We start from the raw sequence: 56,372 nt of genomic DNA, 5'->3' as shown, positions 1-56,372 counted from the left end.
CAAGGAGCGGACGCAAGTGGCCGGGCTTTCGCGCCCTGACAGGTAAACCGTAAGGAATATCAAGCTCGCCAACCGCGGAGCCGATCGATACCCGTAGGAGGATCCGCTTGCGGATTGGCATCGCAGACGGGTAACGGTTCGGCTTGCGGGTCGAGGGATTGCTGGGCGGAGAATATGCTGGCGGCTAGCGTAGGACCATGAGCTCGTACCGGCGCCCCTCGTTTCCGGTTGAGGTCTACCGCAATGAACAGGGCGCCCCGATCAACTACGGCCATCGGTGGGACGGTGCATCGCCACCCGAGGACGCATATTCCCGGGTGAGTAATCTGCAGCGGTTCACGCCTCTGCGCGCGGTCGCCGACGCGCTTGTCGAGTGGCTTCAGAACACCTTCGACGTCACCACCGAAGAAGCCCCGGATGTCGCTGCTGATCTTCTCCACCCGCCAGATCGTTTCATTCGTGCAATACGGGTCGTGCCAGGTGGGCCGAATATGGCGCCGTTGACATTTGTGCTCACACAGTTTCCGGGTGTGTACCTTCACGCGGGCTTGCTCCACGACTTTCACTTCCCGGTCTGTGGTTGCGATGCCTGCGACGACGACGCCAGGAGTGTGGCGGAAGAACTCGAATGGACTGTGCACACCGTCGTGTCGGGCGGCTATTCAGAGCGGCTAGACCCTTGGCCAAGTAACTGGATCGAGTACAGGCTTGATGAACCAGGGGTCCAGTCGCGCTCCGGACGAACGCGCACCAACGATTTACCCGGCGAACGAATGAAGGTCGCGCGAACCGCTCTAGCCCGGACCGGAAGCTGGCTGCCCTGGCAAAAGAGTTCTCAGGATTCCGGCGACGTTACCTACTGATCATTGAAACGCACCGTCCCGCTGATCGTCCCGCTTGTGGAATTTCCCCTCAGGCGTTGACGCGTGCGCTTTCCGGCTTTTAAGTGCTGGTTGATTGTCCGTCGTGTTCGCGGCGCGCAGTTACCGATTTCGGAGGCGCTGCGTGATGAAGAGCGACGCGCGCTCGATTGCCTCATCGGCTTCGTCTATCGTTCCGACGAACGCTGGGAAGACGTGAGGTACGTGGGCGACGATGTCGAGGATCACGTCGACGTCCGCATTTCGAGCGCGTTCTGCGAGCCGTACGGAGTCGTCGAGCAACAGCTCATTGGTTCCGACCTGCAGCAGGATAGGCGGGAAGCCGGTCAGGTCAGCGAGTGCGGCGGGTGCAAGAAGGGGCTGGGCTGGATCCTGGCCGTCGAGATACAGCTCCCCCGTGCGGCCCATTGCCTCGCGGGTGAACAGCGGATCGATGCCCTCCTTCGCGATCATTGAAGCGCCGGAGCGTGTGTGGTCAAGTCCCGGCGAGAACGCGACGAGGCCAGCGGGCATTGGCAATCCAGCCTCTTTGGCGGCGAGGCAGGCCGTCACGGTGAGTCCGCCCCCGGCGGAGTCTCCGACGAACACTATGGAGGCAGGGTCGATGCCCTCGTCGAGGAGGCTGCGATACGCGTCCATGCAATCGTCAAGGCCTGCGGGGAACGGGTACTCAGGGGCGAGGCGGTAGTCGAGTGAGAGCGCCCGCACGCCGGTCCGCTCGACCAAGTGAGCGGTGAGCGCCATTGCCGTCTCTGGGGAACCGAGCGAGAAGGAGCCGCCATGGAAGTACAGGATCGTGCCGGATCGGCGTTCCCTCTTCGGCTCCACCAGGATTGCCGGACGATCCCCGAGTTCCACCGGAGTGCGCGTGACTCCAGTCGGAATCGGGAACCTACTCATGAAGTGTGCGAAACCTGCCCGCATGTGTTCGACCGAAACCGGTCCGGAGGGCTGCGGGGCTTCGCGAAGTGTCGCATCGAGTGCTCGTCTTTGTTGCTCGCTCATTAGGGCTCCTTAATCCGTACTCCTGAACTGCATGCCGGGGCATCTACCGGTAGACTACATGCCATGGCATCTAATTCAACGACGCGCGAGCTGGGTTCGTTCTTTGACGACCTAGTGCGCTGCGAGACGCGTCTCTACAACGCGCTCAACGATAGACTCCGGAGCAAACATGGGATTGTTGCCACACAGTTCGAGTTCTTGCGCTACCTGGATGGGCATCCGAGTTCGCGCGTCGCGGACGTCGCCGCGAACTTCGCAGCGGGTATCGGTGCCATCAGCAAGGGGGTCGACCGTCTCGAAACCCGCGGCTGGGTGGCGCGCCAGCCCAATCCCGCTGACGGCCGCTCGTCGCTCGTCAGCCTCACCAGCACAGGGGCCGCGCTGCTCGCCGAAGCCGAGGTATCGTTTCAAGAACTACTCGTGGAGCTCTTGTTGGTGGATCTCACACCCACTCAGGTACAGGAAGTAGGAGCCGCCCTCGGAATGCTCCGAGCCGCCCTTGAACGAGTGCACGTCGGAATACCCGTCGGATGATTTCCTGCACTCGTCTCGCCATTTGACGCACACCCACCGTCCCGCTCAACGTTCCCTATGTGACGCAAGCCAGTAGGTTGCGGGCCACGAGCTTTCTAGCGAAGAATCTGCGTCGGTAGAGGATGGTCCGGCTTGCGGTGCAGGTGTTGCTGGTTCAGTTTTGAGGCCACGCTTGTGTGTACCTGGTGGCTGCTGCCACGACCCCCTCGCACGGTGCAGTCGCAGATGCCGCCAACGGACTTCGACGCCGTGTTCGTCCCGCGGGCCGCCGGATGTGCACAGGCCGTGGACGCTGCGGGGAGACGCTAGGGCGATGGCATCTCGACGAGCGGCCGGATTTCCGTGATGAGCGCATGAGCGTTTTCGAGCCGGGCGATGCCGAGGCGGCCACCGTGTTCGTTCGCCCACGCCGCCTGGTATGAATTAATCCTGTCCAGCACTCGCCGCCCGCGAGCGGTCAGCGCGAGCAGCTTGGCACGCCGATGCTGCGGGTTGTCACTGAACTCGGCAAGGCCCTCCTCGACGAGCAGATCGGCAACCCGCTGCACCGGCTGGCGGGCCATTCCCCGCAACCGGCCGACCTGCGCGACCGTCTGCGGCTGCTCGGCCACGGCGTCCAACACCACCCAGCGGGCAAGTGTCTGTCCGCCGTGTCGGGCGATCGCCTCACCGGCAGCGGTCACGAAGTGCCCAAGCACGGACACCTCGACCACGAACGACGTGAAGACCTCGCCCGCCCCCGTGCGCTCCATGTGAACCCCCATTTCATATTGACACCATGGTGTCATCTCCATGATACTTGGCTATGACACCATAATGTCAAAATGTCGAGGAGGTACCAATGTCTGACAAGATTTTCAGTCCGCAAGCCACAACTGCGCACACGCCGTCCGGCAGGCCAGCCACGGCACCCGCCGTCACAGCCGCTACGGCGATCGAACCGTTCACGATCGAGGTCCCAGAGGACGACCTCCTGGACTTGCGGCGCAGGCTTGAGCAGACCCGTTGGCCCGACGAACTGCCCGACAGCGGCTGGGATTACGGTGTGCCGCTCACCTACCTTCGCAGTCTCGTCGACTACTGGCAAAGCGGTTACGACTGGCGCGACCAGGAGAAGATCTTCAACGACTATCCGCAGTTCCTCACCACGATCGACGGTCAGCGAATCCATTTCCTGCACATCCGATCTCCGCACGAGGGCGCGCTGCCGCTGCTGTTGTTGCACGGGTGGCCCGGTTCGGTCGCCGAATTCCTTGATGTGATCGGCCCACTCTGCAACCCGACGGCCCATGGCGGCGCTGCGGCCGACGCGTTCCACCTGGTGATCCCCTCACTGCCCGGGTTCGGTTTTTCCGGGCCCACCCACGACAAGGGGTGGGACGTTGCCCGCACCGCGCGCGCGTTCGCGGTGTTGATGGAGCGCCTGGGCTATGAACGTTACGGTGTCCAGGGCGGTGACATAGGGGCGCTGATCGGACCTGAACTGGCCCACGTCGATCCCGACTACCTGGCTGGAGTTCACCTCAATGCGGCCACCGTCGGCTTCATCCCCTGGGGCGAGGTTCCCGAGGCAGACCTCGCCACCTTAACCGCCGTCGAGAAGAAACGACTCGAGGCCCTGAGAGACTTCATGGCAAACGGCAACGCGTACTTCACCATGCAAGCCAGTCGCCCCCAGATGATCGGCTACGCGCTGACCGACTCGCCGGTCGGCCAGCTGACCTGGATCCTCGACCGGATGGCTGCTTGGGTGCACGGCCCGATAGACGAAGCGCTGAGTCCTGACCAGATCCTCACCAACGTGATGTTCTACTGGCTCACCCGCACAGCAACATCGTCCGCTCGGATGTATTACGAGAACATGCACGCCCAACCCGACTGGGGCAGGTCACCGTCCGGTGTGCCGGTGGGCGTTGCGGTCTTCGCCGAGGACCTCGCGATCCGACGCTATGGCGAACAAGGACTCAACATCACGCACTGGAGCGACTTCGACGACGGCGGTCACTTCGCCGCCATGGAACGCCCCCAACTGCTCACCGCCGACATGCGCAGCTTCTTCAACAGCGTCCGCTGAGCACCGCCACGGCACGAGTGACTCATGTCGATCGGTTTCCGTGCGGCTGGATGGTGCGGACAGGAGCGGCAATTCGGTGGCGTGATTGCGCCGATGCGTGCGCCCTCAGCGGGCCGCCCGATAGTGCGCGCGAAAGATGATGAGCGCCGCGAAGTACAGAAGTGACACGATTCCGGTTGCGTATCCGATGAGGAACACGATTCTGACCACGAGGTTCGAATTTTCAAGTTGAAGAACAGCGGTCCCGAAGAGGAGCGTTCGCAGGTAGAACAGGCCCTCGACAAGCAGAAAGCTCAATAGTACCCAATAGCCGTACCGGCGATGTGCGTGGTTTCCGAAATATCCGATGAAGAACCATGCGAGCGTTGAGCCCAACAGAATGATCGCGCTGAGGGTGGGGGGCGTGTGATCTGGGATGTAATAGTTCACCATGTAATAGGGGATCTGCGCGAGATAGTCCACGATCACCACCCAAAACAGCAAAACGAGGGGCGGCACCCATCGAGGTCTCATCCCTAGATAGTAAACGCCGCGACGGCCCAACACCGAGTTTCTGAGGCGGGGCCGACATCCGCCCATGCATGAGTGGCTTCAGGCCTAGGCTTCAGTCGTCGTGGTTGTTGGCCTAAGCAGGCTGACGTCATCTACGCGGGTAGTGAGCTGCCGGGGAAGCTGCGCACAGGGTGCACTTCGTAGGTGAGGACGCCAGCTTGGATAGCCGGGTCACCGTCCATAATGATCGCAGTCTCCTCCACGGTGGCGTTAAAGATGCCAAGGCCACGAAACTCGGTGTTGTCCGTGGCCGGGCAGACCACCGGTAATCGGCCGTCGAGGTGCAGAGAAACATTGCGCATGCCGTGGCTGTAAATGATCGTCTCGGCCCCGTCCATGTGCCGGTTCGGCCCGGTCTTCAGGATCACCGCCGTGTAGGGTTTGACGCTCGCACGTAGGGCCTGAAACTTCTCATCGCTGATTGGTGCCGGGGTTGAATTCATGATGGCGTCCATACTCTGGGTGCGGGGCTCTGTCGTCGGCGGGCTCGACGCCCATCGTAGGCTTCCGAACTCGCGGAATCCATGGTTCGGCTTCACGAGTGAGAGGCTGCTCCCTCTGTATGCACCCTCTCTGTATGCACCCACCAGCAAAGCCGCGACACCCCGGGATCTCGAATTGCTCTACCCCCGGCACTGCAGGTGGGTGCCGTACAACGAACCAGAACACGGGCAGCACAGCGTTCCCTGCAGGGTCGCCGAATTCAAGAAGCAATCCACTCCGGACGGCAGCCCCACGACCGCATGAAATGCTGCCCAGTCACCGTTCCGCTTCCGGACGTTCAGGAACCTGACTTCAGGGCCAGGATGTTCCCTGGCCGTTCAGGTTTGTAGAGCGCAAGACTGCCGGATGCGGCCACAGCAAAGGTGCCGGTCCGCCATCGGCTCAACTGTTCTGACGACGTCACCAGAGGGGCTGTCCTCATCCGGGCTGACCTTGAAGCAGGGGGTGGCTGGTCGGCGAACCCGCGCCGGATGGCTGACCCGCCTCTGACCGGGGTCTTTCCCTGCGCGGCCAGCGGTCAGCGGGGATCGCGGCCAAAATGTGCGTCTGCGCAGAGCGGAAAATCCGGCCCATCGCAACGCTGACGCGACGCGGCAGACGTGCGTCCCGCGTATGGATCGGGATGCCTGCCGCGATGGGACGTCAACCGGCGTTGACCGTTCATCTTTCTCGCCCGCTTGAACCGGGTGCGGCCGGGTGTTCACTTTCTTCGGCGGACGACCAGCACAATGTAAAGAGCGACAAGAACTACGAACAGGGTGACAAAGACTGCGACCAGGGCACCGGTGCTGATTCCTGTTGTCATCGTCTCTCCTCAAACCAAGGACTGAATCTCGCGGGCTTCGGAGGAGGCTCGATTTCTTGGTTTCCGCCCCGGTGGGGACGGGGTCCTCATGGTCCGCTCTACCAATCGATCGTGGCTAACGCCGCCTTCGCGCTGCGGAATAGTGCGAAAGGCACGCCCATAAGGAAAGCGTAGCGGTGGCCCTTCCACTTATGCGTGCACCGAGAGGCGCATCGTCAATTTGTTATTGACGAAATGAGTTCGTCAACATACGATTGACGCATGGATGATTTCCCTATTTCACTAGACACTTTGATCACCTTCGTCCGTGCGATTCACCCCGACGGCGATGTCCTCGATGCACTGTCCGACGCGATCCGGGTCTCGGGCCGCGTCGAGGATCAGGCAGACGCGTTGATCGGCCATTTCGTGGACCAGGCTCGCCACGCCGGAGCCTCCTGGAGCCAGATCGGCGAAAGCATGGGGGTGTCGAAACAAGCGGCCCAGCAACGCTTCGTTGCCCGAACGGCCGAGCTCGTCCCCGGCGGCCGGCTGTTCGAACGATTCGCCCCACGCGCCCGCAACGCTCTAGTCGTCTCTCGCCAGCTCGCGGCTGACGACGAGCAGGCCATCGAGACGGAGCCTCGACACATCGTCGGTGCTCTGCTGAGCGAACCGGACGGTGTCGCCGCCCGAGCCGTTCACGCGCTCGGCGTCACCGACGAGAGAGTGTTCGCCGCGCTCCGCCTACCTCCGCTCGTTCCCGTCGAATCGACAGCGACCCCAGGCCAGGCCCATTCTCTGCCGTTCGGCACCGACGCGAAAAAACTGGTCGCACACTCGCTCGACATCGCTCTGCACTACGTACACAACTACATAGGAACGGAACATCTCATCCTCTCGGCCGCCGCCGAGGGACCGGCCAGATCCAACCTCGAGGCACTCGGTCTCAGCACGGCCGAACTGCGACCTGTGATCGAGAGCCAGCTCAACACGCTCCGGGCAGCAAAGGAACCAACACCCACGTCAGACGATGGCCCGATGAGCTAGCTTCGCGCAAGGGCGCTGCACATTAATGGAATGGTATTGAAACGCCTCAAATGTGCCGTTGATCGTTCCGCTTTCGGGTGCCCTGCTGTTAGTCGTTGCGGATGGTGCTGTCCGTCGGGAAGTCAGTGTTCGGCGGCGCCGTCGAGCATGTTCGTCACGAGCTGGATGATGGTTTCTTTTTCATCCGGCCTGCTCATCGCCGTCATTAGCGTGATAGCGGCAAGAGCGTTGCTCGACACGATGTCCTCACCGCCGCCGCTTCGCAGTGCGCCGTTCAGGGCGAGGTAGTAGGTGAATAGTCCGGCGGCGCTGCGCTTGTTTCCATCCGAAAACGGGTGGTCCTTGACTACGAAGTACAGCAGATGCGCCGCTTTCTCCTGGACGGTTGGGTACAAGTCCTGGCCGAGGTACGTCTGCTCCACAGCTCCGAGCAGTCCGCGAAACGAGTCGTTGCGCTCAGCACCAAACATGTCGTCGTTTGGAAACTGGCGCGCAAGCTCGTCGACAACCGCGCGCGCACTCTTGTATTCCAGACGAGTTGCCGGGGATGTGCCCTGCGGCTTCTTTAACGTGCCGTGGTCGTAGTCGTCGAGAAGTGCCAGTGCTGGCGAGTAGCGGCTCAGAATCTCGGCGATGCCCGCGACCTCCGCGTTCTCCGAACGCTCTGGCATGCGCGCCATCGCGCTGATCTGTTCGATCCGTGCATCATTTGTCGCGACACCGGCGATGACGTACCGCTTGAGCACGTCGTTGGCCCAACGACGGAATCGGGCACCTTCCTGCGACTTCACGCGGTAGCCGACAGAGAGCACGACGTCCAAGTTGTAGTGGTCGACCTGCCGCTCAACCGTCCGGTCGCCCTCTTGTTGAACTATTGCAAATTTTGCAAGGGTTGGGAGGCCGGAAAGCTCTTCACGCCTCGCACTCGCGATATGCCGACTGATCGTCGAGAGATCTCGACCAAAAAGGGTTGTCATCTGCAGCTGGGTCAACCAGACTACCTCGCCATCGGTTCGAACGTCCAAGTTCACTGAGCCATCCGCGGACTGGTACAACTCGATCTCGCCCACAGCATCTCCATTCACCGCTTACGGTCGCGATTTTGTATTCGTCACGGTAGTTCCAGCCGCGGTTGCGGTCCGTCACGAGCAACTCTTGCAGATTATGCAAGAGTTCGATTGCGCCCAGGCCTCCACCACTGTATGGACAACCGAGGAGGCCACCAGTCGCCGCTGGAGATTCCACTACCGGGCTGGGATGGTGGTGGCGCATCCTACGTGCGGAGTCGGACGTTCCAGGCAGCGCGTCGATTGGCGCTGTACCGTGCGGTAGACGGTGGAGCGGGCGACGTTGAACAGTTCGGCGAGCTCAGCGGTGGAGTGCGTGCCGGCCTGGTGCACCTCCATCAGGTGACGTTGCTGCGCAGGCGAGAGTTTGGGTTGTTTGCCGCGCAGGTGCCCTTTGGCTTTGGCCACCTGCATCCCTTCTCGGGTGCGGGCCCGGATGAGGTCTGATTCGAACTCTGCCACCATCGCGAGGACGTTGAAAAGCAGACGCCCAACCGGTCGAGTTTGGCCACGACGAGAGTGTCGCCGTTGCGTTGGGCGGTGAGATCTTGCTCGTTTGTGGATACGCGTGCGTATCCGATCAGTAGTTCATTCATAACCGAACAGTGCGCCGCCGTCATGGCGACAGCAATGGTTGGCAACAATCCCGTAAGAGGCGCCCGAGCGGGCACCCGCTCCCGGCTGGGAGCCGTAGAGATTCGTCGTCAGGGATGGTGCTCGAAAACCGCCCGCTGACCGTCCCGCTTGCGAGGCAGGCTGTGGCCACTCTGCGCGAATAGTGCTCGCAAGTATGATCGCTCCTGGATGGGTGAGCGCTCCGCGTGATTCATCTCGTCTGCCGGTTCCTCTGCAACAAGTACAAATCGCAAGTCATGCCGCATTGGAAGGCCCGTCACTGGACCTCGCTAACCTTGGGGCGTGAATCCGATAGACGACGACAGTGACGCCGCCCCGCTGACGATGCGCACGATCAGATATCAGATTCGGACGAGACGGAGCTAGACGGCAAGCTAAGTTACTACAACCTTGGTGCGGGGTACAGGCTGCCGCCTTTCGACCTTGGTCTAAATTTGCATCTGGGGGAGCTGTTCTCGAAGATCAGCTTCCCGAAGCCGTCGTTTAACGGTCTAGGCGAGACGTTTTTGTCGGGTGTTCGTTCCTCGCTGGATCAGATTGCCGCACTGGTTGGGCAGTCGACGGGCGTGTCCAACGCATTTCCGGGTTTGCTACAAAATATCACCGCCGCCCTGCCTGAGTTCTCGGAGTTCACGCGGGGAGTGTGGCCAGCGAACTTGAGCGGCGAGGGTATCGATCTAGATATCGGCATGCTCAAGACTTTGATGATGGATGAGGGGCTGCCCATCGCGTGGGTGCCTCGATCCGAGACCATTCGAATGGTGTTCGGCGCCAAGACTCCTGCAGGCCGTCGAGCGGTCTACGGGCGGCGGTTGCGGGGCCTCGTTACGGACTGCGAGCAGCTGACGGACAGAATGAACTCCGTAGCCACAAGCGGGTACGTGCGGTTCTTACGAGCAACAATCCGTTGCCTACGAGAAGGGCATTCGGAGAGCGCTCAAGCGCTTGCCGCGACCACACTCGATACCGCCGTGAAAGAGTTCTTCGATCGTGGCTCTTACACGAAGTGGATCGGCGTGTCAATGGCCAATCCGATCTGCCCGTGGGCGGCGCAACTGATCTCGTGTTAGGAGATACCGGGTGTAACACCGCCGAGGGTTCCGCCTGTGACATGGTGGTGCGATCTTGGTCCTGCCATGGAAGGCTGGCACGTTGTCACTACATCGGCAAACGGGGGTGTCAGAACACGTTGGCAGCACGCTCTTGGTTCGGTTGTCTGCGGTTCGGTTGGGGTGTGCGTTGCGGTGCGATCAGGACCATGCTGGGGTAGGTGATCACGCCGAGAGCAATGTGCATGACGGCAAGAGTTGTCACCCCGGCAGGTGGCTGGCCAAGGTGGGGTATCCACAAATCGGGGGCTAGGCTCACGATCGTTGCCAGCACACCGAACGCCAGGTATAGGCGGCGCCCACTGGTGGTAATCCAGGTGACGAACAGCCATCCGATGCAGGCGGTGAAGACTCCGATGATCGTCAATTTGCTGTAGTCAGCGAACTGGAAATGCCCGTAGCCGGCGATGGCAGGGAGCAGGTGCGCGGCAATCGCCGCAAGTCCTGCACACGCCAGAAGTGACAGCCCGATGGCAACAATTGTGGCAACGGCCCACCGCCACAACGCCGGTTGCGTACCGCGGCCCGGCAGGTCCAGCCTGAGGAAGGTGGGGCCGTGAAACTTCGATGGACCGGGCTCGGGTTGGTTCACCGTCAGAGACATTCGGACTCGATTCGGATTGGCGGGCGGTATGCACATGGTCACGGTCGTCGCTACGCTATTTTCTGCGCATGAGTAACTGACGTGAAATCGTGTGAGAATCCTCACATCTGGACACAGTTCGCTGAATTCTCAGTAGCCGTCCGTGCGAGTCGGCTGCTTGGCGTTGAAGGTCAGATTCCGGTGTTTGCGGGGCTGTCCGCGGCGGCCTGAGTCGGCGTAGAGGTGGTGGTATTCCCGGTAAACCTAGATACAGGACACGTCGTAATCGAAGGCCCGCGTCGCGTACTGCGTGAGGGTAACCGGGCTGCCCGTCGTCAGCGGAACTGCCGAGCAGTTTGCCTTGGCGGCCTTCTCCGACTTGGCCCCGGGTATCCAACTCTGCAGGCCATTCAAGTTGCTCGTCGAGCTCACCCTGCCGGCGATCTGGCCCCACTGATAGCTCGTCGAATAAATCCCCACGCGAGCGCCAATGCTGTGGAAGTACGCGGTCATCCCCTCGAGGTCGGCCGCGTTGGCCGTCGTGTTGGGCTCCCAACTGTTCATGGTTTCGACGTCGAGCCACCAGAGGTAGCCTGCGGGGTTGGCGACTCCGCGAATCGTGGCGTCGTCATACGCCTTGGCGTATCCGTAAATGTAGGCACACGCCACGTCGTTGGCACCGCCGCACGTTCCGTAAGGGTTCGCAACGGTCGTGCCGGCGTAGTCGTTGGAAGTCGGCCACCAGCTGCCGGCCGGTCCCGGATTCGCGGTGTTGACGTAGAGCTCGACGGCCGGTTGGCCGGTCATGACAGCGGAGCCGGCCGCCCAGTTCAGTTGGTCCGCCAGGCACGGGTTGGTCGTGTTTGCAAGCCCGTCGTTCACCCCGACGATGCCGAACGCGTGAGACGTCGGCAGGGTGGTGCCGCACTGCGGCCACGAGACGTCGTTGCCAAGGACCGTTGCAGTTGCAGGCGCCGGATGTTTTGCGGATGCCGTTTGGTCGGGTTTCGCCGCAAACGCTGCCCCGCCCGTGCCGAGCGTCAGCACGAGCGCCGCCGCCAACACAGCGGAGGCGTTGAACCAGATTTTGCGCATGGGCAAAGTATGCCTGATGCAGGCCACGACGATCTACACCCCGTTCGACCGGGTGCGCCGCGATCCCCGCAGAGCTTCTCGCTGCGTCGCGCCGTTGGTGCCCGCTGGCCGTTCCACTTGCGGGCGGCTGTCCTGCACGATGTCAGAGTCTGCGTTCTGGTGGGACTTGGCGTTGGGTGTGATTCGCCTCCTGCTCGCCTCCGTCGGTGCCGGTCGGTGTCTGTTTGTGACTGGGAAGGGTGTGTGACCGGTGACAATGAGTGCCGGGGCCGCTACGTTGGACGCGTCACCGACCGACACGAAAGGCGACTTCATGACAGACCCAACCTCGAACCCTCCGCACGATCCGTCTACGGGGCCTGCGCCCCAGGAGGGGCAGTATCAGACTCCGACGCCTCCGCCCGTTCCAGTGGCGCCTCCTGCCGCACAGTATCAGGCCGCGCCCCCGCCGCCGCAGGGCATGCCCGGATACGGTTCGTACCGGCCTGGCGTGTCGGGTCCGGACACTGCACTGGATCAGCCGTACTACGGCATCTCGTTCTGGCCGGGGATCAAACGGTATTGGCAGAAGTACGCCACGTTCACCGGGCGGGCCAGTCGTAGCGAGTTCTGGTGGGCCTACCTGGGAAACGCGATCATCTTCCTGGTCTTGTACGTCGCGCTGTTGATTCCGGGCATCGTGATCTCCGGCAACGGCGGGTCCGCAGCGCTCATGGTGATCGGCAGTATCCTTGTGGGCCTGTTCGGACTGGCCGTGATCATTCCCATGTTCGCGATTCTGTGGCGGCGTCTGCACGATACGAACCTGGCCGGCCCGTTTGCGCTGCTGACCCTCGTGCCAAGCCTGGGCGGCATCTGGGGTCTGGTGACCGGTTTCCTTCCGCCGAACCCGGTCGGCGCACGTTTCGACGTACACGGCGGATAAGGCAGCGCTAGTTTCACAACATCCATAAGCGGATCCGCTCAAGGTTCCCGTGTCAAAGGAGGTTCTGCTTGCGGGCACCCAGTTCGGTAGAACTGTAGCCTCGATTGCGCTTTCGTAATGGTGTGTATTGCCGCCCGCTGAGCGCGCGGTCAAGGATGCATATGAGCACGCCCGCGAAGGCGGCTACATCTGGGCGTCCATCGGCTCACTGATCGGCACCTCGGGCGAAGCGGCCCGACAGCGATAGGGACACAAACAAGACGCCTGAGTGACAACGAGATCAACCGGTCCAAGTACCGCCGCCGGGAGAGGCTCTCCCTTCTGAGCGGCGCGTCTACTGCCCCGCAGGCCGTTCGCTACCGGGCTAGGACGGCGGCGAAATCGACCTGCTGGATTGGTCGTTCAGGGGCAGGTACCGTTTGCCGTTGAACGGTGCGGTACACGGTGGGGCGTACGACGTTGAACCACAGCCACCCGAACGGGTCCGTCGGGTCATGCACGGAGCCGCCGATGCCGACATTGACACCCTTGACGGTCAGTTCATCGACGATGTCCTTCGCGTCAGGCAGGGAGCGGGCGAGCCGGTCGAGTTTGGCACGAAGAGTGTGTCGCCGGCCCGGCAGGCACCCAACCGGACATCCCACCGCTCGAAAACCGCACCAAAGCACCTGACCAGATCACTCGGGAGCAAACGCCCCGAAGGGGCCCGGCTTGCGACTGGTGAGACTCGTCGTGGTTTGTGCGGGTGGTTTCCGGAACGACGACGGAACGACTCCGAGCTGTTGCACCGCGTGTGAACGTATGACTGGCCGCTGAGAGGAAGCACCCACGGCCAATTCGCTAACGAAGCCCGGCCCCGATACAGAAGTTTTCACCGTCGTCTGGTTCGCGGACGAGTGGGTTCTACGCGGCGAAGGCCGTAATCTCTTCAGCCGAACTCAGCGGGCGCGGAGCGACGGTGGCGGAAGTTCCTGGGTTCTCATTCAGCGGTTGCGAGGAGGGTCTCGTCGAGCCAGTCGATGATCACACGGTTCGCCATCGATCGATTGAGCGCCTCGCAGTGCGCGCCTGCACCGTCGGCATCCTTGAACTCGACGAACGTCTTCGGGCAGGTCAGAGCGTCGTAAAGGGTCTTCGCATTTGACGACGCGGGGTCGGACTGGGCCGCAGTCACGAGCGTTGGGCACCGGATCGCCGCGATCTCATCGGGTTCGAGTCTCCATTTCGCCATCTCAGCGAGATACGCCGCCAAACCAGGCGTGCCGTTGGTCCAGTACCCGCGCTGCACGATCTTCCAGCGCAGCGAGCGGTTTGCATCGACCGCGGCTAAGACGGTCTTCTCGTCTTCGGGAGCGATGGCCGGCAGCTTGGCGACAGCTTCTGCACTGAGACCGAACCCCTTCAGGAGTTCGAAGAACTTCACGCCCACATCCAGCTGGCCGGGGTCTGCGACGATGGCAGCAAGCCGGTGCTCATAAGCGGCGACGCGCGGTGCGAAATAACCGCCGAGGCTCCAGGCGTGATACACGATCCGATCCGGGTCGACCACATCGATCGCCAGAGCCGCGTCGACGACGGGTGCAACGACCTGATCCCAGTCGTGGCGCAACGGACGCCGTTCGTCGACAAGCGGTCGGCCCTGACCCGGTCCGTCGAACAGGAGCACGTGATAGCCCCGACGCAGCGCGGCAATGCCAATGCCGACATAGTTCTCGACGTAAGTCGAGTCCCAGCCGCCGCCGACGATGATGACCGGTCGCACGTCGTTCGCGTGCCCGGGGGCACGCACGAAGTAGCCCGGCAACGTAGTGTCCTCGTACGGAATGTCGAGCTTCTCACCAGGCGGGTCGAGCAGTGCCATCGCCCGGTCGAACGTGCCCATTTGGAGATGAAGTGCGTCGACCAGTCGCGGGTCGACCGGGGTGCCATAGAGCGGGTGGTAAGCCATGCCCAGCAAGCAGGCGGCTCGCAACCAGCAATCGTACGCGCTTGCGCGATGTCCCCTTGCCGATGCCGCATCGCCCTCTTCGATGCGGCGACGAGCCAGCCTGACAAACGCCGCGAAGAACGAGTCATCGTCGCCCTCGTCCACCTCGAGCGAGAGCGCCTGAACCTCCCCGACGTCCCCGCCACCGTAGGGAGCGAAGCCGAGGATCAGGCTCCCGAACTCGTCGTGCACCGGATCGCCGAACAGCATCGTGGTCTCCTCCCTCAACGCGGAATCAGTGTCGCACGGCCCAAGCCCGTTTGAACGGTCAAATCAAGGGGATGGCGCTCGTGCCGTAGCCCAGGCGGCCACGAGTCACGACGATGAGCACGAGAGCCGTCACGGTGAATCCGATCATCACGGGCAGCAACCCGTACTCGTTGAATATCGGAGCAGGGAAGAGCGGTGCGGCGATCTTGTTGGCGAAAGTATTGAACGATGCGTGCATCAGCATCGTGATGAGCACGCTACCCCGCGCGTGGTTGAACACCCACGTCATGATGATCGTGAGGCCCGTGATCATCACGATGAACATGACCATGTTGGGAATGGTGGGCGGTGTCCACACGCCGCTCCAGAACAGCGGGAAGTGCCACAGTGCCCACAACACGCCCAAGATCAGGCTTCCGCGCAACGGGCCCACCCTGCTCTGCAAGCGGGGCAGCGCGAAGCCTCGCCAGCCGGGCTCTTCACCGAGCGGCCCGCCGAGGAAGAACGTCACCACGAACGCAAGCGGATAGGCGGCCAGCAGCGGACCGATTACGGGTCGGAAGTAGGCGACCGCTCCTGGCACGACGATTGTTCCCAGAATGATGATGATCGGGATTCCGATGAGGATGAAGAGATACCACTGAATGCCCACGCGCCACCGCACGCACCGTCGCAGAAGGCGCACGACGCCGACCTTGCCCTCGGTCAGCCCGGTGACAATGAATGCGGACGCCGCTGGGGCGAATGTCGCAACCGGGATCGCGATCGCGAACACCAGACGAGGAACCCTGGGCAGGATGCCGTTCGCCGACAGCGCGAGCGGCACTTCAATGAGCCACGCCAGGACGTACGCGATCACAAAGAAAGAGATCAACGGATGCCGGACAAGCGGACTGCGGGAGGTCGCGCGCGACAGTCGGTTCGTGTCTTCGACACTGGTCATAGTGTTCCCCCATGATGAGACGGCCTCACTCCTCCCAAATCTTGGCCTTCCGATATGCCCGCGTCAATACTTGACGGAGTTGTGCGATCCGGCGAGTGTTTGCGGCATCCGAGATACGCTTGTCAACTGTTTACGGTTCGTTAGGCAAGTCACGATCCACAACGTCCCCTTGCCGTCCCTTACGGACACCCGGTCTGGATCGAGACTCCCAAGGCCGCCATGCGCCGTTCGACTCATCTGCCTGTTGCGCATGGAGGGCCGCAATACGTTCCGCATGTGGGCGCGGTGTATTCCAGTAGGCCGAGACGCATCTCCTTCCTCAACGGCCAGAGGCGACCGAACTGTGCTCGGCGATGCGACGCGCCCGACAGTTGACAGGTCGGTTGAGAAATCGACATCCCACTTGAGCGGCCCGTCAGGTCACTTGAGAAAATGACACCCCGGATGATAAACGAGATGCCCATAGACGCTCTGGACAGGGAGAATCTCTCAGCACTTCAGGGTGCTGCGCATGTAGGTTCCGCGCCAAGATGGCGAGACACGCCGGTAACTCCACGGTAATTGGCGGTCGTTTCAGGGTCTGGATTCCACAGATGATGGCGGATTCCTACACTTCGCAGTTGGCGAGGACCTCACATCGCAGGTCCGGCCGACCTAATACCACATTCGCATTCGAGGAGACGAAACTCGCCTCTGACCCCGCCCGCAAGGGGAACGGCGAATTCTAGCGGTGGTCGCAACACGGCTGTCTTGCGAGTCGGATTGCTCGCTGGTCTGGTCGTAACGCTGGGGTCGGTGTCGGGCGCTGCTACGGGCCGTCTGCCCACGCGTCAAGGGCGCTGCGCGTCCCTGCGGGACCGGCCTGCGGCCGGCTCTTGACCCGCGGGGCCTTGCGGCCCTGGGCAGGGGAAGACGGTGGCAGGGCGGTGGCCCTGCCCTCCTGCACGCGCCCAACACCTCATGTTCCGGAGGCGGCGGCTATGCGGCCAACGCGATCAGCAAAAGCAGCACCCAGCCGATCGACACCGGCCTCCACCTCCGTGTACGAGAAATTGTAAAAATCACGCGCCGACTGCACCGCCGTTGCATCGCAGTAACGCGATAACTGCGAAAGTGCATGGCTGGCGTGACAAATTGATCACGAACGCGTAACGTCGAAGCGTTGTCTGTTCGGGCGAGACCCTCGAACGGCAGACACGGCCCGGGCTCCCCCACCTGGGCTGCCGCCCCGAATGCTCTGCACGGAGGATCAGCACGGTGTCGTTCCTGACCGGATACCTCGCGCCGTCAGGTGACGCCGCATTCGGTCATCGGGAAGCGGATGCGTGCGAACCTGCGCCGTTGACCCGCCGCCAGCTTCGTGAGCGCGAGCGCGCTGCGACCGCGGCACTCGAGGTCACCGCACCCCCTGCAGCAGTCCCGGGGCCCGCTGTGATCGCCGAGCGTGAAACGATTGCCGGATCAGGTGCGACCGCTGAACTGGCGGCGTTGCCCGCTTCCGACGCGACCGGGGCCCTCGAACTCTTCGCGGCTCTGGGTATTGGCGCACAGCCAGCGGCCGTCGTGCGACCCGCCTTAGAGCCGCTCGGCGCGCCGGAGACACGACGGCAACGCCGCGAGCGGGACACCGCCGAGATCGCGGTGCGCAGTCGTGCAGGCGCGCGTGCAAGCAAGCGTGCGGCCGAGGGAGTTGCTGTCGGCCAGGCCGAACGCACTGCCAAACGGGCGAACAAGCAGGCCGGCAGCCGGCGACGCGGTGATATCGTTCCCGTGGTTCCGCGGGCACCGGTTCCGGTTCGGCAGAGCATCCGGCTGCGCACGCCCAATGCGGATGCCCACCCGCCGGTTTCCCACGCGCGATCGAATCCGGCGCGCAAGCGCAGATTGTCCAGCTTCGCAGCAATGCTCGCGGCGGCCGGTTTGGTCACCACGTTCGCGCTACCTGCCTACGCGATCTCCTCGAACACGTCGGGTGGTGGCAATGCTTCCCTTGCCGGCCAAACACTGTCGGTCGCAAATGTGGTGATGCCGGCAAGCGGCCGAGAGAACTACACGACCATCGAGAACGTCGCGGCGTGGGATTCGACGCTCGGCACCACGGTGCCGTCGACGGTTCAAGCGCTGGCGGCGAAAATCATGAGTGCTGCTGCCGCGGGCCGGCTGACCGGCTCGACGCCTAATCACCTCCCGGAAATTCAGAATCTCGCTGCGGGCGTCGCCGTCCCAGGATGCGGCGTCGACTATCGCGTGTTGCAGGTGATCGAGGTCGCTCTCGACAATTTCTCCACGGTAGGCGTCAGTGATATCAATCGCCGTTGTACCGGGCAAATCGAGGGGGCTGGTACAGCGTCTGCGCACTATGCCGACGGCGGTGGTCACGCAGTGGACTTTGACATGCTGAACGGTCAGAGCCTGAATGGCGGCGACGCCAATTCGGTGCGGTTGATCAGGATCCTCGATCCGCTCGTTCCTCCGGGAAGTCACGTCGGTCAGCAGGAATGCCGCTCGTCGATTTCGTTGACGAATTTGGTGCCGTTCGACGACACGTGTGACCATCTCCACATTGACTTCGGCCAGACCACTGGAGCGTCGCTGCGCGACTGAATCGCACGAAGTCGCTGCGCGACTACACTGCCGGGTGCTTTGCTGTTGCTCGATTCGTAACGCGATCTGCAGCGAAGTTGGCGCTCGCGGCCAGCATGATGGCGACGGCGGCAGCGGCAGCCAGCGCGAACCCGGCACTGGAGCCGAAAGCGTCGGACACGATTCCGCCAAGCGCACTGAACAGAGCCTGACCGACGATCAGGGCGCTGGAGAGCATGGTCATCACGGTCGTCGTGCGTGCGGCGGGAGTGCGCTGGTTGGCGGTTGTGAAGATCGTGACGATGACAACGCCGATGCCGAACCCGGCAGCGACCAGTCCGACGACGACGAACGCGATAGTTGGGGCTGCGACGAGCGCGAGCACAGCGGCTAGCGCGATGCCTGCGAAGCACAGCCAGCGGGCCCGCAGCGTGAAGCGGCGCGGTGCGAATGCGATCAGGACTGCCGTGACGACGGAGCCGATGCTCATGCCGCCATAGACGATCCCGGTTGCCAGTTCATGGCCCTGATCGCGCATGAAGACGGTCAAGGCGGTCAGCACGGAGCCGAAGAATCCGCCGACGAAGAACATGCCGACGGGCAGGACCAACAGGGCGAAGCTGAATAGCCTGGTGCGCGTCGCGGCCTCTTCGGCAGACGGCTCATGGATCGGCAGCTTCGCCGTGCGGTGCAGCGCGAAGGCGACGACGAACACTGCGGTGATGCCGGCTGCGATGGCGAGCGGCGCGCCGGCACCAAGCGCTGAAGCGATGACGCCGACCGCCACGGGCCCCAGCACGAATGCGAGTTCGTCTGCCACCGATTCGTAACTCATCACGAGAGAAAGCGCCTGAGCGCGTCTTCGTCCGTCCGTGCGCGCTGTCACGATGGACACCAGTCTGGTTCTGGACATCGGTGCGACCTGCGGAGTGCTTGCGCCCAGCGCGAAGACGACGACGGCAAGCCACAGTGCGGAAGCGGTCGAGAACGTGAGCAGAACGAAGCCGACCAGGCTGGCGACGTTGACGGCTGCAGAGAAAAGCAGGACACGACGCTGCCCGTGCTTGTCGGCGAACGAGCCCAGCAATGGACCGAAGGCCGCTGTGCCGATGCCGGCGACGGCCGAGAGGATCCCGGCTTCCGTCACGGAGCCTCGCACACTGGAGACGATCGTCAAGACGCCGACGACCGTCATCGCGAATGGCAGGCGACTGACGAAGGCGAGCGGGAAGAAGCCGGCACCGACGGCGCGTAGCGCTGCGCGTGCCGGTGACGGGGCGCGAGTCGCTTCAACCGTCAGTGCGCGGATCGGTTCGGTCGGATTAGGCTCGGTCGGGTCCAGTGTGTCGGAAGTGTTCATGTTTATACCTCAACGCTAGCCGGTAGCGCAAGAGGCAACAACAATGAAACTGCTATCTTTCAATAGTGTAAATCTATCAAGATGCTGAAATCGCTCACTCGCTAAGCGACTGCCGCGCCTCAGCCTGCAACGTGGCGGCTTCGGACCGCACGAGATCGCGCAGTGCTGCCAGCGGCGTGCGTGGATCATCCACTCTCCACTGCATCGACAGCGGAAGGGTGGCCGGCCGATCCAACGGAACGGTGGTGAGATCGGCGGAGAGATGCCCGGCCATTGACCACGGCACCAAGGAGAATGCGCGGCCCTCCGACAGGAGATAGAGCCGCGATCCCACGATCAGCGGCGGGCTCATCAGCACCAGCGGATTGAGCCCGCGCGATGTGCACAGGTCGATGAGGTAGTCGTAGTACGCCGGATTCTGCTCACGTGGCCACAACAGCAGGGGCAGATCCGCGAGGTCCTCGAGGTTGACACTGCGGGCACTCGACACCGGATGATTGCGGCTGACAGCGACGAGAACTGGCTCGTCGGCGATCGTCTCCAGTTCGAACCCTTCGACAGAATTCAGAAAGCGTCCTATTCCTATGTCGGCGTTCGTTTCGACCAGCGTCGTCGATACCGCGCCGGTTTCCACGAGGGTCTCATCGATCTGGATGGCGGGCAGCTCCTGCTCTGCTCTGCTGAGCACGGCGGGGAGCAGTCTGTTGACGACGCTCGGCGTGGCGACCAGCCGGGCTGTGCGCATCCGTACTGTTTCGAACAGCTGTACCTTCTCGATCAGGGCGCCGGCCTGGTGGAGTAGCGTTCGCCCGTCGGCGACCATGATCTCGCCTGCCGGGGTGACGGTGGCCGATCGCCGCGAACGGTCGAACAAAGGGATGCCGAGTCGGCGCTCGAGCCGATTGATCTCCTGACTCACCGTGGGCTGGGAGATGTGTAACGCTTCAGCGGCTCTGCCGAAGTGCCCGGCCTCGGCAACAGCGACGAAGATCTCCAATTGGCGGAGGGTTATTTGCATAGGCTAAGCCTATCGGAAAGTGCTCAATAGTTTCTGGATTGTTGGCCAATCCTTCCGTAGCCTTGATTTCAGGTCGTAATCCGGCCACACAGCCAGAAATCATCCACTCCGACGAAGAAAGAAGTCCGCCATGAGCGAGTCCGTCATCCATGTTTCCGACGAAGTACAGAACGCCGTGCGCGAAAATCGCCCCGTCGTCGCGCTCGAGTCGACCATTTTCACCCACGGCCTGCCCCGCCCTCGCAACCTCGAGGTCGCCCTGGAAGCTGAGGCGAGCCTCCGCGCAGACGGCGTGACCCCGGCCACCATCGGCGTCTTCAACGGGGTGCCGACCGTCGGTTTGAGCACAGAACAGATCACCGAGCTTTCCCAGACGGACAACATGGCGAAGGTCAGCCTGCGCGATCTGCCAGTCGTCTCCGCACTCGGAGTGCACGGTGGCACCACGGTTGCCGCAACGTCGTTCCTGGCGCACCGTGCCGGCGTGAAGGTATTCTCCACCGGCGGCCTCGGCGGCGTGCACCACGGCGCAGCCGAGACCTTCGACGAATCCGCGGACATGACCACGCTCGCTCAGGTGCCGATCGTCGTGATCAGCGCAGGCGTGAAGTCGATTCTCGATGTCGGTGCGACGCTGGAGCGGTTCGAAACTCTGAACATCCCGGTGATCGGCTTCGGCACGACCAAGTACCCCGGCTTCTACGTCTCCGACTCGGGCTACAGCATCGCGTATGCCGTGCAGACCCCCGAGGAGGCAGCAGCGATCATCGAGGCGCGCGACGCACTCGAACTGCCGCAGGCCGTGCTGCTGGCCAACCCCGTCGCAGAGGACAAGCAGTTGCCGCCCGAGCAGCTCGACGACATCCTGACCCGGGCTTGGGCGGAGGCCGACCGGCAGGGCATTGTCGGTAACGCCAGCACGCCGTTCTTGCTCGACTACATTCAGCGGGACACTCACGGTCTCAGCCTCGAGGTGAACATCGAGGTGTATCGCGGGAACGTCGCTCTGGGCGGCCGCGTCGCGACCGCGCTGAGCCACTGACCCCACCGACGAGCTGAGAACGGAGGCACCGTGCTTGGGATCATCGGAGACCTGGTCGAGGACATCATCGTCTGGCTGGCCGAAGACGTGCAACACGGCACGGACACCGACATCGAACTGTTCCACGTTCGCGGCGGCAGCGGCGCGAACGTGGCCGGATTCGCCAGTCGGCTCGGGCCGACACGGTTCATCGGATGCGTCGGCGACGATCGTCTCGGCGACGCACTTGTGCAAGAACTCGCCGCAGAAGGCGTCGACGTGCGCGTGCAGCGACGTGGTGACACCGGCACGATCGTCATTCTGATCGACCCGACGGGAGAACGCACGATGCTCCCCCACCGGGGAGCCGCGACCCGGCTCGAACGCGTGCCGGACGAATGGCTCGACGGCTTGGACGTGTTGCATGTGCCCGCATACTCGTTCGACGGCGAGCCGATCGGGAGCAGCGTGATTGACGCGATCCGCAGGGCGAAGAGCCGCGACATCCTGGTGTCGATCGATGCGTCGTCGACCGGCATGCTCACGCACTACGGCGTTCAGCGCTTCATCGACCTGATGGCAGAGTTGAAGCCGCATTTCATCATCGGCAACAACAGCGAATCCGCGCTGCTCGGCCTGTCGATCGACGGAGAACCCGGTGAGAATCTCGCTCGCCTCGGCGAAACGATCGTCGTGACGAAGGCCGGTGCGGAGCCCACTGTGATCCACCGACCGGGAGCCGACCGCATTATCGTTCCGGTGCCGCCCGTCTCGGAGATCAAGGATCTGACCGGCGCGGGGGACGCCTTCGCGGCCGGGTTCCTGTCGACCTTCAACGCCACGCGCGACCTAACGGATGCATGCGTCAGCGGGCACGCCCTCGCCGCGAAGGTGCTCGCCTCACCCGGTGCGACCGCGCCGAAAAGCTGATGAGCCCACGCGTTGGAGGGCGGACGTGAAGCCTGCCCTGTTCGTCAAGATCTGCGGACTTCGCGACCCCGCGGCGTTGGACGCTGCGATCGCCGCGGGAGCAGATGCCGTCGGTTTCGTGTTCGCGCAGGGAAGCCCCCGCCAACTCGACGCGGATGCCGCTCGCAAGCTCGTCGCCCGCACACCGACCGAGCTTGAGACGGTCGGCGTCTTCCGCAAGCAGCCAATCGCGGAGGTCCTGCGTATCGCGACCGCCGCGGGCGTGACGACGGTGCAATTGCACGGGGATGAGCCGGCGGCCGACTTCGCGAGGCTAGCCGATGAAGGATTCCGCACTCTTCGTGCGATCTCCAGTCAGACGTATCTTCGCGAGCGCAGTGCAGGCCCGGAACCCACGTCGACCCGTCAGCGCTTGCTGATCGATGCCCCCAGCCCCGGAGAAGGGCTACGGTTCGACACGACCGAGCTCGCGGCATCCGCCCCAGCAGGCTTTTGGCTTCTTGCTGGAGGTTTGACCCCCGACAACATCGCGGCCGTGCTGGCGGCAGTCTCGCCGAGCGGCGTGGACGTCTCCAGCGGAGTCGAGTCGAGTAGAGGCGTCAAAGATGCCGTACTGATCAGACGATTCGTCATGGCGGCCCGATCGGTTTCAGCCACTACCCCGGTCGTCCCAATGGATTCGAGCACGCAGACGCCGTTAGGATAGGGTTGCCTAACCTTCACCGCTGTCACCAGAAAGAGCCACTAGCCGCGCATGTCCCCGCTTCAGATCGCCGTGCTCGGCGCCATCGCCGGATTCACCATCTTCCTGGGACTGCCGATTGGCCGGTTGAAGACTCGATCCACGACATTTCAGGCGCTACTGAACGCCATCACCATCGGAGTGCTGACCTTTCTCCTCTGGGACGTGCTCTCTCATGCGGTCGAACCGGTCGAGGCTGCGTTGCTCCGCGCGTCCGGCGCCAAGCACGATTCCTGGTGGCCCTTCATCGGCCTGCTGGTGATCTTCTTCGGCGCGATCACGGTCGGCCTGCTCAGCCTGGTGGCGTACGATCGGTGGCTATCGCGCTTCATGGCGGCAAAACGCGAAGCACGGGTCCCCGTTGCCGTCGGTGGCGCCTCCGCCGGCGCCGTGGGCGGTGCAGCCGGTTCGCTGGCCGGCACGCCGATCGACGGACTCGGCACCGGGGTGGTGAGAGAAGGCATCCTGCGCCTGGGGCGCCCGGCCAGTCGACTGGCTTTCCTGATCGCTGTCGGCATCGGGCTGCACAATTTCTCGGAGGGCCTGGCAATCGGCCAGTCCGCTGCGAGCGGGGAGATCTCGCTTGCCGTCGTGCTCGTGGTCGGGTTCGGTCTGCACAACGCAACGGAGGGTTTCGGCATCTGCGCCCCGCTGACCTCTGATGAAAGGCGCCCTGGCTGGGGGCAACTCGCGCTGCTCGGCTTGATCGGTGGCGGGCCGACGGTGGTCGGCACGTTGCTCGGCACGGTGTTCGTCAACGACGCCGTGTCGATCGCGTTCCTGGCTCTGGCAGCCGGCTCGATCCTGTATGTGATCCTGCAATTGCTGCATGTCGCCTTCAAATTCGGGACGAGCTTCTGGTTGTATTCCGGACTGCTGATCGGGCTTTTCGCCGGGTTCGCAACCGACATGATTGTGACGGCTGCGGGAGCCTGAAGATGCCGTGAGTGCCGTCTGCGGATTCACACAGTATGGGTTGACTCTGGGAAAACGCAGGCTTGGCTGAATTCGTGGGAGCACCGTCGAATCTGAACACACGACCGACCCCCCGGGTGCGCGCGACGCCGGGACGCTCACGCGCGTTGTCGCGCTTCAGCACGCCCCGGTCGGCATCCCCGCACACCGCGCTGCCGATGCCAACGTCCCTATGGCGGCGGCCTGCGGTGCTCGGAATCATGATCCTGGTGGTCGGCAGTATCGTCGAATGGTTGCGATTGTCACCGGCGGATCAGGGCACGCTCTGGGCTGAAGACGCGCGCAACTTCCTCGGCAACGCGGTCGAGCACGGGATCGCATCATTGGCGACACCGTATGCAGGCTATCTGCACACGGTGCCGCGCCTGATTGCAAATGGAACCGTCGCGGTCGTGCCCGTTGCGGGCTGGGCGACCGCGATGGCGTTCGGTGCATGCCTGGTCGCTGCGGGCGTGGCGGCTCTCGTGTTCACCTGTGCCAGGGATGTGGTGCCGAGCACGATCCTTCGACTCGGCCTGGCCGCCGTCACTCTGCTTGTGCCGTTGGCGCCGCGCGAGGTCCTCGGAAATACTGCGAATCTGCACTGGTACTTTCTCTGGCTGGCACCCTGGCTGCTGTTGTACCGCCCGCGGACGCGTACCGGAACGTGGTTGCTCGCCGGGGCGGCGCTGCTGGCGACGATGACCGAGATCCAGATGGCGCTGTTCATTCCGTTGATGCTGTGGCGGTGGCGCGAGGGGCGGATGCTGCCGGTGCGCATCCTCTACATCGTCGGTGTAGCTGCGCAACTGCTTGCCACCCTGTCGGATCCGCGGGGTGGCTCGTCGGCGAGTCCTGTGCCGATCGCATCCGTCGCATACGGCTACCTCATCAATGCGGTGATGACCTCGTGGACGGCAGACCCGAACGTCATCGCCTGGATGCTCGGGGTCGCCGGACCGATCGCCGGTATCGTCCTTCTGCTTCCGTTCGCTGCAGCCGCCGTGGTCGGACTGCTGCGCGGGTCACGGCTGCAGCGGTTGATGATCGGGGTGTGCATCGGCGGCTCCATGGCGTTCTATGCCATCGCGGTCGAGGTGAGCCCCGGCAGCTTTTACGACTACGCCACGATGAGTGATTCGCAACTGGATGCACCGTGGTTGGCGCGCTATGGGGTGGTACCGTCGATGTTCCTGTTGGCGTTGGTGCCGCTCGCCCTCGCCGCGCTGGCGCGACCCCGGGGCGTCGCCGCCGCACGTGCCGCCGGCGGTGTCCGTGCACGAACGGTGCTGCTGCCTGCCATCACGCTGGTGGTTCTCGCCGCCGTTCTCGTCGGCAACTTCTCATCGGCTGTGTCGCGCCGCTCGAACGGGCCGCGCTGGCAGCCGCAGGTCGTGTCTATGGAGGCGTACTGTGATCTGGCCGCGCCGGGCGCCGCCTACAGGCTGTACGGAGCGCCATCCACGACCTGGAAGATCGACGTGCCGTGCAGCCGAGTACCCTGAAATCCGTGAGCTCGACATCAGCGGGACCGGCATCGGCAGGCGCTGCCGTCAGGCCGCCGCGTCGCTGGACGCTGCTGGACATCTTCTACTTCATCGGCGTGATCCTGAAGGGAATCGACGGAGCCATTGAGTTGCTGGTCGGCCTGGTGCTGCTGATCGCCCCGAGCATTCCGCATCTTGCGCTCAGCGCCATCGCGACCGAGGCCGGTGAGGGGTCCGGCCCGATCCGGGTCTTCATCGCCGGTTATGTCGAGAACCTCGACGATCGCCTTGCGCAGGGCGGGCTCGGCTTTCTGATCGCGTTCCTGATCGTTCATGGGGTTGTGAAGCTTGTGCTCGTATATTGCCTGCTGCGCCGGTTGCATCGCGCGTATCCGTATGCGCTCGCGGTGCTGATCCTGTTTCTCGCCTACCAGGTGTACACGGTTGTCGTCTCGCCGACGATCGGGCTGATCCTACTCACCGTGCTCGACGCGGTGATCATCGTCTTGGTCTACCGAGAGTACCGAGAGATCAAGCCGAAGGCCCCGGCATCCGCTGCTGGAGGCGAACCGGACTGAACCGGCGTGCTCAGTGCGTCATTTGCGGATGGTATTTGGCGAGTTGGAACACACCGTAGATGGCGAGAGCGCCCGCGACCACGAAGACCAGTGCCGCCCAGAGCGGAGCGGATGCGGCTTCGCCGAGCACGACGATTCCGATCGTGACACCGACGATCGGGTCGATCACCGTGAGTCCTGCGACCACCAGGTCGGGTGGCCCGGATGCGTACGCCGTCTGAACGAAGTACGTGCCGCACAGCGACGCCACGATGATTCCAACCGCGCACACGATCGTGAGCCAGTCTCCGGGCGCCAGGTGGAATCCGGTGCCGAGGCTCTGGGCCACGATGATCGTGTGCACGCGGTCGATCACCACTTTCGCGAGCGTCGCCACGAATCCGAACAGGATGCCCGCGCCGACGATGTAGAAGAACGCCGTGAACTTGCTGCGGAACAGCACGAATATTGTGCCGAGAACGAGCAGGACGCAGCCGAGAATCACCAGCACCGTGACCAGCTGCGAGTCGCGGATCGGCCGCGAGGAGGTCGTCAACGTCGCGGTCGTCACGAACAGCGCGACGCCGACGACGCAGAACGCAATAGCTCGAATGGCACGGCGGCCCAGCCTGGTGTGCGTGACGCGTGAGTTGATGATCGCCGTGATCACCAATCCGACGACGCCGAGCGGTTGCACCACCGTCAACGGTGCAAGGTAGAGGCTGAACAACTGGCACGCGATCGCCAGGCCGAGCATCACCGTGCCGAGCACCCAGGACGGGTTGCGCAACAACCCGAGCAGTTGGCGGACGCTCAAGCCCGCATTGTTAGCCGGCAGGCGATGTGCGTCGACCTGCGAGACGCCTCGGTGCTGGAACTGCGCCCCGAGTGCCAGGAAAACGGCTCCGACCAGTGCAACCGGGATGCCGAGAGACTGCATCGGTGTCAACGAGATCACATCGAGAGCCACCACACGAATCTAGCCGCTGCGGCTCAGGCGACGGCTCAAGGCGGGTGGTGATTCGGATGGTACGTGGCCGAGCCGAAACTACTCCCGTTGTCGTATGCGGTCGCGCGCTCTGGCGGATGCCATGCTCCTGCTCGGCGGGCACGCTTGACCCATGAACACACACCTGACCACCCCAGCCATCCGGCTGCGCAGCATCGTCAAGTCCTATGCAGGCGTGCACGCAGTGAGCGGTATCGACCTCGATTTCGCCGCGGGCGAGACCGTCGCGCTCCTCGGCCCCAACGGAGCAGGAAAGAGCACGAGCATCGGGATGATGCTCGGCCTCATCGTCCCGGACTCCGGCGAGGTCGTCGTCGGCGGACGCCACCCGCGAGAAGCCGTGGCGGCCGGTGTCATTGCGGCCATGCTGCAAGACACCGGCCTCATGCCCGGCGTGCAAGTCGGCGAACTCGTGCGCCTTGCAGCCGGACTGTATCCGCATCCGCTCAACCCGGATGCCGCACTCGAACTCGCCGACCTCGCGGACGTCTCCAGGCGTCGCGTCGACAAGCTCTCCGGAGGGCAGTCTCAGCGTTTGCGGTTCGCCATCGCGATAGTTGCGAACCCGCAGATCCTGATCCTCGACGAGCCGACCAGAGCACTGGACGTGCAAGGTCGCGCCGAATTCTGGATTGCGATGCGCGCGTATGCGTCCACGGGCCGCACGATCATCTTCGCAACGCACTATCTCGACGAAGTCGACGAGAACGCAGCTCGCGTCGTCGTGCTGTCTCACGGCAGCGTCGTCGCCGACGGCAACCCGGCCGAAATTCGCAGCCGCACCGGCGTGAGCGTCGTGCGCGTCAGCATTCGCGGTGGGAGCGCAGCATGTGCGAACCTGCCGGGCGTCATCGGCGTGACCGGTGACAGCCCGCAAGACCGGGTCGCGCTGCGCACGACCGACCCCGACGCGACCGTGCGTGCCCTTGCAACGAGCGGCCTCGACTGGCGAGGTCTGCAGGTCAATCCGCCGAGCCTCGACGAATCGTTCCTGACCCTGACCCAAGACCGCCTGACGAACAACAGCGCGACGAACAACAGCGCGACGAACAACAGCGTGACCACCACCACCACCATTCAGGAGTTCTCATGAACACGTACTACCTGCGTCTGGAAGTCATCCGGATGCTGCGCGACCCGAAATACCTCGCCCTCGCCGTCGGCGCTCCGATCGGTTTCTATCTGCTGTTCGCCACACTTTTCGGGGGCAGCCCTGCACAGCCGGGCCAGCTGAAGGGAACCGTGGAAATCATGGTGGCGATGGCCGCATACGGCGCCATCTGGGCCGTGCTGTCGACCACAGGTCCGCGCATCGCCGAGGAACGGCAAATCGGCTGGCTCGAGCAGGTGCGCTCGATGCCGTTGCCCGGAATCCAGGTGATCGGCGCGAAGATCATCGCCAGCGTCATCACCGCGCTTCCGGCGATCGTGCTGGTCTGTCTGACCGCGGCGACGGTCAAGGGAGTGCAGCTCTCGCTCGGCCAATGGGTTTCACTCGTCCTGGCCATCTGGCTCGGCAGCACGGCATTCGCCACTCTGGGAATCGCCATCGGCTTCAGTGTGAACTCCGACTTCGCCTACCCGCTCAGCTATGGACTGTACATGGCGATGTCGGCTCTCGGCGGCCTGTGGGTTCCGCCCGCGATCTTGCCGAGCGGAATGATGGATGTCGCTTACTGGCTGCCGACCTACCGGCTGGCCGACCTCGGCTGGTCGATCGCAAAGGGCGATGCCCCCGATCCTGCAAGCATCGCAGTCCTCGCCGCGTGGGCGCTCGGCCTGGCCGGCGTGGCGTGGCTGGCCTATCGGCGCCCGTCGCTGCACACGCACCGGTTGGTTGCGCGCGACGCCCACACGGCCGATATCTCCGGATAAACTACCGCTGTGTCAGGCGAATCGCCTGCGGTGGTAAGCCGCGCTCGTACCACTATTTTTGGCACCACCGCATTTCTGGTCGATGCGGCGATCGCGACCTTGATCGCGGCCGCCGCGTTGGTCGGCGTCTGGGGTGAGCTCACCTACGCCCCGCACCCCATCTCCACCGCGACGATCGCGTTCCCGGCCGGCGCATACCTGATCGCCTTGGCGGCCTCGACCCTCTTGCTCGAGCGGCGCCGGCATCCGATCGCGGTCAGCGCGGTGATTCTTGCACTGATCCTCGGGTACCACCTGCTCGGCTACCCCGGCGGCGCGCCGGCGTTGCCGCTGTTCGTTTCGGCCTATTCGATTGCCGCATACGGCAGGTCGTTGCGATGGGCACTGATCGCCGTTGCATTCGTCGTGGCGTGGCAGCTGATGCAGAGCCTTCCCCCGAACGCGCAGGCATGGAACTCGATAGCGACGGTCGCGACCGCGGGTGGAATGTTGGCGTATGTCCTGATCGGCGCATCCGCAGGTCAACTGCGTCGGGCGCACGTGCTGAATCTGCAGGCGGCAGCAGAATCGGCCGAGACCCGGATGCGGCAGACGCTCTCGGAGGAGCGCCTCGACATCGCCCGCGAACTGCACGACGTGCTCGCGCACACGATCTCAGCGATTTCCGTGCAGAGCGGCCTCGCGCTGGATGCGTTCGAGGACAATCCGGCGCAGGCCCGGGCCGCGATCTCCACCGTCAGAACACTTGCACGGCAGGCGATCCCGGAACTGCGATCGACACTCGAGTTGCTTCGCAGCGATGGTGATGCCGCCGGAAGCGCGGAGACGACAGGGCGATTGTCTTCCAAGCCGCGGCTGGCCGAGACGAGGCAACTGTTCCGGGAGGCTCGCAGCACGGGGCTGACCGTCACCACGAGCATTGACGTGCCGCCCGGCGTGCTGACGCCGGTCGAGGAACTGACCGCCTATCGGATCGTGCAGGAGGCGCTGACCAACGTCATTCGCCATGCCGACGCGAGCTCGGTGCAGGTTTCCGCCATCGTGCGCGAGGGCGCTCTGACGGTCAGCGTCGCCGATGACGGCCGCGGCACCGGCGGCGCCCCCGTGCCCGGGTTGGGGCTGCGCGGCATGCGCGAGAGGGTTCAGTCGCTCGATGGCAGCTTCAGTGCTGAAGATCGCCCGGAAGGCGGCTTTCAGATCAGCGCCGTCCTGCCGATCGGGGCCGGTTCGAGCGTCATCGCACCAAAGGCGGCATCGTGACGGTTCGGGTCGTGCTGGCTGATGACCAGGCGCTCATCCGTGAGGGCTTTCGGGCGATCCTGGAGCGCAGCGACGACATCCGCGTGGTGGGGGAGGCATCCGACGGCATCGATGCGGTCGCTGTCGTGCAGCGCACGCGGCCGGATGTCGTCATCATGGACGTGCGGATGCCCCGCCTCGACGGGATCGAGGCCACGGCACAGCTCTCGCGTGACGCCGCGCTGGCCGGCACGCGCGTGCTGGTCGTGACCACGTATGAGATCGACGAGAACGTGTTCGCGGCGCTGCGGGCAGGCGCGAGCGGCTTTCTGCTCAAAGACCTCGAACCGGACGATCTGCGTCACGCGGTGCGTGTTGTGGCGGCGGGTGAATCGCTCCTCGCGCCGAGTGTCACGCGGCGCCTCATCGCCCAATTCGTCGCGGCTCCGCAGCGCAGCAGCGACCGTGACGCTCAGCTGGAACTTCTGACGGAACGCGAGCGCGAGATCGTCACTCTGGTCGGAAAAGGACTCAGCAATATCGAGATCGGCCAGCGCCTCTACATCAGCCCGGCCACGGCTAAAACGCACGTTTCGCGAGCAATGGTCAAACTCGATGTGCGCGATCGCGCGCAATTGGTGGTCTTCGCCTATGAGTCCGGGTTGGCGACAGCACCCGGGCCGTGAGCTTTCGCCGCGCTGGGGTTCGGCTGGGGTTCGGCTGGGTTTCCCGTGGGGTGCAGTGGGGTGCACAGGGGTGCACAGGGGTGCAGAGGGATGCAGTGGCCGGGAACGCCCACAAGTCGAATAGTCTGCGCTCGAATCTCGAACGGGGTGCTGGGTGACCGCGCGTAGACTTGAGACGTTCCTGCTCGCAGATGAAAGAGGTCACGAGTGACCGCCCCTTCGCCCGTGGCAGCGCCACGGGATCGGTATTGGCTTGTGCCGCTCGGTCGCGCCATCGCAGCGCTGATCGCAGGCGCAGTGATCACATTCAGCGCGAATCACTCGGCGAGGCTCGGGCTCACGGTGTTCGGAGCGTTCGCTGTTGTCGCCGGCCTCGTTGTCGGAGTCGGCGCGCTGCTGTTGGCGGATCGCGTCGTTCGACCGTTGTTTCTGGCGCAAGGAGTTTTCGGCATTGCCGCAGGGGCATTGTCGCTTGCGCTCGGGATCGGTGGAGGCGGGCTGGGTGTCTTTCTGTTCGTCGTCAGCGTGTGGGCGGCGTTGACCGGGTTCAGTGAGCTGTACGCGGCGCTGCGCATTCGCGGCAGACTCGCCGCCGGCCGCGACTGGCTCGTTGTCGGGGCTATGACCGCCGTTCTGGCCGTTGTGTTCCTGCTGATCCCTGCGGATGCCGTACTCGCCGTCGGCCTGTTCGGCGCATACGCCGTCGTGATCGGCGTCTACCTCGCTATCGGCGCATTCTCGCTCAAGTGGGGCACGGCACAACCTCAGTCAGTGAGCACGCGGTCAGTGAGCACGCAGTCAGCTAATACGCAGGCACCGAGCACGCAGGCAGCGAGTACGGAGACGGACGCATGAGCAAGAAGTTGCCGCCGCTCGGCAGCGACAACCCCCGCACCCCGAGCATGCGCGAAATACTCAAGCCAGCGGAGCTCGTCGGCATTGCATTCGTCATGGCGATTTTCCTTGGCCTAGTCGCACTGATTTCAACGCGCGAACCCATCCTGGCGTTGATCGGCTTCGGCCTGGCGTTCATCGTCTCGCTCGTGGTCCTGGCGATGTTCGTGCTGAGCTCCAAGAAAGATGACCATGAGAGGGCGGACATCGTCGAGCAGGATGAAGCGGCGCAGAAGCGCCGCCAAGAGCGCGACCAGAAGTAGTCGCGCCCTTCGGCTCCGCTCAGGGACCGACCTTCGGCTGCGTTACTTCAGGTAGTCGACGAGTTCGCTCGCAAGGCCCACATAGGTGGCCGGCGTCAGTTCGAGCAGACGCTCCTTGGCAGCTTCGCCGATGTCAAGGCCCTCGACGAAGGCAATCAGGTCGTCGCGGTCGATGCGCTTGCCGCGGGTGAGCTCTTTGAGCAGAGCATACGGATCATGAATCGACGAGCGACCCGCGACCACCTCGGCACGGATGACCGTCTGAATCGCCTCGCCGAGAACCTCCCAGTTCGCATCGAGATCGGCCGCCAACCGCGCCCGGTCCAGGTCGATTTCGCCCAAGCCGCGTTGGAGGTTGTCCAGCGCCAGCAGCGAGTGGCCCAAGGCAACCCCGATGTTCCGTTGCGTCGTCGAGTCGGTCAGGTCGCGCTGCAGGCGACTCGTGACAAGCGTCGCGGCCAGCGAGTCGAGCAGGGCGCTGGAGAGCTCCAGGTTCGCCTCCGCGTTCTCGAACCGGATCGGGTTGATCTTGTGCGGCATCGTCGACGACCCCGTCGCGCCCTCTTGCGGAATCTGCCGAAAGTAGCCCATCGAGATGTAGGTCCAGGCATCCGTTGCGAGGTTGTGCAGCACTCGATTCGCGTGGGAGATGCGGTTGTAGAGCTCGGCCTGCCAGTCGTGCGACTCGATCTGCGTCGTCAGCGGGTTCCAGGTGAGCCCGAGCGATTCGACGAACTCGCGCGAGATGCGCGGCCAGTCTGCTGTCGCATCCGCTTCGACGTGTGCAGCAAAGGTGCCCGTCGCACCGCTGAACTTGCCGAGAAACTCGGTGTGCGACACCTGGTCGGCGATGCGCTCGAGCCGGTGCACGAAGACGGCGAGCTCTTTGCCCATCGTGGTCGGTGTTGCAGGCTGGCCGTGCGTGTGGGCAAGCATCGCATCATCGCGATAGGCGATGGCCTGTTGCTTGAGCAGGGCCATCACAGCGCGCAGCTTCGGCAACCACACCTGGTGCACCGCCGCGCTGACGGTGATGGCATAGGCGAGATTGTTGATGTCCTCGCTGGTGCAGGCGAAGTGCGTGAGCTCCGCGATCGCGTCGAGGCCGAGCGCCGCCAGGCGGTCGCGCACAAGGTATTCGACAGCCTTCACATCGTGCCGGGTCGTCGCCTCGTATGCGGCGAGCTCGTCGATCTCCTTCTGGCCGAACGTCGAGACCAGGGCGCGCAGGGAGTCGAGCTGCTCGGCGGTCAGCGGCGACGAGCCGAACATGCTGTGCCCGGTGAGGTAGATCAGCCATTCGACTTCGACCTGCACGCGGGCGCGGTTCAGGCCGGCCTCTGACAGATGGTCGCCCAGCGCAGCGACCGCAGTGCGATAGCGACCGTCGAGTGGGCTGAGCGGTTGCGGCGGCAGAGAAGTCATGGTTCCATTCTGGCGCACACCGGATTAGGGCGGATGCGGGGTCGTTGCCGCGCGTGGATAGCGCGGCGCCCGCACAGGGCGCCGCCACGCAGCCGCTCTCTTTGCCTCCCCCGCAAGCCCTGCCGGCCGTTCTCCACGGATGCCGCCGCTCGCGTCTCGCTGTCTGTCGCGAACCGCGACACTGGAGGCGCGACCACAACACAAGGAGGGGCGCACATGACGTTCGCAGCGGGTGCCGGACTTGCGGATGCCGGACTTGCGGGAGCCGGGGTTGCGGGTGCCGGGGCGACCGTGACGAGCCTGCGCATGCAACGAAGGGTTCTCGCTCACGTCGCTGCGGAGCTCGCCTCCTCCCTGCACCGCATTCCGACGACCGACGGGTCGTGGCGATCGGACGCCCAGCGCGCCTATCTGCGCAAGCTCGGTGAACTCGAGCACGACCTGCGCGCCGCATGGGCAGCGCTCGCCGCGGCAATCGATGAAGTTGATCACGCCATCGCGGTCGTCGAGCGGAATGCTGCTGCACGCACAACGTTCGGCGCGGAGGCATACTGACGTGGGCGACATAACGATTTCCGGCGGAGGAATGAGCGCCGTCGCGACCGACCAGATGCTCGAAGACGCACGCACGCTGAACGCGCTGGCACAGTCGGCCTCGGCGTGGCAGCAGTCACTGGATTCATCGGCTGCGCATGGCATCGCCGCGAGTGCACGCACGGCACAGGCTCAAGGCTCGCATGATCCATGGCCATACGTGCTGCGCGCGCAGCGTGCCATTGCCGCAGGCCGCGAGCTCTGTCAGGGGCTCGCACGCGACCTCGACCAGGCAGCGGATGCGTACGGCCGGGTCGAGCGGGCCGCGGCGAGCGCTGCTGAGGCAGGTGGGTCCGTCGCCGGATACGCCCTCGGCGCATCCGCACCGCTGATCGGCCTGCTCATTGCGGCCTCGTTGCCCGGTTGGGCAGCCGTGTTCGCCGGCGCATCGCTTCTGGGCGTGTCGCCGACAAAAACCGTCAGCGGGCTGTTCCGCTGGCTGACGGCGCATCGGGGAGTGTTACGCAACCCCGCCGTCGTGTCGTTCGTGCGCCAAGCGGTCTCGGCGGCGGACAGCACGCTGTTCGGCGCAGCGGGAGTACCGTATCCGGTGGTGCGGGCGCTCGACGACGGTGCGACCGGACTATTCGGATTGCGCGGCGCGGCAGGCACGGTCGTTGCATTGGCCGGGCCGAACGCCCTCAAGGAGACTCCGGTGACGGTGAGCAGGCTCGACGATGTATCCGTCACCGCCGGTGCCCCTGCGGGCTTTCGTGACCTGGCTGACCGTGTGCCTGCGAGCACTGCGGGTGGCCCGCAGGTGCGGGTTGAGCGCTACGACGTCGGTGCCGACCGCCCGCACTGGGTGGTCTACGTGGCCGGAACGGTCGACCCGAGGTTCGTGACTGGCGGTGAGCCGTGGGACGATACCTCGAACGTCAACGGCGTAGCGGGTCTGAGCGCGGGCTCTGTTCGTGCAACAGAGCAGGCGCTGGCGGCTGCCGGTGCCCTGCCGGGCGACGCCGTGCTCCCGGTCGGCTATTCGCAGGGCGGCATCGCAGCGACCAGTCTGGCGACAGGCACCCAGTACGGTACTCCGGCGCTCGTCACCTTCGGCTCCCCCACCGGCGGGATCGACGTTCCGTCGAGCGTGACGGATATTGCGGTCGAGCATCGAGACGATGTCATTCCCGCGCTCGGCGGCAATCAGCGCCCCTCGGCACACGGTGGAAGTGATCGCATCCTCGTGGAACGCACCAGTTATGACACGCCTCCGCCTCTGGACGAATCGCCGCTGGTCGCGCACAGCCTGGGCAATTACGCCGAAACGGCCAGCCGGATGGATGCGTCCAGGGACCCCAGACTGGTCGGGGCGCGGAATACGCTGGCAGCCTTCACGGGCGGCGTCGACGCACAGGTCACGATGTGGCGAGGCGAACGCGTCGCCCCGCACTGAAGGCTGTTACTACGGCCTGCGGGTGATCGGCCGGGCGAACAGGCCGATGAACCAGCTGATCACGGCGAGCACCAAAGCTCCCAGCACTCCCGTCCAGAAGCCGGAAACGGTCAGGCCGAATCCCATCGCACCGCTGATCCACGCGACGATGAGCAGCAGCAGCCCATTCACGATCAGCGAGACGAGGCCGAGCGTCAGAATGTACAACGGGAACGCCACGACACGGATGACCGTGCCGACTATCCCGTTCACGAGTCCGAAGATGAGACCGAGCAGCAGGTAGGTCAGGAGCGTTGGCCAAAAGCCGCTCGTCCACGGCTTGACGGCAATTCCGCTGACGATCAGCGTCGTGAGCCAGAGGGCGAGCGCATTGATGATCAGCTTGACCAGGAATCTCATTCGTCCACTATCCCAGGTGCTCGGCCGGTTCGCGAGTGTTGACTTGTCACGAGTGTTCTGCACGCCTATTCTTTCTGCGCACCCAGGCGGCTCGGACTAGATTTGACCCTGTGAGCGCCGACACCCAGCCCCCGTCAAAACCAACAGTCAAGCTTCGCCCGGAGATCGTCGCCCTGGCTGCGTATCGACAGGGCCGCACGCCATCGGAGTCCGGTTTCAAACTCTCCAGCAACGAGAACCCGTTCGACCCGTTGCCCGGAGTGCTCGTCGCGGTCGGCGCGGCGGCCACGCTCAATCGCTACCCAGACGGTGCGGCGCTGGCGCTGCGTGGCCGGCTCGCGGAACGATTCTGCGTCGAGACCGATCAGGTGCACCTCGGCGCAGGCTCCGTCGCCCTGCTGTCGCAGTTCATCAATGCCGCAGCCGGCCCGGGCGATGAGGTGCTTTACTCGTGGCGATCGTTCGAGGCCTACCCGGGGCTCGTAGCGGTGTCGGGCGCCAACAGCGTGCAGATTCCCAACCGCGCAGACGGCAGCCACGACCTCGACGCGATGGCCGCAGCGATCACTGAGCGCACGAGGGTTATCATCGTCTGCTCCCCCAACAATCCGACGTCGACCATTGTGACGGCTTCGTCGTTCGTGGACTTCATGGCAAATGTGCCTTCCGACGTGCTGGTGTTGCTCGACGAGGCGTACCACGAGTTCGAGACGGATGCGACAGCCGTCGACGGTGCTCCGCTGTTGGAGCGCTACCCCAACCTGGTCGTTCTCCGCACCTTCTCGAAGGCGTACGGGCTCGCCGGCCTCCGCATCGGCTATGCGGTCGGCCCCGCAGCGATCATTGCAGCCGCGAGATCTGCCGCCATCCCGATGTCTGTGACGGATGTCGCACAGGCCGCCGCGCTGGCCTCCATCGACCTCGAAGACGAGTTGCTCGAGCGAGTAGCGCGGATCGCACTGCGCCGTGATGAACTCCGTGCCAGGCTCATCGACCAGGGCTGGCGCATTCCCGAATCGCAGGGCAACTTCGTCTGGCTGGCCACCGCCGAGGAGACAGCGCAGGCAGCGGATGCCTTCTTCGATGCGGGACTGTCGGTGCGCGCGTTCCCGCCAGAGGGCATCCGCATTTCGGTCGGAGAGGCGGAATCTGTCGAGAAAGTTCTAAAGATTTCCAAAGAGATTGTTCGAGACCTACCAAGGGGGCATCAGGCCAAGCGGTTAGGTTAGTACGGTGCCTGTCTCGAACGCGCCCGATCCTGCCCTGGTGAACCCTGCCCAAATACACCCTGCCCAAATAAACCCTGCCCTGATAGATTCGGCGAACCCCTCGGTTCCGTTCGTGCAATTGCTCACCCCGGATGGCCGAATTCAGCCGAGTGCCGCAGCAGACGAATACCTGCCATACGTGGAGCGGCTCGACGAGGAACTGCTTCGCCGCTTCTACAGCGACATGGTCACGGCGCGCCGTTTCGACACGGAAGCCACCAATCTGCAACGGCAGGGTCAGCTTGCACTCTGGCCGCCAAGTCACGGGCAAGAGGCGGCGCAGGTCGGGTCCGCGCACGCCGCGAGAGCGCAGGACCATCTGTTCCCGTCGTATCGCGAGCACATCGTCGGCATGATTCGCGGCGTTGACGGGCTGGACATCATCCGCGTCATGCGAGGGCTGACGAACAGCGGATGGACGCTCGATGACCCGAGCAACGGCAATGTGCATCCGTACACCCTCGTGCTCGGCACGCAGACACTGCACGCAACCGGTTACGCGATGGGCATCAAGTTCGACGGGGCGTGCGGCACCGGCGACCCGGAGACGGATGCGGCGGTGATGGTCTACTTCGGCGACGGGTCTACGTCGGAGGGCGACGTCAGCGAGGCGTTCGTCTTCGCGGCCAGCTATCAGACGCCGCAGGTGTTCTTCCTGCAGAACAATCACTGGGCGATCTCCGTGCCGGTCTCGACGCAGTCGCGAACCCCGCTGTATCTGCGCTCGACCGGGTTCGGCATTCCCGGAGTGCAGGTCGACGGCAATGACGTGCTCGCCAGCTTCGCGGTCACCGTCAAACACCTCGACGGCGCGCGCGCCGGCGACGGACCGACCTTGATCGAGGCGGTCACGTACCGGATGGGCGCGCACACCACCAGCGACGATCCCACTAAATATCGCGGCGCCGATGAGGTTGCGTATTGGAGTGCGCGGGATCCGATCGCTCGCTACCGCACCTACCTCGCCGACCGCGGCGCCGACGACGCCTTCTTCGCCCGCGTCGACGAAGAAGCGGATGACCTCGCGGCGGATATCCGCGCGCGCACGTTGGCGCTCGGGCCGGCGAGCCAGTCGCTGATCTTCGACAATGTGTATGCGGAGCCGCATCCGGTGATGGACGAACAGAAGGCATGGCTCGAACGCTACGAGGGGTCCTTCGTCACGCCGGAATCCACGGAATCGGGAGAGGCGTCCGCATGACGACACTCGAATCGGATCGGTCGCTGAGCACGCCGAATCGCGACCTTCCCGCCGGTGGTGCCGCGACCAGTGGTGCAGAGAGCACTGTCGAATCGCTGCCGATGGCCAAGGCGCTGAACGCGGGCCTGCGCCTGGCGATGCATAACGACCCGAAGGTGCTGCTGATGGGCGAGGATATCGGCCGGCTCGGTGGAGTGTTCCGCGTCACGGAAGGGCTGCAGGCCGAGTTCGGAGTCAACCGCGTGCTCGATACTCCGCTCGCGGAGTCCGGCATCGTCGGCACGGCGATCGGTCTGGCGCTGCGTGGCTACCGGCCGGTCTGCGAGATCCAGTTCGACGGTTTCATATTTCCGGCATTCGACCAGATCACCACCCAATTGGCCAAGTTGACAGCGCGGATGGAGGGCACGCTGAACATGCCCGTCGTCATCCGAGTGCCGTATGGCGGGCACATCGGCGCCGTCGAACACCACCAGGAAAGCCCGGAGGCCTATTTCGCGCACACGGCCGGCCTGCGCGTCGTCAGCCCGTCGACGCCGAACGATGCGTATTGGATGATCCAGGAGGCGATTGCCTCACGCGATCCGATCATGTTCTTCGAGCCGAAGAGTCGCTACTGGCCCAAGGGTCAAGTGGACTTTTCTGCGCACGCCGTTCCGCTGCATGCCAGCCGGGTCGTGCGTACGGGAACCGATGTCACGCTGCTCGGCCACGGCGCGATGGTCAGTGTGCTGCTGCACGCGGCCGAGCTCGCGGCGGGAGAAGGCACAAGCGTCGAGGTGATCGACCTGCGTTCGATCTCACCGATCGACTACGGGCCGATTCTGGAGTCTGTGCGCAAGACGACGCGGCTCGTCGTCGCGCAAGAAGCCCCCGGTTTCGTCAGCGTCAGCTCGGAGATCGCCGCAACCGTCACGGAGAAGGCGTTCTATTCGCTCGAGGCGCCGGTGCTGCGCGTCGCCGGGTTCGACACGCCCTTCCCGCCCGCAAAGCTCGAAGACCTCTACCTGCCTGACGCCGACCGCGTGCTCGAGGCCGTCGACCGCGCACTGGCGTATTGAGATGATTCGCCCCCGACAGTGTCCGTTTCGGACCAAAGTGCTCGCAATACCGGGCGCGCTCGTCCAAATTGGACACTCTCGCCGACCGAATGAAGGACAGCGCAACCATGAGTGAATCCGAGTTCCTGCTCCCCGATGTCGGCGAAGGTTTGACCGAGGCTGAAATTGTGTCGTGGAAGGTCGCGCCCGGCGACACCGTGCACCTCAACCAGGTACTTGTCGAGATCGAGACGGCGAAGTCGCTGGTCGAACTGCCGTCGCCGTTCGACGGAGTCGTCGGCGAACTACTGGTGAGTGAAGGCCAAACCGTCGACGTCGGCACCCCGATCATCATCGTGACGGATGTCGCGCTGTCAAGCGCGGGGGAGCGCGCCAGCGATCCCGCAACCGCAACCGCGCCCGCGGGCCCGAGCGAGCGAGCGAGCGAGGAGGTCTTCGCGGATGCTGCGGTCGACGTCGAGTCGACCATTGAACGCGAAGACGACGAGAAACCTGGCGCGGTGTTGGTGGGCTACGGTTCGCAGGGGCATGGCCCGAGCAGGCGCCGCCGAGCGACGCATCCGGGCAGCGCGGTGGTTGGCGCCACGCCGGCCAGCGGCGCAGCTCCCCGCAGTACGGCAGCGGATGCGCCGCGCCAGTTCCCAGCACCGGCGCGGCCAGACGAGCGCCGGCATCTGCCGAGCGGGGCAGAGCTTATGCCGGCGGCATCCGCTTCGCCTGTGATCGCGAAGCCGCCGATCCGCAAGCTGGCCAAGGACCTCGGTGTCGAGTTGGCTGACGTTGAACCGACCGGGCTGGCCGGTGAAACCACGCGCGATGACGTGGTGCGTGCAGCGACGCAGGCGAGTGTGTTCCACAACATTCAGACGCCCGAGTGGCCGGACACACGCGAGGAGCGCATCCCGGTCAAGGGCGTGCGCAAGGCGATCGCGACGGCGATGTCGAAGAGCGCATTCAGCGCACCCCACGTCGGCCTGTTCGTCGATGTCGACGCGACGCGCACGATGGAGTTCGTCAAGCGGCTCAAGAACTCGACCGACTTCGCCGGAGTGAAAGTATCCCCACTGCTGATCATGGCAAAGGCGATGATCTGGGCGGTGCGCCGCAACCCGACAGTCAACTCGACCTGGACTGACGAAGAGATCATCGTGCACCACTTCGTCAACCTCGGCATTGCGGCAGCAACGCCGCGCGGCCTGATCGTTCCGAACGTGAAGGACGCGCAGGATCTCAGCCTGCTCGATTTGGCCCGCGCGCTCGAGCAGCTCACCTTGACGGCGCGTGATGGCAGAACGTCGCCCGCGGATATGGCAGGCGGCACGATCACGATTACGAACATCGGTGTGTTCGGCATGGACACGGGCACGCCGATTCTGAATCCGGGCGAGGTGGGAATTATCGCGCTCGGCACGATCAAACAGAAGCCGTGGGTTGTCGACGGCGAGGTGCGTCCGCGCCTGGTCACGACGATCGGCGCCTCGTTCGACCACCGCGTTGTCGACGGGGATGTCGCCAGTCGCTTCGTCGCGGACGTCGCGTCGATCATCGAGGAGCCCGCGCTCCTGCTGGACTGACACGCCGAGCACCCGGCTGGTCGAGCCGCCCGCGAGCGCAGCGCGCACGCCTTCCGTTGGTCGAGTAGCCCGCGAGCGCAGCGCGCACCCCTTCCGGTGGTCGAGTAGCTCGCGAGCGCAGCGCGCGGGCGTATCGAGACCCCGGCAGCAAAGGATCGCATCGTGGCCTCGACACCGGGCCGCGTGATAATGGTTTTGACAATCATTATCAATAAGAGTTAAAGTTGGCTATCGACCGGGGGATGAGCGCCGGCCCCGCACGTGAGATAGGCCACCATGAACCGCAAGCGCTTTGCCGCTCCAGCATTGCTCGCGGCGCTGCTTGCCACAGCCGTGGTGCTGACCGGCTGCTCCGCCGGGGCATCCGCCGCGCCGTCCGAGACCTCAGGCACGCTGTCGGTGGTTGCGACCACCAACGTGTGGGGCGATATCGCGGCGACGGTCGGCGGCGATCATGTCACCGTCACCTCGCTGATCAGCGACCCGAATATCGACCCGCACGAATTCCAAGCGGATGCCCGCGACCAGCTTGCGATCGCGAAGGCCAATGTCGTGGTCAAGAACGGCGGCGGCTACGACGACTTCGCAAACACCATGCTCGCCGCTGCTGGCAACAACGCGGCCGGCAACAGTGCGACCGGCGGCAGTGCGCCCGGCAACAGTGCGGCCGGCAACTCGAAGCGCATCGTGCTCGACGCCGTTCAGATTTCCGGCAAGAAGGCGCACGGATCAGCAGGGCTCAACGAGCACGTCTGGTACGACTTCCCGACAGTGGAGAAAGTAGCGACGCAGCTCAGTTCCGCGTTTGCGAAACTCGACCCCAAGAATGCGACCGTCTATGTGCAGAACGCCGGCGCACTGAATGCGAAAATCGCCGACCTCGTAACGCGGGAGGGGGCACTCAAAGCGAAGTATTCGGGTCAGGGCGCGGCGATCACGGAGCCCGTGCCGTTGTATCTGTTGAACTCGATCGGACTCGTTGACAAGACGCCGCAGAAGTTCAGCGAGGCAGTGGAGAACAACACCGATGTTGCGCCGTCCGTTTTGAACGACACGCTCTCGCTGTTCAGCGAGCACGCGGTCAGGCTCCTGGTCTACAACGAGCAGACCACCGGTGCGCAGACCGATGCCGTGCTGGCGGCGGCGAAGAGCGCCGACGTGCCTGTCGTGCCGGTGGCCGAGACGATGCCGAAAGGCGACACGTTTCTATCCTGGATGAGCGGCAATCTGGCTGCCGTCGCAGCAGCACTGAACACGCCGTCGAGCAAGTAGCGTTGACCTCGTGAGCGACTCCGTACTCAGTCTGCGCGCCGCAGCCCTCCGCTTCGGTGACCGCACGCTGTGGAGCGGCGTTGACCTCGACGTGATGCCCGGCGAATTCGTTGCGGTTCTCGGCGCGAACGGATCGGGCAAGACCAGCTTGCTCAAGGTCATCCTGGGCAAGCAGCGGCTGAGCTCGGGTCGGGTCAGCTTCCTCGGCGAACCGGTGCGGCGTGGCAACCGCAGAATCGGTTATGTGCCGCAGCAGAAACTCGCAGATGAGGGCACGCCGTTGCGTGCGCGAGACCTCATCATGCTGGCGATCGACGGTCATCGCTGGGGTCCTGCCCTGCCGTCCAAGGCACGGCGAAAGCGAGCGGATGCCGTCCTCGCCTCGATCGGCGCCGCCGACTATGCGAAGGTGCCCATAGCAACACTCTCGGGTGGAGAACAACAGCGCCTGCGCGTCGGGCAGGCGCTCGCCGACAGCCCGCGGCTGCTGCTGTGCGATGAGCCGCTGATCTCGCTCGATCTGGCCTATCAGCGGGCGATCAGTGAGCTGATCGACACCAATCGTCGCCAGAAGGCGATTGGCGTGCTGTTCGTCACCCACGACATCAACCCGATCCTCGGCATGGTCGACCGGGTGCTGTATCTGGCCGGTGGGCGCTTCCGCATCGGCAGCCCAGACGAGGTGCTGCGCAGCGACGTGCTCAGCGAGTTGTACGGATCCCCGGTCGAGGTGGTTCGCACCCACGGGCGTGTGATCGTGATCGGAACGGCCGACGCGGGCGCGGGGCACCACGATGAGCACCATGACGCTCCATACGACCCCGAACATGTCAGCCACCACGTAGAGGTGCGGCCGCTGTGACCGGATTGACCGTCGGGCTGGCGCACGCAGCGGCCGCGGCTGACGACCTGTGGTCGCAACTGTTCAACTTCACCGACTACGGCGAGTTGGTGCTACTGCTGATGAACTCGATCCTGGCCGGTGCCATCCTCGGGCTGGTCGGAGGGTTGATCGGCGTTTTCGTGATGTCCAGGGACATGGCATTTGCAGTGCACGGGATCAGCGAACTGTCGTTCGCGGGGGCATCCGCCGGTCTGCTGTTCGGTATCGGCGTAGTGCAGGGCTCGGTGATCGGCTCGGTGATCGCAGCACTCGTCATCGGCGTGCTCGGTTCGCGAGCACGTGATCGCAACTCGATCACGGCCGTGCTGATGCCGTTCGGTCTCGGCCTGGGAATCCTGTGCCTGGCCCTGTACCAGGGGCGCTCTGCGAACAAGTTCGGGCTGCTGACCGGGCAGATCGTCGCCGTCGACAATCCGCAGCTGGGTGCCCTGGTCGTCATCTCCGCGATCGTGCTCGCCGGTCTGCTCGTCGTGTGGCGGCCGCTGCTTTTCTCCAGCGTGGATGCCGATGTCGCGGCCGCGCGCGGCGTTCCCGTTCGCACGCTGTCGATCGTGTTCATGCTTTTGCTCGGCCTTGCGGTCGCGGTCTCCGTGCAGATCGTCGGTGCTCTGCTCGTGCTCGCCATTCTGGTCACGCCGGCGGCGGCGGCGCTACGGGTCTCTTCGTCACCGGTGCTCGTGCCCGTGCTCAGCGTGATCTTCGCAATGACATCGATGGTCGGCGGCATCCTGCTGGCGCTCGGTGGATCGATCCCGATCAGCCCGTACGTCACGACGATCTCGTTCCTGATCTACGTCGTGTGCCGGGTGATCTCGGCGGTACGAACGCGTGCTGGGATCAGCGGGCGTCGCGCCCCGGCATCGGTGTCCTGACAGGTCGGCGCGAGTACCGATGCGTGTCCGCCTACTCCTCCGCGCGAACGAGGCGATCCCCGCCGTCCCACTCCGTGTAGCTGTACGGGTTCGGAATGAGTTCGGCCGGAGGAAGCTCCGGCGTCATGCCCTCTGCCCACGCTTCCTCGCCCATCGAGGAACGCAGGTAGTCGACGGTGTCGGCGACGGCATCCTTCGCCTGCGCCAGATTTCCCGCGAGGCGGTGTCCGTCGTACTTGACGACCCGACCATTCACGACCACGGTGTGCACATCGCCGCGTCCGGCCTGAAAGACGATGTGCGCATACGGGTTGAGGATCGGGGTCATCGTCGGTGACTCGTCGTTCTTGATCAACACGATGTCGGCCTTCTTGCCGACGGTCAGCGTGCCGACGGTGTCGTCCAGCCCGAGTGCGTGCGCCCCGCCGACTGTCGCATAGCGCACAACGTCTTCGGCGCGCACGTCGTTGCCGACAACGGTCTCGTTGCGGCCGTGGGCATCCAGATGGTCGCGGGCACGGTCTGCGTTGACGGTGGCGCGCATCGCATTGAACACATCAGCACTCCACCACACACTCGTGTCCATCGACAGTGAAACCGGGATGCCGTGCTGCCGCGCCTGATGCGTGCTCGGATAGCCTTGTCCTGCGCTGTCTTCACTCTCGGCAGATACGGAGATGTTGCCGCCGCTTGCCGCGATCCGCTGGTAGGAGTCTTGGGTGAGCGATGCCGAGTGAACGTACGTGACGCGGGGATTCATGAAGCCGCCATCAGACATCTGCACGATCCCGTCGTCCGTCATCGCGCCCCAGACGCCGGCGTGTGTTGTCACCGCCAGATCCAGGTCGCGCGCCACTTCGAACGCGGCCCGCTCCGGGAATTCCGGTTGGCCGGTCACGTCGAAGGCCAGTTGCAGGCCGAGCATGTCGTTGCGCGCTGAGAAGTGCCGGTCGACGAAGGCACGGAATTCCGGGGTCGTCGGCCACTCCCACGGCGCACCGAGCAGGTTGCCGTAGCCGAGCACGAAGCGGCCGGGCACTGCCTGCAAGGCCTCGATGGCCGCCTCGGCGTGCTCGGTGGTCTGAAGCCCGTGCGACCAGTCCAGCGTCGTCGTCACACCACTGTCGATTGCCTCGATCGCTCCGAGCAGGTTACCCGCGAAGATGTCTTGTGGGCGGAACAGCTTGCCCCAGCTCAGGTAGTAGAAGACGAAGTACTGGCTCAGCGACCAATCTCCGCCGTACCCGCGCATGGCCGTTTGCCAGAGGTGCCGGTGACTGTCGATCATGCCGGGCATCAGGATGCCGTCGGTCGCGTCGATCTCGATCGTGCCTTCCGGCACCTCGAGCTTGCGGCCGACTGCGGCGATCCGTTCGCCGACGACGAGCACATCGCCATCTCTGATGATTCCCGCGCTGTCCATCGTGAGCACCGTCGCATGACGGAACACCACGGGGCGGCCGGAAGCGAAGTCTGGTTGGTTCATCGACTGTGACTGTACGGCGGTGCCTTGCATCTTGAGGCCTTCTCTTCATCGAGTTGCTATTCAGCGGGTTGATATTCATCGAGTTGACTCGGCGGTGCCCACAGGGCGCCTGTGAGCCGCTCCGATTTTTGCGTACGAACGTCCGACCAGCGGACACAGCCATGATAGCCACGTCCGCGTCAGCGAGTCAACGCCCAGCCTTGACAGGCTCGGCGAGCACTCTCATAATGCAAATAGCGCAAAAGATCGGTCAAGTGTCCGACTAGCGAACGATAGTCACCTCATCGAGGAAAATATGGAGTCAATGATGACCAGTGCAACGACAGTTCCAGCCACGACAATTCAGACGCAGGACCGCCAGGATATCCCGGTCCTGATCGTCGGCGGCAGCTTGGTGGGCTTGACCACTTCGTTGCTGCTCTCCTCTTATGGCATCGATAACTTGGTCGTCGAGAAACACCGGGGCACCGCGATCCATCCGCGGGCGGCGTCATTCCATCAGCGCACGATGGAGGTCTACCGCCATGCGGGAATTCAGGACGCCGTCGAAAAGGCCGCGGCACTGGAGTTCGTGCAGAACGGTGCGATCGTCGCCGTCGAAAGCCTGTGTGGCAAGGAACTGCAGTACTTTTACAAGTCGTGGAACGAGGGTGTTGAAGACCTCAGCGCGACCTCACGTCTGTTCATCACCCAGGTCGGGCTCGAGCCGGTGCTGCGCGATGCGGCCAGCGAACGCGGCGCGCGCCATGAGTACGGAGAGGAGCTCGTGTCGTTCACCCAGGATGCCGATGGAGTGACAGCAGTTCTGCAGCCGCGTGACGGCGGGGCTGCGCACGAGGTGCGCGCCAAGTATCTCGTCGCTGCAGACGGAGCGCACAGCACGATTCGTGAGAAGCTCGACATCCCGATGGACGGGCACGGCAGTTCGGACTGCATCACCGTCTACTTCAAGGCGCAGATGCGAGAGATGATCGGCGATCGCAATCTCAGCGTCATCTATGTGCTGCACCCGAACCTGCTCGGCTTCTTCCGGTTCTCGTTCGACGCGGGCAGTGGGTTCCTCTCGATCTTTTCGGTCACCGACCCTGAGACGGGAGAGCACCGCGACCTGGTCTCGGACATCGGTGAGGAGCGCTGCATCGAATACGTTCGAATGGCGCTCGGCTGCTCCGACGACATCCCGATCGAGATCGAAAGCGTGCAGCAATGGGAGGCGTCAGCCAGCACCGCCCGCCGCTACAGCAAGGGCCGAGTGTTTCTCGCCGGCGACTCCGCCCACACGATGCCGCCCACAGGCGGCTGGGGCGGCAACACCGGCGTTGCGGATGCCCACAACCTGGCTTGGAAGCTGGCACTTGTGCTCAAGGGATTCGCTGACCCTGCGCTGCTCGACACGTATGATGCCGAGCGCCGCCCGACCGGACTCATGACGATGGAGCAGGCATACGCCATCTACGCGGGCCGGTACGCAGAGCGCGCGACAGACGACACGAAACCACTCGCAGAACCGCTCGAGGCCGAAGCGGTCGAACTCGGCAGTGTCTACCGCTCCGCCGGTGTCATCGGTGACGGCGGGCACGAATACGGCGACGGCGAAGAGAGTGCAGTGCACGACCCGCGGGCAGCGCAGCCGCCGATCGGTTCGCGTATTCCGCACCTGGAGCTGACCCGCGACGACGCAACGATCGGCATCCACGACCTCTTCACGGATGGCTACACACTTCTCGCCGCTGCCCGGGGGAACCGTTGGCAGGAAGCAGCCGCGGCGCTCGCCGCGCGCACGGACCTTCCGCTCGCGGCCGTGCGGATCGCTGCGGATGGCGACGTGGCCGCCACGGCGGACGGTGCGTTCGAGGCGGCCTACGGTGTGCCTGCGGACGGCGCAATCATCGTGCGACCCGACGGTGTGCTCGCTTGGCGGGCATCGGACGCCGATGCCGACGCCGACCGTGCAGTCGAGACGGTAATGAACCGGCTGCTCGGCCGCGCGTAGGCTCGCCGCCTCGGTGGTCGAGTAACGCGGCGTCGGTGGTCGAGTAGCGAGCTTGCGAGCGTATCGAGACCAGAGATCCGGAGACTGAGAGAGCCAGAGCCCAGTCACCAACGTAGCGCGTATGATTGACACATGACGCTACATGGCCAGAAGTCGAGTGCGGAAGTCGGCGTGCGTGAGCTGCACGACCAGCTCAGTCACTATCTTCGCTATGTCGCGTCCGGCCGCGATGTTGTCGTGACGATGCGAGGCCACCGCGTCGCGCGCCTTTCGCCGGTCGACGCGGATGATGCACTGGCGGACTTGCGCGCTCGCGGATTGGTGCGCGACCCGGAGCATGAGCGTCAACCGTTACGAGGGCGTTCGAGATTGACAGCCACCGGCACGGTGTCTGATCTGGTAAGCGAGCAGCGGCGCTGATCGTCTATCTGGATACGTCGGCTTTCATGAAGCTGGTGTTTGACGAGCCCGGGTCGGAACTTGCCGCCGAGCTCTGGGACCGATCCGAATCCGTGGTCTCCAGCCAGTTGCTGTACCCGGAGGCGCGCGCGGCTGCCGCGGCTGCTCACCGAATGGGGCGGATCGACTCAGCCACGCTTGACCGCGCAGTCGATGCGATCGACGCTCTCGTGGCCCAGGTGGGCATCATCGGGTTGGATACCGACCTGGCACACGCCGCTGGTGAGCTCGCGCAGGCGCACGGGTTACGCGGCTACGACTCCGTCCACCTGGCGACGGCGCTTTCTGTCCACACGGATGCGCTGTTGTTAGCGACCTGGGATCGCGATCTCGCGCGGGCCGCGCTCGCGGCGGGGTGCAGTGTGGCCCCTGCACAACGAAGCTGACGGCGTCAGTGCCGCCACGGGGCAGTGATCATGCCCTCATGGTCTCTTGATCGTTCAGCGCGGCGCTGAGATTCTCATTGAGAACGGTGACGACCAGCTGGTTGTGGTGCGCAATCACCAGGCGGTCTTCGACGATGTCGTCGTCGACACACTTCGCAATTCGGGCCAGCCTACGATCGACCGCGTGGTCGTTCATGGCGAGGATGCCGTGCCTCGGCTGCCTGCTGGCGGGCTGATCGCCACCCGCCCCGCGCGGTTGTTGACAGCCTCTAGGGTGTAACATAGAAGTTACGCCACAGCTTTGCGCGGCAACAGCAAAAGCAACATCGATCGAGGAGAAACTATGCCTGGAACATTCTGGGACGACGTCGCAGAAGACGCCCAGGACCCCGAGTTCGCGCGCGCCTACGCTGCGGAGGCGATTCGCGTGCGCACGATTGACTCTCTCGTCAACGCGCTGAACGAGGCTGCGGTGTCGGAGGGCATGAGCAGGAGTGAGATCGCGCGCGCGGCAGGGATGCAGGCCCCAGCCGTGCGTCGCCTGCTCACTGCGTCAACCGTCAATCCGACCGTCTCAACGCTCGTCGAGGTTGCGGCGACACTTGGGCTCCGAGTCACGCTCGAAAAGATGACCAAAACTGAGCGCCTGGAGATCACTGGGCCGATGCGGAACGCTGCCGTCTGACGCTTAGGCGTCTGGGTGGCTGTCCAGAGCTAGATGACCGAGCGCGGCGCGTTCCGGCCGCGGTACTCGTCACCGAGCGCTCGGATCTTCGAGTACTCAGCGTCTGCCAGTGTGGTGCGGAAGACTTTACGTCGGCCGTCGATGATCACCAGATACGGCTTGCCCACCGGGTTGCCGTTCTCGTCGAGAGCGTCATAATCGAGCAGACAGAACAGGCGGAAGTGCTCACGGTTCGGGCCGTCAATGCGCACCTCGAACCAGCCTGCCATGTCTCCGTGCATGGCTTCCCAGTACCCGCCACCTGCGAAGCGGATAGGCGGGGCTGCGGCGACGGCGCCAAGCACGGCGTAGGTCTTCGCTCGAATCTTGTCGGGCCAGTTTCGCAACGCATCGCGCCCGGGCGCGGAAATGCCCGGGTCGTCGCTCTGGTGCCGCTGGAAGTAGACGATGTCGTGCACGTCGGACGGCGACGGCTTCACTTTCGGCTGCGGCTCCCTGCCTTGCCGTGATGCCTTGCTGCCCTTCCGTGCCACCCTCGAACACTACCGGCAACGACTGCGATTGCCCGGAACTCCGACAGGTCGACAGGGTGCCCACTTCAGCGGACGTCGGCGGCGAGGTCGACATAGACCGAGCATCAGAGGAGCGGCGTGGGGACCGGGCGCTCCCCGTCTATCGCGATTCTCCGATGGCCCCATCGCTTCAATGTAACTAAGGTCGTTCTGTAGACCACCTCGAGCCCCGCGTGCAGGTAGGTGTTATTGGTCGTCATTACACCTTCGTGAATGTTGCCGTGGGTAGCGGATACGGAGAGGTCCAACACGCGAAGTCCTCGGCGGAAGGAGGCATGCGTGAACCCGCTGGAGAGCATCCACGCCACTTTGGCCGCCGAGCCGAGGCCGAGCCAGCGTCCTGCCTCGTTGGCCATGTCCCCCAGACCAGGAAGCGCTTCCTCGTATTCGTGCTTAGCGATTCCGTTGGCGTCGGCGATCGCTTCAAGGTAGCGCTTCTGTTCCCTGGCCTGCCTACTGATTTCGCGGCGGACCTTCTCTTTGTAGCTGTTGGTCTTCTTTCCAAGTTCGAGTCCGGCCTCGACGAACATCTTCTCGTAGCGGAACTCGTCGTGGCTTGCTTGGAGGCGCCGCAGGATACGTTCGCGCCGCGTACTCGGGGTCATCACCCAGGCGGCGAGGCTGGCGCATTCGATCTGGGCGCGCAAGAGAGGGTACAGCCCCATGATCGGCAGTTCGGTCTCGCCCGGCCCCTGCCCGTCTACGACGAAACTGCTGATACGGGCGGCGTCGATGGATTGCAGCAGGCAGTATCCAATGAACTGGTCGAGCTGCAGCGGGTTGCTAGCCTGGTCGTCGGACGCGCATACCGAATTGGGCTTTGGAGTGACGCCCATAACCTTCTCATAGCGATCTGCCAGCTTGGCCTGTTTCTGCAAGAGGTCGACGATACGGCGACCTGCTCCAACTCGCCTCCCGCTAGCGTTACCCTCACCGAGCCGGACACCATCTACTCGATCGTGTTCAGCGAGGGTAGGGGGTTCACGATCTTAACCGTCTCGACGCTCACGGTGGCGATGCGGATAATCAGATCGAGGATATAGCGGGCGTTGCCATGCTGATCGGCCCAGTCGTTGGGGTCGTTGAGAATTCCGGATGCTTTGTCGGTCTTCACCTGGTACCGCTCGATGATCCAGTCGAGAGCGCTGTGGGAGCCGAGCAGGTACTCCTGCGCCTCAAGCGGAATGCCCGACGACGTGATAGCGCAGTTGTAGGTGATCGTCGTCTTGTCGACTGTTTTGCCAGTCCTGGCATAGCGCATCTTCTTGACGCGGTCGCGCGCACCCGCAATGCGGGTCTCGTGCAGCGGATACGGCTGCGCCGTTTCGTAGTTCAGATGCAGGCCCGCGAGCGCCCGGCCTGCCTCGGCGCCGACCGACTTCTGACAGTCGGCGAGGATGTCATCGGTCGCCTTATCGATGCGACGGTAATCGCCCTCACTCTCGTCCAGCGCTGCGGCGTGCAGCTGGTCAAGGATCTCGTAAATGGTCGTCGCCATACCACTCTCTTTCGTGCTTGCCGCAGCCGGATGCCGCTTGTCGCCGCTGGATGCTACTGGGAATGAGGCTATCGGCTGGTGCGGGCATTGCGGCGACCCCGACGTCATCTTGTCCTCCCCAATCGGGGGAGTCACCTGTTCCCCACCGTTCACGTAACAGCAGCCGAACGGCCCGGGCTCAGCGAGGAACATGCTGTGCATGACAGTGACGTCCGCCAGTCCGGCAGGGGGTGCGCTACAAGGAGGGGTCCATCACGTGCGAGGGCTGCGGAAAGCCGCAGGTCGACGACGTGAGCCAGCGGGCCGAATTCTCCACGCTCGGTGTGAGGCACATCTGGAGGCGGATCACCTCTGGGCCGGCGCGATGATCGGCAGGATCGAAAATGTCTAGCATCAATAGACTCATGCTGTCTAGTTGCCCTGGACTATTCTGATGGTGAGTGCACAACCAACCGGGAGGCCAAGCAATGACGTACAGCGCAATCGTTACGCGTGATGGCAAATGGTGGATGATCTCGATTCCAGAACTCAACGGACTCACTCAGGCCAGGAGGCTCGCCGAAGCGGAACTCATGGCGAAGGAGTATGTCGCGGTAACTCTGGATTTGCCGATCGAGTCGATCAGCGTGGCCCTGACGGTCGAACGAGTGGGGGCGATCGAGGACATCGCAAAAACGCTCGAACGCATCCACTCCGAACGTGAGCAGGCATCATGGCTTGAGCGCGACGCCACTGCGAAGGCCGCCGAACTCGCGCGCGGTCTCGCTCAACAGGGCGTGCCTCTCCGTGACGTGGGCACCCTTCTTGGCGTCAGTCACCAGCGCGCGCACCAACTTGTCAACGCCTGAAATCCGCCCTGAATGCCGACAGCCCAATGGGAGGTCCAGACCCTTTGCGGCGGTCCCGATACGCCCGCTCGCCCTTCGGCTGCGCTCAGGGACCGAAAGCTCGCGGGCTACTCGACCAGCGGGGAGCGCTCAGGCCCCCAGGGTGAGCAGGGGGCGCGAGTGCCAAGCGATCCAATCCTGGCTGATCGCATCCGCCGCCTGTGTCAGCAGCGGCAGGTGATGGTCGGTCAGCGTTTGAAGAGAGGTCTCCGCACTGTTCGCATTCACGTTCACAGCAGCAACCGTGTGGCCGTCGGCGTCGCGGATGCTCGTGGCAATCGAGCGAATGCCCCGCGCAAGCTGCTCATCCGTCATCGCCCAGCCGCGCTCGCGCACGCCCTGCAGCGCTGCGTCGATCTCCGGTCGATCCGGCTGCCAGCGGGCCTCAAGACCGGACCGGGTCGGCAACGCGAGCGTGGCATCCAGTTCGTCCGGTGCCAGGGCGGCGAGCAGCACCTTTCCAAGCGACGTCGACAGCGCGGGGAAGCGGGTGCCGATCGTCACGGACAGAGTCACCAGCTTGGGCACGGCGACGCGCGCCACATACACGATGTCCGAACCGTCGAGCAGGGCGATCGAACTCGATTCGTTCGTCTGCTGCACGAGGTGCTCGAGGTTCGGCCGCACGATCTCCCAGATGTTGATCGAACCGATGTAGGCCATGCCGAGCTCGACCACCTGCGGTGTCAGCATGAACCCGTGCGTGCCCGAGCGCACGTAGCCGAGCTGCTCGAGGGTGATCAATATGCGGCGTGCGGTCGGGCGCGGGAGAGCCGATGCGACCGCGACCTCGCTGAGCGACATTGCGGGGCGGGCTGCGTTGAAGCACCGGATGACGTCGAGCCCCCTGGCGATCGCCTCGATGAAATCAGGGCTGGAATCCCGTCGCATGCAGTGTCTTCCGTTCCAACGCGGTGCCTATCGCGTCTTAGCTGCGGTCGTCCGCGACGTACTGCGCGTGACGATCCACAGTCATGTATACCGCCTCGCCGATGGGACGGCGCATTTCTTCACCGAGATGTCCAAGCAACCCCGCGCAGCGTGCCAGCAGCACCGCCCCGCGCAACAGCCCGAGCGGCACGCCGATGTCGGCCAGGGCGGCCCCGCACACACCGGCGCCGTTCAGCGGGAGCGTGCGGCCGAGAATCTCCGGATGCACGCGCCCAATCGCCTCGAATAGCTGCAACTGAGGACCGTACTGCTCCTCGTCCTTCGCAATCTGGATCATCACAGGAACGCGTGGGTCTCCGGTCTTGTGCACAGGGTGCCCGAGGCCGGGAACGAGGTGACCGGCGGCGCGGGCGGAGGTGATCGCTGTGCGTGCGAGCGCGTCGTAGTCGGCTTCGGTGACCGGCATGTTGTCGGCGGATTCGAGCGCGGCGGCCAAGAATCGCCCGGTGTCCTCTGTCACACCGAGAAAGCGCGAGCCGCCGCCGAGCAGCCCTGCCGCAAGTGCGCCTTGGATCGACTCAGGCGCGCTGTACAGGGTCAGCCTGGAAGCGATCGCAATCGGAGTCAGCCCGTGATCGGCGAGCGCGACCATGACGGCATCGAACACCCGCGCCTGCTGCGGCGTCGGCCGCTCCTGCGTCATCAACCACAGCGCGAGCTCGCCGAAGCTGACCTTGCCGAGCATTTCGCTCGCGATGTCCTGGCCAAGCAGCGACATGGAGGTCGGCGTCGATGTGCCGATCGACGTGGGGAAAGCGGGCACGTCGGTGTCGGTGTTCGTCTGATTCTCAGTCATCTGCGGATGCTCCATCGGTTGCGTCTGTTCGGTTGCCTGATGTTGTCTCGAGCCACGCCAGCACGGCAGCGCGATCTCCGTCCAGGCTCGGCGGGGCGAGGTCGTAGCTCGGCGGTGTCTCGGAGAACGTGATCGGGTTGCGAATGGTGGGTATCGCGCTCTGTCCACGGCCGGCGAGCACCATGGGTTCCAGGCCGAGCCGTTCCGCGAGTTGTACGCCTTCAGCGACGTTCTGGATCGGCGCGCACGGGAGGCCGGCGGCCGTAAGGATGTCGAACCACTCGTGCGCGGAGTGCCTGCTGAGGCGTTCCAGGAGCAAAGGGCGCAATTGCTCACGCTCGAAATTGCGCCCAGACGGGGTCGAGAACCGTGGGTCGCGCGGCAGGTCCGGTAGATCGAGCGCTGTGCAGAGCGTCTCGAATTGGCCGTTGTTCCCTGCGACGACAATGAGCTCGCCGTCCCCGGTGGGCAGCGGCTCATACGGGAACAGGCTGAGGTGTGCGTTGCCCATTCGTTCGGGGATGAAGTCACCCGCAACGTACGCAGACGTCTGGTTGACCAGCCCGGAAAGAGCGGAAGACATCAGGTTCGTCTCCACATGCTGCCCTTGGCCGGTAAGCGTGCGATGGTGCAGTGCCGCCAATATTCCCATTCCGGAATGCATCCCTGTCATGACGTCGAAGACGGAGATCCCCGCCCGATATGGGGGTCCATCCGGTGAGCCGGTCAGGCTCATCAGCCCCGACAGCGCTTGCACCAACAGGTCGTAACCGGGTAGTGCCGCGCCCTCTTTCGTTCCGAAGCCGCTGATCGACGAATAGATCACACCCGGGTTCGCCACCGCGACGCTGTCGTAATCGAGGCCGAAACGGGCGAGCCCGCCCGGCTTGAAGTTTTCGATGAACACGTCTGCATTCTCGGCGAGCCGGCGCGCGACAGCGAGATCTTTCGCATCCTTCAGGTTCAGTGCGATCGAGCTCTTGTTGCGGTTGATTGCGAGGTAGTACGTGGCATCGTCCCCACGTGACGGCGGGCTCCAACTGCGGGTGTCATCGCCGGCAGGGCTTTCGACCTTGATCACGGTTGCGCCGAGATCGGCGAGTAGCATCGTGCAGTACGGCCCGGCGAGGATGCGGGAGAAGTCGGCCACGACAATGCCGGAAAGCGGACCGGACGTGGCCGGTCGCAGGTGTTCCAACGCGGCTTCTTTCATCGATCCATCTCTCGTCAGCACATCTCTCGTCAGCACATCACTCATCAATTCGCCACCCACTAGCAGACCACCGATGGATATTCCCTTCCCCGCCAGTGCTGGAGTTTCGCCCCGTACTCGCGTTGGAACGACAGCGGGCCGGAGGCAGCAACATAGTCATCGTTGTAGATGCCGATGTAGATCGTCAGCGACAGGAAGAAGTGCGCGCCCAATTCGAACAGGGTGACGTAGTCGTGCTCGATCAGCGCCGTGCGCTCCTGATCGGTGAAGGCAGTCCAACTGGTTGTCTCCGCGGCGCTGAGCCGTGGCCCGATCTCCTTCTCCCAGCGCGCCATGTACGTGGCGGGCTCTGTCTTGTACTGGTGCAGGAGGTCTGGATCGCGGTCCGTCGTGTAAAGGAACTTGTCGACGTAGTACTTACTCATTGCGGCGCTCCACTCTGCTCGACTCCATCGGGCTCGACTCCATCGGGTTCGACTCCATTGGGATACCACGTGACATACGCCTCGCGCGTGTGGAACAGGTCCAGGCTGTCGACATAGTCGGCTTTGATCGGTCCCGCGATGCCCATCATCGTGACCAGGTCGAGGAACCCGTGGGTCGCGTTGCCGAACGTGCCGAGGTTGCCTCGCGTGACGTTCGCCAGCATCCCTTCCATGTCGCCGGTGGCGAGCCAATTAATCGCCCGCGCATCGAACTCCGGATCCGGCCCGTGGTCTTCGAACTGCCGCGGTCCGCCCAGCTCGAGTGACAGATGCCCGCTGCCGATCGCGGCGATGCGCTGGTCGGAGGGGTACTCGTCGATGATCTCGCGGATGGCCCGCCCGAGATCCCAGAACCGCTGCGGGGTCGGGAAAGGCGGGGCGAAGATGTTGGTGTAGATCGGAACGACCGGGAGGTCGGCATCCGGTCGGGTGGTGATT

58 protein-coding genes and 1 pseudogene (1 of these 59 only partly in view) are annotated in these 56,372 nt (G+C 64.1%); 33 read left to right on the top strand and 26 right to left on the bottom strand.

Annotated features, from left to right (window positions below; all coding sequences use genetic code 11):
- The first annotated feature begins 197 nt into the window (after positions 1-197).
- The gene (locus tag QU604_RS21920; RefSeq protein WP_308466721.1) at positions 198-863 is read left to right on the top strand and encodes a DUF6226 family protein; all 666 of its coding nucleotides are present in this window, start codon (positions 198-200) and stop codon (positions 861-863) included.
- A gap of 120 nt (positions 864-983) precedes the next feature.
- Here the strand turns inward: QU604_RS21920 and QU604_RS21915 are convergent, their stop codons facing one another.
- On the bottom strand, positions 984-1,886 hold the full coding sequence (locus QU604_RS21915; RefSeq protein ID WP_308466720.1) for an alpha/beta hydrolase: 903 nt from the start codon (positions 1,884-1,886) through the stop codon (positions 984-986).
- 63 nt (positions 1,887-1,949) lie between these two features.
- Between QU604_RS21915 and QU604_RS21910 the strand changes: the two genes are divergently transcribed.
- Entirely contained in the window at positions 1,950-2,420 is a 471-nt protein-coding gene (locus QU604_RS21910) for a MarR family winged helix-turn-helix transcriptional regulator (RefSeq protein ID WP_308466719.1), read from the top strand.
- A gap of 305 nt (positions 2,421-2,725) precedes the next feature.
- Here QU604_RS21910 and QU604_RS21905 read toward each other — a convergent pair whose 3' ends face one another.
- A complete protein-coding gene (locus QU604_RS21905) occupies positions 2,726-3,172 on the bottom strand; it encodes a MarR family winged helix-turn-helix transcriptional regulator (protein WP_308466718.1) in 447 nt (148 codons plus the stop codon).
- Positions 3,173-3,261: 89 nt separating this feature from the next.
- On the opposite strand from QU604_RS21905, the gene QU604_RS21900 reads away from it, so the two are divergent.
- A complete protein-coding gene (locus QU604_RS21900; protein ID WP_308466717.1) occupies positions 3,262-4,494 on the top strand; it encodes an epoxide hydrolase family protein in 1,233 nt (410 codons plus the stop codon).
- A 105-nt stretch (positions 4,495-4,599) separates the two neighbouring features.
- On the opposite strand, the gene QU604_RS21895 is transcribed toward QU604_RS21900, so the two are convergent.
- Both QU604_RS21895 and QU604_RS21890 read right to left on the bottom strand, forming a co-directional pair.
- Positions 4,600-5,007 carry a hypothetical protein gene (locus QU604_RS21895; RefSeq protein WP_308466716.1) on the bottom strand — a complete coding sequence of 136 codons (408 nt, stop codon included), beginning with the start codon at positions 5,005-5,007 and terminating at the stop codon, positions 4,600-4,602.
- A 131-nt stretch (positions 5,008-5,138) separates the two neighbouring features.
- Complete coding sequence (locus QU604_RS21890) at positions 5,139-5,489, bottom strand: hypothetical protein (protein WP_308466715.1); 351 nt, start codon at positions 5,487-5,489, stop codon at positions 5,139-5,141.
- A 1,127-nt stretch (positions 5,490-6,616) separates the two neighbouring features.
- On the opposite strand from QU604_RS21890, the gene QU604_RS21885 reads away from it, so the two are divergent.
- Positions 6,617-7,384 carry a Clp protease N-terminal domain-containing protein gene (locus tag QU604_RS21885; RefSeq protein WP_308466714.1) on the top strand — a complete coding sequence of 256 codons (768 nt, stop codon included), beginning with the start codon at positions 6,617-6,619 and terminating at the stop codon, positions 7,382-7,384.
- Positions 7,385-7,506: 122 nt separating this feature from the next.
- On the opposite strand, the gene QU604_RS21880 is transcribed toward QU604_RS21885, so the two are convergent.
- The gene (locus QU604_RS21880; RefSeq protein WP_308466713.1) at positions 7,507-8,454 is read right to left on the bottom strand and encodes a virulence RhuM family protein/type II toxin-antitoxin system death-on-curing family toxin; all 948 of its coding nucleotides are present in this window, start codon (positions 8,452-8,454) and stop codon (positions 7,507-7,509) included.
- Positions 8,455-8,628: 174 nt separating this feature from the next.
- On the bottom strand, positions 8,629-8,916 hold the full coding sequence (locus tag QU604_RS21875; protein WP_409349983.1) for a helix-turn-helix domain-containing protein: 288 nt from the start codon (positions 8,914-8,916) through the stop codon (positions 8,629-8,631).
- Positions 8,917-9,521: 605 nt separating this feature from the next.
- On the opposite strand from QU604_RS21875, the gene QU604_RS21870 reads away from it, so the two are divergent.
- Complete coding sequence (locus QU604_RS21870) at positions 9,522-10,157, top strand: hypothetical protein (RefSeq protein WP_308466712.1); 636 nt, start codon at positions 9,522-9,524, stop codon at positions 10,155-10,157.
- A 109-nt stretch (positions 10,158-10,266) separates the two neighbouring features.
- Here QU604_RS21870 and QU604_RS21865 read toward each other — a convergent pair whose 3' ends face one another.
- A complete protein-coding gene (locus tag QU604_RS21865; protein ID WP_308466711.1) occupies positions 10,267-10,800 on the bottom strand; it encodes a hypothetical protein in 534 nt (177 codons plus the stop codon).
- Positions 10,801-11,043: 243 nt separating this feature from the next.
- On the bottom strand, positions 11,044-11,874 hold the full coding sequence (locus tag QU604_RS21860) for a glycoside hydrolase family 25 domain-containing protein (RefSeq protein WP_308466710.1): 831 nt from the start codon (positions 11,872-11,874) through the stop codon (positions 11,044-11,046).
- Between the two features lie 313 nt (positions 11,875-12,187).
- Between QU604_RS21860 and QU604_RS21855 the strand changes: the two genes are divergently transcribed.
- Positions 12,188-12,799, top strand: coding sequence for a DUF805 domain-containing protein (locus tag QU604_RS21855; RefSeq protein ID WP_308466709.1), 612 nt, complete (start codon positions 12,188-12,190; stop codon positions 12,797-12,799).
- 452 nt (positions 12,800-13,251) lie between these two features.
- On the opposite strand, the pseudogene QU604_RS21850 reads toward QU604_RS21855, so the two are convergent.
- The 3 genes and pseudogenes from QU604_RS21850 to QU604_RS21840 form a co-directional block, all read right to left on the bottom strand.
- Positions 13,252-13,430: pseudogene (locus tag QU604_RS21850) on the bottom strand (recombinase family protein); the annotation flags it as partial.
- A 348-nt stretch (positions 13,431-13,778) separates the two neighbouring features.
- Positions 13,779-14,996 (bottom strand): alpha/beta hydrolase family protein, encoded by a 1,218-nt coding sequence (locus QU604_RS21845; protein WP_308466708.1) that lies wholly within the window; start codon positions 14,994-14,996, stop codon positions 13,779-13,781.
- 58 nt (positions 14,997-15,054) lie between these two features.
- Entirely contained in the window at positions 15,055-15,939 is an 885-nt protein-coding gene (locus QU604_RS21840) for a CPBP family intramembrane glutamic endopeptidase (RefSeq protein WP_308466707.1), read from the bottom strand.
- 1,257 nt (positions 15,940-17,196) lie between these two features.
- On the opposite strand from QU604_RS21840, the gene QU604_RS21835 reads away from it, so the two are divergent.
- Positions 17,197-18,543, top strand: coding sequence for a hypothetical protein (locus tag QU604_RS21835; protein WP_308466706.1), 1,347 nt, complete (start codon positions 17,197-17,199; stop codon positions 18,541-18,543).
- A 22-nt stretch (positions 18,544-18,565) separates the two neighbouring features.
- On the opposite strand, the gene QU604_RS21830 is transcribed toward QU604_RS21835, so the two are convergent.
- Positions 18,566-19,882 (bottom strand): MFS transporter, encoded by a 1,317-nt coding sequence (locus tag QU604_RS21830; RefSeq protein WP_308466705.1) that lies wholly within the window; start codon positions 19,880-19,882, stop codon positions 18,566-18,568.
- A 94-nt stretch (positions 19,883-19,976) separates the two neighbouring features.
- On the bottom strand, positions 19,977-20,900 hold the full coding sequence (locus QU604_RS21825; RefSeq protein ID WP_308466704.1) for a LysR family transcriptional regulator: 924 nt from the start codon (positions 20,898-20,900) through the stop codon (positions 19,977-19,979).
- A 130-nt stretch (positions 20,901-21,030) separates the two neighbouring features.
- Between QU604_RS21825 and QU604_RS21820 the strand changes: the two genes are divergently transcribed.
- From QU604_RS21820 to QU604_RS21795, 6 genes are all read left to right on the top strand, one after another.
- Positions 21,031-21,942 carry a pseudouridine-5'-phosphate glycosidase gene (locus QU604_RS21820; protein ID WP_308466703.1) on the top strand — a complete coding sequence of 304 codons (912 nt, stop codon included), beginning with the start codon at positions 21,031-21,033 and terminating at the stop codon, positions 21,940-21,942.
- A 30-nt stretch (positions 21,943-21,972) separates the two neighbouring features.
- Positions 21,973-22,851 (top strand): carbohydrate kinase family protein, encoded by an 879-nt coding sequence (locus tag QU604_RS21815; RefSeq protein ID WP_308466702.1) that lies wholly within the window; start codon positions 21,973-21,975, stop codon positions 22,849-22,851.
- A 25-nt stretch (positions 22,852-22,876) separates the two neighbouring features.
- Positions 22,877-23,557, top strand: a complete 681-nt coding sequence (locus QU604_RS21810) for a phosphoribosylanthranilate isomerase (RefSeq protein WP_308466701.1) — start codon at positions 22,877-22,879, stop codon at positions 23,555-23,557.
- A gap of 48 nt (positions 23,558-23,605) precedes the next feature.
- Positions 23,606-24,529, top strand: coding sequence for a ZIP family metal transporter (locus tag QU604_RS21805; protein ID WP_308466700.1), 924 nt, complete (start codon positions 23,606-23,608; stop codon positions 24,527-24,529).
- Between the two features lie 197 nt (positions 24,530-24,726).
- Positions 24,727-26,052: a hypothetical protein gene (locus QU604_RS21800; RefSeq protein ID WP_308466699.1), complete on the top strand. Its 1,326-nt coding sequence runs from the start codon at positions 24,727-24,729 to the stop codon at positions 26,050-26,052.
- Positions 26,053-26,057: 5 nt separating this feature from the next.
- The gene (locus QU604_RS21795; RefSeq protein WP_308466698.1) at positions 26,058-26,612 is read left to right on the top strand and encodes a DUF2127 domain-containing protein; all 555 of its coding nucleotides are present in this window, start codon (positions 26,058-26,060) and stop codon (positions 26,610-26,612) included.
- Positions 26,613-26,622: 10 nt separating this feature from the next.
- On the opposite strand, the gene QU604_RS21790 is transcribed toward QU604_RS21795, so the two are convergent.
- A complete protein-coding gene (locus QU604_RS21790) occupies positions 26,623-27,561 on the bottom strand; it encodes a DMT family transporter (protein WP_308466697.1) in 939 nt (312 codons plus the stop codon).
- Positions 27,562-27,712: 151 nt separating this feature from the next.
- On the opposite strand from QU604_RS21790, the gene QU604_RS21785 reads away from it, so the two are divergent.
- From QU604_RS21785 to QU604_RS21760, 6 genes are all read left to right on the top strand, one after another.
- On the top strand, positions 27,713-28,693 hold the full coding sequence (locus QU604_RS21785; protein ID WP_308466696.1) for an ABC transporter ATP-binding protein: 981 nt from the start codon (positions 27,713-27,715) through the stop codon (positions 28,691-28,693).
- The gene (locus tag QU604_RS21780; protein ID WP_308466695.1) at positions 28,690-29,475 is read left to right on the top strand and encodes an ABC transporter permease; all 786 of its coding nucleotides are present in this window, start codon (positions 28,690-28,692) and stop codon (positions 29,473-29,475) included. Before QU604_RS21785 ends, QU604_RS21780 begins: the two co-directional genes overlap by 4 nt.
- Before the next feature lie 9 nt (positions 29,476-29,484).
- Positions 29,485-30,735, top strand: a complete 1,251-nt coding sequence (locus QU604_RS21775; RefSeq protein WP_308466694.1) for a sensor histidine kinase — start codon at positions 29,485-29,487, stop codon at positions 30,733-30,735.
- Complete coding sequence (locus tag QU604_RS21770; protein ID WP_308466693.1) at positions 30,732-31,400, top strand: response regulator; 669 nt, start codon at positions 30,732-30,734, stop codon at positions 31,398-31,400. Before QU604_RS21775 ends, QU604_RS21770 begins: the two co-directional genes overlap by 4 nt.
- A gap of 207 nt (positions 31,401-31,607) precedes the next feature.
- The gene (locus tag QU604_RS21765; protein ID WP_308466692.1) at positions 31,608-32,255 is read left to right on the top strand and encodes a hypothetical protein; all 648 of its coding nucleotides are present in this window, start codon (positions 31,608-31,610) and stop codon (positions 32,253-32,255) included.
- The gene (locus QU604_RS21760) at positions 32,252-32,557 is read left to right on the top strand and encodes a hypothetical protein (RefSeq protein ID WP_308466691.1); all 306 of its coding nucleotides are present in this window, start codon (positions 32,252-32,254) and stop codon (positions 32,555-32,557) included. Before QU604_RS21765 ends, QU604_RS21760 begins: the two co-directional genes overlap by 4 nt.
- 42 nt (positions 32,558-32,599) lie before the next feature.
- On the opposite strand, the gene purB is transcribed toward QU604_RS21760, so the two are convergent.
- A complete protein-coding gene (gene purB, locus QU604_RS21755; protein ID WP_308466690.1) occupies positions 32,600-33,982 on the bottom strand; it encodes an adenylosuccinate lyase in 1,383 nt (460 codons plus the stop codon).
- Between the two features lie 216 nt (positions 33,983-34,198).
- Between purB and QU604_RS21750 the strand changes: the two genes are divergently transcribed.
- A complete protein-coding gene (locus tag QU604_RS21750) occupies positions 34,199-34,537 on the top strand; it encodes a hypothetical protein (RefSeq protein WP_308466689.1) in 339 nt (112 codons plus the stop codon).
- 1 nt (position 34,538) lies between these two features.
- Entirely contained in the window at positions 34,539-35,972 is a 1,434-nt protein-coding gene (locus QU604_RS21745) for a hypothetical protein (protein ID WP_308466688.1), read from the top strand.
- A 9-nt stretch (positions 35,973-35,981) separates the two neighbouring features.
- Here the strand turns inward: QU604_RS21745 and QU604_RS21740 are convergent, their stop codons facing one another.
- Entirely contained in the window at positions 35,982-36,371 is a 390-nt protein-coding gene (locus tag QU604_RS21740; RefSeq protein ID WP_308466687.1) for a phage holin family protein, read from the bottom strand.
- 110 nt (positions 36,372-36,481) lie between these two features.
- Between QU604_RS21740 and QU604_RS21735 the strand changes: the two genes are divergently transcribed.
- The 7 genes from QU604_RS21735 to QU604_RS21705 all read left to right on the top strand — a co-directional run bounded on the left by QU604_RS21735 (position 36,482) and on the right by QU604_RS21705 (position 44,523).
- A complete protein-coding gene (locus QU604_RS21735; protein WP_308466686.1) occupies positions 36,482-37,600 on the top strand; it encodes a histidinol-phosphate transaminase in 1,119 nt (372 codons plus the stop codon).
- A 112-nt stretch (positions 37,601-37,712) separates the two neighbouring features.
- Positions 37,713-38,840 (top strand): thiamine pyrophosphate-dependent dehydrogenase E1 component subunit alpha, encoded by a 1,128-nt coding sequence (locus tag QU604_RS21730; RefSeq protein WP_308468997.1) that lies wholly within the window; start codon positions 37,713-37,715, stop codon positions 38,838-38,840.
- A gap of 101 nt (positions 38,841-38,941) precedes the next feature.
- Entirely contained in the window at positions 38,942-39,901 is a 960-nt protein-coding gene (locus tag QU604_RS21725) for an alpha-ketoacid dehydrogenase subunit beta (protein WP_308468996.1), read from the top strand.
- Positions 39,902-40,008: 107 nt separating this feature from the next.
- Positions 40,009-41,475, top strand: a complete 1,467-nt coding sequence (locus tag QU604_RS21720) for a dihydrolipoamide acetyltransferase family protein (RefSeq protein WP_308466685.1) — start codon at positions 40,009-40,011, stop codon at positions 41,473-41,475.
- A 276-nt stretch (positions 41,476-41,751) separates the two neighbouring features.
- A complete protein-coding gene (locus QU604_RS21715) occupies positions 41,752-42,747 on the top strand; it encodes a metal ABC transporter solute-binding protein, Zn/Mn family (protein WP_308466684.1) in 996 nt (331 codons plus the stop codon).
- A gap of 10 nt (positions 42,748-42,757) precedes the next feature.
- Entirely contained in the window at positions 42,758-43,609 is an 852-nt protein-coding gene (locus tag QU604_RS21710; RefSeq protein ID WP_308466683.1) for a metal ABC transporter ATP-binding protein, read from the top strand.
- Between the two features lie 101 nt (positions 43,610-43,710).
- Positions 43,711-44,523 carry a metal ABC transporter permease gene (locus QU604_RS21705; protein ID WP_308468995.1) on the top strand — a complete coding sequence of 271 codons (813 nt, stop codon included), beginning with the start codon at positions 43,711-43,713 and terminating at the stop codon, positions 44,521-44,523.
- A 31-nt stretch (positions 44,524-44,554) separates the two neighbouring features.
- Here QU604_RS21705 and QU604_RS21700 read toward each other — a convergent pair whose 3' ends face one another.
- Positions 44,555-46,009 carry an amidohydrolase family protein gene (locus tag QU604_RS21700; protein WP_308466682.1) on the bottom strand — a complete coding sequence of 485 codons (1,455 nt, stop codon included), beginning with the start codon at positions 46,007-46,009 and terminating at the stop codon, positions 44,555-44,557.
- Positions 46,010-46,313: 304 nt separating this feature from the next.
- Between QU604_RS21700 and QU604_RS21695 the strand changes: the two genes are divergently transcribed.
- From QU604_RS21695 to QU604_RS21685, 3 genes are all read left to right on the top strand, one after another.
- Complete coding sequence (locus QU604_RS21695; RefSeq protein WP_308466681.1) at positions 46,314-48,002, top strand: FAD-dependent monooxygenase; 1,689 nt, start codon at positions 46,314-46,316, stop codon at positions 48,000-48,002.
- A gap of 132 nt (positions 48,003-48,134) precedes the next feature.
- A complete protein-coding gene (locus QU604_RS21690) occupies positions 48,135-48,422 on the top strand; it encodes a type II toxin-antitoxin system Phd/YefM family antitoxin (RefSeq protein ID WP_308466680.1) in 288 nt (95 codons plus the stop codon).
- Positions 48,419-48,847 (top strand): type II toxin-antitoxin system VapC family toxin, encoded by a 429-nt coding sequence (locus QU604_RS21685; protein WP_308468994.1) that lies wholly within the window; start codon positions 48,419-48,421, stop codon positions 48,845-48,847. Before QU604_RS21690 ends, QU604_RS21685 begins: the two co-directional genes overlap by 4 nt.
- 28 nt (positions 48,848-48,875) lie before the next feature.
- Here QU604_RS21685 and QU604_RS21680 read toward each other — a convergent pair whose 3' ends face one another.
- Positions 48,876-49,043, bottom strand: a complete 168-nt coding sequence (locus QU604_RS21680) for a hypothetical protein (RefSeq protein ID WP_308466679.1) — start codon at positions 49,041-49,043, stop codon at positions 48,876-48,878.
- Between the two features lie 147 nt (positions 49,044-49,190).
- Between QU604_RS21680 and QU604_RS21675 the strand changes: the two genes are divergently transcribed.
- Positions 49,191-49,532: a helix-turn-helix domain-containing transcriptional regulator gene (locus tag QU604_RS21675; protein ID WP_308466678.1), complete on the top strand. Its 342-nt coding sequence runs from the start codon at positions 49,191-49,193 to the stop codon at positions 49,530-49,532.
- A 29-nt stretch (positions 49,533-49,561) separates the two neighbouring features.
- On the opposite strand, the gene QU604_RS21670 is transcribed toward QU604_RS21675, so the two are convergent.
- From QU604_RS21670 to QU604_RS21660, 3 genes are all read right to left on the bottom strand, one after another.
- A complete protein-coding gene (locus tag QU604_RS21670) occupies positions 49,562-50,065 on the bottom strand; it encodes a hypothetical protein (protein WP_308466677.1) in 504 nt (167 codons plus the stop codon).
- Positions 50,066-50,169: 104 nt separating this feature from the next.
- Positions 50,170-50,982 carry a hypothetical protein gene (locus tag QU604_RS21665; protein ID WP_308466676.1) on the bottom strand — a complete coding sequence of 271 codons (813 nt, stop codon included), beginning with the start codon at positions 50,980-50,982 and terminating at the stop codon, positions 50,170-50,172.
- Positions 50,983-51,053: 71 nt separating this feature from the next.
- Positions 51,054-51,602, bottom strand: a complete 549-nt coding sequence (locus QU604_RS21660; RefSeq protein WP_308466675.1) for a type ISP restriction/modification enzyme — start codon at positions 51,600-51,602, stop codon at positions 51,054-51,056.
- A 467-nt stretch (positions 51,603-52,069) separates the two neighbouring features.
- On the opposite strand from QU604_RS21660, the gene QU604_RS21655 reads away from it, so the two are divergent.
- Positions 52,070-52,450 (top strand): hypothetical protein, encoded by a 381-nt coding sequence (locus QU604_RS21655; protein ID WP_308466674.1) that lies wholly within the window; start codon positions 52,070-52,072, stop codon positions 52,448-52,450.
- Positions 52,451-52,579: 129 nt separating this feature from the next.
- Here the strand turns inward: QU604_RS21655 and QU604_RS21650 are convergent, their stop codons facing one another.
- The 5 genes in view from QU604_RS21650 to QU604_RS21630 are tightly spaced (at most 37 nt apart) and all read right to left on the bottom strand, a layout consistent with a single transcriptional unit that may run on beyond the window.
- Complete coding sequence (locus tag QU604_RS21650) at positions 52,580-53,380, bottom strand: IclR family transcriptional regulator domain-containing protein (RefSeq protein WP_308466673.1); 801 nt, start codon at positions 53,378-53,380, stop codon at positions 52,580-52,582.
- Between the two features lie 37 nt (positions 53,381-53,417).
- Positions 53,418-54,236 carry a citryl-CoA lyase gene (locus tag QU604_RS21645; RefSeq protein WP_308466672.1) on the bottom strand — a complete coding sequence of 273 codons (819 nt, stop codon included), beginning with the start codon at positions 54,234-54,236 and terminating at the stop codon, positions 53,418-53,420.
- On the bottom strand, positions 54,229-55,494 hold the full coding sequence (locus tag QU604_RS21640; RefSeq protein ID WP_308466671.1) for a CaiB/BaiF CoA transferase family protein: 1,266 nt from the start codon (positions 55,492-55,494) through the stop codon (positions 54,229-54,231). Before QU604_RS21640 ends, QU604_RS21645 begins: the two co-directional genes overlap by 8 nt.
- A 14-nt stretch (positions 55,495-55,508) precedes the next feature.
- Positions 55,509-55,874, bottom strand: coding sequence for a hypothetical protein (locus tag QU604_RS21635; protein ID WP_308466670.1), 366 nt, complete (start codon positions 55,872-55,874; stop codon positions 55,509-55,511).
- Positions 55,871-56,372, bottom strand: the 3' portion of a protein-coding gene (locus QU604_RS21630; RefSeq protein ID WP_308466669.1) for a DODA-type extradiol aromatic ring-opening family dioxygenase. The gene runs 404 nt beyond the window's last position; 502 of the gene's 906 nt are visible here — the last part of the coding sequence; the start codon falls outside the window, past its right edge; its stop codon occupies positions 55,871-55,873. The genes QU604_RS21635 and QU604_RS21630 overlap by 4 nt, the downstream gene beginning before the upstream one ends.

The sequence above is a fragment of the Rathayibacter sp. SW19 genome, assembly GCF_030866825.1.
GTDB classification, from domain to species: Bacteria; Actinomycetota; Actinomycetes; order Actinomycetales; family Microbacteriaceae; genus Rathayibacter_A; species Rathayibacter_A soli.
The sequence above is the reverse complement of the archived record's forward strand: the minus strand, read 5'-3'. Positions and strand labels throughout refer to the sequence as shown.

Coding starts and splice junctions, on each gene's coding strand:
- QU604_RS21805 (WP_308466700.1), top strand. CDS start 23,606: ATGTCCCCGCTTCAGATCGCCGTGCTCGGCGCCATCGCCGGATTCACC.
- purB (WP_308466690.1), bottom strand. CDS start 33,982: ATGACTTCTCTGCCGCCGCAACCGCTCAGCCCACTCGACGGTCGCTAT.
- QU604_RS21840 (WP_308466707.1), bottom strand. CDS start 15,939: ATGACCAGTGTCGAAGACACGAACCGACTGTCGCGCGCGACCTCCCGC.
- QU604_RS21740 (WP_308466687.1), bottom strand. CDS start 36,371: ATGAGATTCCTGGTCAAGCTGATCATCAATGCGCTCGCCCTCTGGCTC.
- QU604_RS21715 (WP_308466684.1), top strand. CDS start 41,752: ATGAACCGCAAGCGCTTTGCCGCTCCAGCATTGCTCGCGGCGCTGCTT.
- QU604_RS21830 (WP_308466705.1), bottom strand. CDS start 19,882: ATGAACACTTCCGACACACTGGACCCGACCGAGCCTAATCCGACCGAA.
- QU604_RS21885 (WP_308466714.1), top strand. CDS start 6,617: ATGGATGATTTCCCTATTTCACTAGACACTTTGATCACCTTCGTCCGT.
- QU604_RS21690 (WP_308466680.1), top strand. CDS start 48,135: ATGACGCTACATGGCCAGAAGTCGAGTGCGGAAGTCGGCGTGCGTGAG.
- QU604_RS21680 (WP_308466679.1), bottom strand. CDS start 49,043: ATGAACGACCACGCGGTCGATCGTAGGCTGGCCCGAATTGCGAAGTGT.
- QU604_RS21645 (WP_308466672.1), bottom strand. CDS start 54,236: ATGACTGAGAATCAGACGAACACCGACACCGACGTGCCCGCTTTCCCC.
- QU604_RS21910 (WP_308466719.1), top strand. CDS start 1,950: ATGGCATCTAATTCAACGACGCGCGAGCTGGGTTCGTTCTTTGACGAC.
- QU604_RS21845 (WP_308466708.1), bottom strand. CDS start 14,996: ATGCTGTTCGGCGATCCGGTGCACGACGAGTTCGGGAGCCTGATCCTC.
- QU604_RS21725 (WP_308468996.1), top strand. CDS start 38,942: ATGGCCAAGGCGCTGAACGCGGGCCTGCGCCTGGCGATGCATAACGAC.
- QU604_RS21660 (WP_308466675.1), bottom strand. CDS start 51,602: ATGGCGACGACCATTTACGAGATCCTTGACCAGCTGCACGCCGCAGCG.
- QU604_RS21915 (WP_308466720.1), bottom strand. CDS start 1,886: ATGAGCGAGCAACAAAGACGAGCACTCGATGCGACACTTCGCGAAGCC.
- QU604_RS21865 (WP_308466711.1), bottom strand. CDS start 10,800: ATGTCTCTGACGGTGAACCAACCCGAGCCCGGTCCATCGAAGTTTCAC.
- QU604_RS21760 (WP_308466691.1), top strand. CDS start 32,252: ATGAGCAAGAAGTTGCCGCCGCTCGGCAGCGACAACCCCCGCACCCCG.
- QU604_RS21780 (WP_308466695.1), top strand. CDS start 28,690: ATGAACACGTACTACCTGCGTCTGGAAGTCATCCGGATGCTGCGCGAC.
- QU604_RS21860 (WP_308466710.1), bottom strand. CDS start 11,874: ATGCGCAAAATCTGGTTCAACGCCTCCGCTGTGTTGGCGGCGGCGCTC.
- QU604_RS21675 (WP_308466678.1), top strand. CDS start 49,191: ATGCCTGGAACATTCTGGGACGACGTCGCAGAAGACGCCCAGGACCCC.
- QU604_RS21720 (WP_308466685.1), top strand. CDS start 40,009: ATGAGTGAATCCGAGTTCCTGCTCCCCGATGTCGGCGAAGGTTTGACC.
- QU604_RS21750 (WP_308466689.1), top strand. CDS start 34,199: ATGACGTTCGCAGCGGGTGCCGGACTTGCGGATGCCGGACTTGCGGGA.
- QU604_RS21655 (WP_308466674.1), top strand. CDS start 52,070: ATGACGTACAGCGCAATCGTTACGCGTGATGGCAAATGGTGGATGATC.
- QU604_RS21695 (WP_308466681.1), top strand. CDS start 46,314: ATGATGACCAGTGCAACGACAGTTCCAGCCACGACAATTCAGACGCAG.
- QU604_RS21800 (WP_308466699.1), top strand. CDS start 24,727: ATGCCAACGTCCCTATGGCGGCGGCCTGCGGTGCTCGGAATCATGATC.
- QU604_RS21640 (WP_308466671.1), bottom strand. CDS start 55,494: ATGAGTGATGTGCTGACGAGAGATGTGCTGACGAGAGATGGATCGATG.
- QU604_RS21635 (WP_308466670.1), bottom strand. CDS start 55,874: ATGAGTAAGTACTACGTCGACAAGTTCCTTTACACGACGGACCGCGAT.
- QU604_RS21820 (WP_308466703.1), top strand. CDS start 21,031: ATGAGCGAGTCCGTCATCCATGTTTCCGACGAAGTACAGAACGCCGTG.
- QU604_RS21825 (WP_308466704.1), bottom strand. CDS start 20,900: ATGCAAATAACCCTCCGCCAATTGGAGATCTTCGTCGCTGTTGCCGAG.
- QU604_RS21700 (WP_308466682.1), bottom strand. CDS start 46,009: ATGAACCAACCAGACTTCGCTTCCGGCCGCCCCGTGGTGTTCCGTCAT.
- QU604_RS21905 (WP_308466718.1), bottom strand. CDS start 3,172: ATGGAGCGCACGGGGGCGGGCGAGGTCTTCACGTCGTTCGTGGTCGAG.
- QU604_RS21650 (WP_308466673.1), bottom strand. CDS start 53,380: ATGCGACGGGATTCCAGCCCTGATTTCATCGAGGCGATCGCCAGGGGG.
- QU604_RS21875 (WP_409349983.1), bottom strand. CDS start 8,916: ATGGTGGCAGAGTTCGAATCAGACCTCATCCGGGCCCGCACCCGAGAA.
- QU604_RS21785 (WP_308466696.1), top strand. CDS start 27,713: ATGAACACACACCTGACCACCCCAGCCATCCGGCTGCGCAGCATCGTC.
- QU604_RS21895 (WP_308466716.1), bottom strand. CDS start 5,007: ATGAGACCTCGATGGGTGCCGCCCCTCGTTTTGCTGTTTTGGGTGGTG.
- QU604_RS21890 (WP_308466715.1), bottom strand. CDS start 5,489: ATGAATTCAACCCCGGCACCAATCAGCGATGAGAAGTTTCAGGCCCTA.
- QU604_RS21855 (WP_308466709.1), top strand. CDS start 12,188: ATGACAGACCCAACCTCGAACCCTCCGCACGATCCGTCTACGGGGCCT.
- QU604_RS21920 (WP_308466721.1), top strand. CDS start 198: ATGAGCTCGTACCGGCGCCCCTCGTTTCCGGTTGAGGTCTACCGCAAT.
- QU604_RS21900 (WP_308466717.1), top strand. CDS start 3,262: ATGTCTGACAAGATTTTCAGTCCGCAAGCCACAACTGCGCACACGCCG.
- QU604_RS21705 (WP_308468995.1), top strand. CDS start 43,711: ATGAACTCGATCCTGGCCGGTGCCATCCTCGGGCTGGTCGGAGGGTTG.